Annotated in this window: 61 protein-coding genes and 1 pseudogene (1 of these 62 running past the window's edge); 30 read left to right on the top strand and 32 right to left on the bottom strand. The window is 63.7% G+C overall.

Annotated features, from left to right (window positions below; all coding sequences use genetic code 11):
- Positions 1–125: 125 nt before the first annotated feature.
- Entirely contained in the window at positions 126–473 is a 348-nt protein-coding gene (locus tag ACHIRB_RS29320) for a YciI family protein (protein WP_199701924.1), read from the top strand.
- A complete protein-coding gene (locus ACHIRB_RS29315; RefSeq protein WP_395124428.1) occupies positions 460–1725 on the top strand; it encodes an RNA polymerase sigma factor in 1266 nt (421 codons plus the stop codon). The genes ACHIRB_RS29320 and ACHIRB_RS29315 overlap by 14 nt, the downstream gene beginning before the upstream one ends.
- Before the next feature lie 36 nt (positions 1726–1761).
- Here ACHIRB_RS29315 and ACHIRB_RS29310 read toward each other — a convergent pair whose 3' ends face one another.
- Complete coding sequence (locus tag ACHIRB_RS29310; RefSeq protein ID WP_395124427.1) at positions 1762–2322, bottom strand: helix-turn-helix domain-containing protein; 561 nt, start codon at positions 2320–2322, stop codon at positions 1762–1764.
- Positions 2323–2375: 53 nt separating this feature from the next.
- Here ACHIRB_RS29310 and ACHIRB_RS29305 point away from each other — a divergent pair, with 53 nt between their 5' ends.
- Positions 2376–3059, top strand: a complete 684-nt coding sequence (locus ACHIRB_RS29305) for an AzlC family ABC transporter permease (RefSeq protein ID WP_395124426.1) — start codon at positions 2376–2378, stop codon at positions 3057–3059.
- Complete coding sequence (locus ACHIRB_RS29300; RefSeq protein WP_199701936.1) at positions 3056–3379, top strand: AzlD domain-containing protein; 324 nt, start codon at positions 3056–3058, stop codon at positions 3377–3379. The genes ACHIRB_RS29305 and ACHIRB_RS29300 overlap by 4 nt, the downstream gene beginning before the upstream one ends.
- A gap of 11 nt (positions 3380–3390) precedes the next feature.
- On the opposite strand, the gene ACHIRB_RS29295 is transcribed toward ACHIRB_RS29300, so the two are convergent.
- A complete protein-coding gene (locus ACHIRB_RS29295; protein ID WP_395124425.1) occupies positions 3391–4032 on the bottom strand; it encodes an SRPBCC family protein in 642 nt (213 codons plus the stop codon).
- Complete coding sequence (locus tag ACHIRB_RS29290) at positions 4029–4385, bottom strand: ArsR/SmtB family transcription factor (RefSeq protein ID WP_395124438.1); 357 nt, start codon at positions 4383–4385, stop codon at positions 4029–4031. The genes ACHIRB_RS29295 and ACHIRB_RS29290 overlap by 4 nt, the downstream gene beginning before the upstream one ends.
- Before the next feature lie 126 nt (positions 4386–4511).
- Between ACHIRB_RS29290 and ACHIRB_RS29285 the strand changes: the two genes are divergently transcribed.
- The gene (locus ACHIRB_RS29285) at positions 4512–4901 is read left to right on the top strand and encodes a DUF1761 domain-containing protein (protein ID WP_199701940.1); all 390 of its coding nucleotides are present in this window, start codon (positions 4512–4514) and stop codon (positions 4899–4901) included.
- An 11-nt stretch (positions 4902–4912) separates the two neighbouring features.
- Here the strand turns inward: ACHIRB_RS29285 and ACHIRB_RS29280 are convergent, their stop codons facing one another.
- Entirely contained in the window at positions 4913–6697 is a 1785-nt protein-coding gene (locus ACHIRB_RS29280) for an ABC transporter ATP-binding protein (protein ID WP_395124437.1), read from the bottom strand.
- A 95-nt stretch (positions 6698–6792) separates the two neighbouring features.
- Here ACHIRB_RS29280 and ACHIRB_RS29275 point away from each other — a divergent pair, with 95 nt between their 5' ends.
- Together ACHIRB_RS29275 and ACHIRB_RS29270 are read left to right on the top strand one after the other, a co-directional pair.
- Positions 6793–7215: a MarR family winged helix-turn-helix transcriptional regulator gene (locus tag ACHIRB_RS29275; protein WP_395124424.1), complete on the top strand. Its 423-nt coding sequence runs from the start codon at positions 6793–6795 to the stop codon at positions 7213–7215.
- A gap of 110 nt (positions 7216–7325) precedes the next feature.
- Positions 7326–9002: a serine/threonine-protein kinase gene (locus ACHIRB_RS29270; RefSeq protein ID WP_395124423.1), complete on the top strand. Its 1677-nt coding sequence runs from the start codon at positions 7326–7328 to the stop codon at positions 9000–9002.
- On the opposite strand, the gene ACHIRB_RS29265 is transcribed toward ACHIRB_RS29270, so the two are convergent.
- Positions 8994–9485 carry an alpha-isopropylmalate synthase regulatory domain-containing protein gene (locus tag ACHIRB_RS29265; RefSeq protein ID WP_395124422.1) on the bottom strand — a complete coding sequence of 164 codons (492 nt, stop codon included), beginning with the start codon at positions 9483–9485 and terminating at the stop codon, positions 8994–8996. The two genes, ACHIRB_RS29270 and ACHIRB_RS29265, sit on opposite strands and share 9 nt — an antisense overlap.
- A 480-nt stretch (positions 9486–9965) precedes the next feature.
- Between ACHIRB_RS29265 and ACHIRB_RS29260 the strand changes: the two genes are divergently transcribed.
- Positions 9966–10685 (top strand): serine hydrolase, encoded by a 720-nt coding sequence (locus ACHIRB_RS29260; protein ID WP_395115623.1) that lies wholly within the window; start codon positions 9966–9968, stop codon positions 10683–10685.
- Positions 10686–10694: 9 nt separating this feature from the next.
- Here the strand turns inward: ACHIRB_RS29260 and ACHIRB_RS29255 are convergent, their stop codons facing one another.
- Entirely contained in the window at positions 10695–11393 is a 699-nt protein-coding gene (locus ACHIRB_RS29255) for an NUDIX hydrolase (protein ID WP_395115577.1), read from the bottom strand.
- A 75-nt stretch (positions 11394–11468) separates the two neighbouring features.
- On the opposite strand from ACHIRB_RS29255, the gene ACHIRB_RS29250 reads away from it, so the two are divergent.
- Positions 11469–12470, top strand: coding sequence for an SPFH domain-containing protein (locus ACHIRB_RS29250; protein WP_395115576.1), 1002 nt, complete (start codon positions 11469–11471; stop codon positions 12468–12470).
- 1 nt (position 12471) lies between these two features.
- Positions 12472–13374 (top strand): diacylglycerol kinase catalytic domain-containing protein, encoded by a 903-nt coding sequence (locus tag ACHIRB_RS29245; RefSeq protein ID WP_395115575.1) that lies wholly within the window; start codon positions 12472–12474, stop codon positions 13372–13374.
- 32 nt (positions 13375–13406) lie between these two features.
- On the opposite strand, the gene ACHIRB_RS29240 is transcribed toward ACHIRB_RS29245, so the two are convergent.
- The 4 genes from ACHIRB_RS29240 to ACHIRB_RS29225 all read right to left on the bottom strand — a co-directional run bounded on the left by ACHIRB_RS29240 (position 13407) and on the right by ACHIRB_RS29225 (position 15694).
- Positions 13407–14093 carry a TetR/AcrR family transcriptional regulator gene (locus tag ACHIRB_RS29240; RefSeq protein WP_395115574.1) on the bottom strand — a complete coding sequence of 229 codons (687 nt, stop codon included), beginning with the start codon at positions 14091–14093 and terminating at the stop codon, positions 13407–13409.
- 49 nt (positions 14094–14142) lie between these two features.
- Positions 14143–14565 carry a hypothetical protein gene (locus ACHIRB_RS29235; protein WP_395124421.1) on the bottom strand — a complete coding sequence of 141 codons (423 nt, stop codon included), beginning with the start codon at positions 14563–14565 and terminating at the stop codon, positions 14143–14145.
- A gap of 78 nt (positions 14566–14643) precedes the next feature.
- Positions 14644–15012, bottom strand: coding sequence for a BlaI/MecI/CopY family transcriptional regulator (locus ACHIRB_RS29230; protein ID WP_395115572.1), 369 nt, complete (start codon positions 15010–15012; stop codon positions 14644–14646).
- A 7-nt stretch (positions 15013–15019) separates the two neighbouring features.
- Positions 15020–15694 carry a M23 family metallopeptidase gene (locus tag ACHIRB_RS29225; RefSeq protein ID WP_395115571.1) on the bottom strand — a complete coding sequence of 225 codons (675 nt, stop codon included), beginning with the start codon at positions 15692–15694 and terminating at the stop codon, positions 15020–15022.
- A 604-nt stretch (positions 15695–16298) separates the two neighbouring features.
- On the opposite strand from ACHIRB_RS29225, the gene ACHIRB_RS29220 reads away from it, so the two are divergent.
- The 14 genes and pseudogenes from ACHIRB_RS29220 to ACHIRB_RS29155 all read left to right on the top strand — a co-directional run bounded on the left by ACHIRB_RS29220 (position 16299) and on the right by ACHIRB_RS29155 (position 31201).
- Positions 16299–17000, top strand: a complete 702-nt coding sequence (locus ACHIRB_RS29220) for a response regulator transcription factor (RefSeq protein WP_395124435.1) — start codon at positions 16299–16301, stop codon at positions 16998–17000.
- A complete protein-coding gene (locus ACHIRB_RS29215) occupies positions 16988–18193 on the top strand; it encodes a sensor histidine kinase (protein ID WP_395115569.1) in 1206 nt (401 codons plus the stop codon). Before ACHIRB_RS29220 ends, ACHIRB_RS29215 begins: the two co-directional genes overlap by 13 nt.
- Entirely contained in the window at positions 18190–19233 is a 1044-nt protein-coding gene (locus tag ACHIRB_RS29210) for a hypothetical protein (protein ID WP_395115568.1), read from the top strand. Before ACHIRB_RS29215 ends, ACHIRB_RS29210 begins: the two co-directional genes overlap by 4 nt.
- 203 nt (positions 19234–19436) lie before the next feature.
- Positions 19437–19664: pseudogene (locus ACHIRB_RS29205) on the top strand (LuxR C-terminal-related transcriptional regulator); the annotation flags it as partial.
- Positions 19665–19869: 205 nt separating this feature from the next.
- The gene (gene lpqN, locus ACHIRB_RS29200) at positions 19870–20607 is read left to right on the top strand and encodes an envelope biogenesis lipoprotein LpqN (protein ID WP_395115567.1); all 738 of its coding nucleotides are present in this window, start codon (positions 19870–19872) and stop codon (positions 20605–20607) included.
- A gap of 157 nt (positions 20608–20764) precedes the next feature.
- Positions 20765–22813, top strand: a complete 2049-nt coding sequence (locus ACHIRB_RS29195; protein ID WP_395124420.1) for an ABC transporter permease — start codon at positions 20765–20767, stop codon at positions 22811–22813.
- A gap of 129 nt (positions 22814–22942) precedes the next feature.
- A complete protein-coding gene (hypF, locus tag ACHIRB_RS29190) occupies positions 22943–25279 on the top strand; it encodes a carbamoyltransferase HypF (RefSeq protein WP_395115565.1) in 2337 nt (778 codons plus the stop codon).
- Positions 25280–25284: 5 nt separating this feature from the next.
- A complete protein-coding gene (locus ACHIRB_RS29185; protein WP_395115564.1) occupies positions 25285–26052 on the top strand; it encodes a hydrogenase assembly protein HupF in 768 nt (255 codons plus the stop codon).
- The gene (locus ACHIRB_RS29180) at positions 26049–26753 is read left to right on the top strand and encodes a D-sedoheptulose-7-phosphate isomerase (RefSeq protein ID WP_395124419.1); all 705 of its coding nucleotides are present in this window, start codon (positions 26049–26051) and stop codon (positions 26751–26753) included. The genes ACHIRB_RS29185 and ACHIRB_RS29180 overlap by 4 nt, the downstream gene beginning before the upstream one ends.
- On the top strand, positions 26750–27862 hold the full coding sequence (hypE, locus tag ACHIRB_RS29175) for a hydrogenase expression/formation protein HypE (RefSeq protein WP_395124418.1): 1113 nt from the start codon (positions 26750–26752) through the stop codon (positions 27860–27862). The genes ACHIRB_RS29180 and hypE overlap by 4 nt, the downstream gene beginning before the upstream one ends.
- A gap of 33 nt (positions 27863–27895) precedes the next feature.
- Entirely contained in the window at positions 27896–28168 is a 273-nt protein-coding gene (locus tag ACHIRB_RS29170; RefSeq protein ID WP_199702008.1) for a HypC/HybG/HupF family hydrogenase formation chaperone, read from the top strand.
- Between the two features lie 10 nt (positions 28169–28178).
- Positions 28179–29312: a hydrogenase formation protein HypD gene (gene hypD / locus ACHIRB_RS29165; protein ID WP_395124417.1), complete on the top strand. Its 1134-nt coding sequence runs from the start codon at positions 28179–28181 to the stop codon at positions 29310–29312.
- A complete protein-coding gene (locus tag ACHIRB_RS29160) occupies positions 29313–30077 on the top strand; it encodes a DUF6390 family protein (protein ID WP_395124416.1) in 765 nt (254 codons plus the stop codon).
- A 170-nt stretch (positions 30078–30247) separates the two neighbouring features.
- The gene (locus tag ACHIRB_RS29155) at positions 30248–31201 is read left to right on the top strand and encodes a hypothetical protein (protein WP_395115560.1); all 954 of its coding nucleotides are present in this window, start codon (positions 30248–30250) and stop codon (positions 31199–31201) included.
- A gap of 68 nt (positions 31202–31269) precedes the next feature.
- Here ACHIRB_RS29155 and ACHIRB_RS29150 read toward each other — a convergent pair whose 3' ends face one another.
- The 12 genes from ACHIRB_RS29150 to ACHIRB_RS29095 form a co-directional block, all read right to left on the bottom strand.
- Complete coding sequence (locus ACHIRB_RS29150; protein WP_395115559.1) at positions 31270–31515, bottom strand: HypC/HybG/HupF family hydrogenase formation chaperone; 246 nt, start codon at positions 31513–31515, stop codon at positions 31270–31272.
- The gene (locus ACHIRB_RS29145) at positions 31488–32009 is read right to left on the bottom strand and encodes a hydrogenase maturation protease (protein WP_395124415.1); all 522 of its coding nucleotides are present in this window, start codon (positions 32007–32009) and stop codon (positions 31488–31490) included. Before ACHIRB_RS29145 ends, ACHIRB_RS29150 begins: the two co-directional genes overlap by 28 nt.
- Positions 32010–32129, bottom strand: a complete 120-nt coding sequence (locus ACHIRB_RS29140; protein WP_372433084.1) for a DUF6893 family small protein — start codon at positions 32127–32129, stop codon at positions 32010–32012.
- Positions 32126–33484 carry a hypothetical protein gene (locus ACHIRB_RS29135; RefSeq protein ID WP_395124414.1) on the bottom strand — a complete coding sequence of 453 codons (1359 nt, stop codon included), beginning with the start codon at positions 33482–33484 and terminating at the stop codon, positions 32126–32128. Before ACHIRB_RS29135 ends, ACHIRB_RS29140 begins: the two co-directional genes overlap by 4 nt.
- Positions 33481–34119, bottom strand: a complete 639-nt coding sequence (locus ACHIRB_RS29130; RefSeq protein WP_395124413.1) for a DUF6084 family protein — start codon at positions 34117–34119, stop codon at positions 33481–33483. Before ACHIRB_RS29130 ends, ACHIRB_RS29135 begins: the two co-directional genes overlap by 4 nt.
- The gene (locus ACHIRB_RS29125; protein WP_395124412.1) at positions 34116–34775 is read right to left on the bottom strand and encodes a DUF5947 family protein; all 660 of its coding nucleotides are present in this window, start codon (positions 34773–34775) and stop codon (positions 34116–34118) included. Before ACHIRB_RS29125 ends, ACHIRB_RS29130 begins: the two co-directional genes overlap by 4 nt.
- Positions 34772–35695 carry a NifU family protein gene (locus ACHIRB_RS29120; RefSeq protein WP_199702036.1) on the bottom strand — a complete coding sequence of 308 codons (924 nt, stop codon included), beginning with the start codon at positions 35693–35695 and terminating at the stop codon, positions 34772–34774. Before ACHIRB_RS29120 ends, ACHIRB_RS29125 begins: the two co-directional genes overlap by 4 nt.
- Before the next feature lie 30 nt (positions 35696–35725).
- A complete protein-coding gene (locus tag ACHIRB_RS29115; RefSeq protein WP_395115556.1) occupies positions 35726–37522 on the bottom strand; it encodes a nickel-dependent hydrogenase large subunit in 1797 nt (598 codons plus the stop codon).
- A gap of 43 nt (positions 37523–37565) precedes the next feature.
- Positions 37566–38621 (bottom strand): NADH-quinone oxidoreductase subunit B family protein, encoded by a 1056-nt coding sequence (locus tag ACHIRB_RS29110; RefSeq protein ID WP_199702049.1) that lies wholly within the window; start codon positions 38619–38621, stop codon positions 37566–37568.
- A gap of 124 nt (positions 38622–38745) precedes the next feature.
- Positions 38746–39615 carry a hydrogenase nickel incorporation protein HypB gene (gene hypB / locus ACHIRB_RS29105; protein WP_395124411.1) on the bottom strand — a complete coding sequence of 290 codons (870 nt, stop codon included), beginning with the start codon at positions 39613–39615 and terminating at the stop codon, positions 38746–38748.
- Positions 39616–39618: 3 nt separating this feature from the next.
- Positions 39619–39948: a hydrogenase maturation nickel metallochaperone HypA/HybF gene (locus tag ACHIRB_RS29100; RefSeq protein WP_395115621.1), complete on the bottom strand. Its 330-nt coding sequence runs from the start codon at positions 39946–39948 to the stop codon at positions 39619–39621.
- A gap of 120 nt (positions 39949–40068) precedes the next feature.
- Positions 40069–41526 carry a cytochrome P450 gene (locus tag ACHIRB_RS29095; protein WP_395124410.1) on the bottom strand — a complete coding sequence of 486 codons (1458 nt, stop codon included), beginning with the start codon at positions 41524–41526 and terminating at the stop codon, positions 40069–40071.
- Between the two features lie 121 nt (positions 41527–41647).
- On the opposite strand from ACHIRB_RS29095, the gene ACHIRB_RS29090 reads away from it, so the two are divergent.
- The 3 genes from ACHIRB_RS29090 (at position 41648) to ACHIRB_RS29080 (ending at position 44767) form a co-directional block, all read left to right on the top strand.
- Positions 41648–42319 carry a TetR/AcrR family transcriptional regulator gene (locus ACHIRB_RS29090; RefSeq protein ID WP_395124409.1) on the top strand — a complete coding sequence of 224 codons (672 nt, stop codon included), beginning with the start codon at positions 41648–41650 and terminating at the stop codon, positions 42317–42319.
- A 53-nt stretch (positions 42320–42372) separates the two neighbouring features.
- Complete coding sequence (locus tag ACHIRB_RS29085; protein ID WP_395124408.1) at positions 42373–43167, top strand: helix-turn-helix domain-containing protein; 795 nt, start codon at positions 42373–42375, stop codon at positions 43165–43167.
- A gap of 133 nt (positions 43168–43300) precedes the next feature.
- Positions 43301–44767, top strand: coding sequence for an FAD-dependent oxidoreductase (locus ACHIRB_RS29080; RefSeq protein ID WP_395124407.1), 1467 nt, complete (start codon positions 43301–43303; stop codon positions 44765–44767).
- Here ACHIRB_RS29080 and ACHIRB_RS29075 read toward each other — a convergent pair whose 3' ends face one another.
- The 9 genes from ACHIRB_RS29075 to ACHIRB_RS29035 all read right to left on the bottom strand — a co-directional run bounded on the left by ACHIRB_RS29075 (position 44768) and on the right by ACHIRB_RS29035 (position 51027).
- A complete protein-coding gene (locus ACHIRB_RS29075; protein ID WP_395115551.1) occupies positions 44768–45199 on the bottom strand; it encodes an ArsR/SmtB family transcription factor in 432 nt (143 codons plus the stop codon). It lies immediately after the preceding gene.
- On the bottom strand, positions 45196–45867 hold the full coding sequence (locus tag ACHIRB_RS29070; RefSeq protein ID WP_395124406.1) for an urease accessory protein UreD: 672 nt from the start codon (positions 45865–45867) through the stop codon (positions 45196–45198). The genes ACHIRB_RS29075 and ACHIRB_RS29070 overlap by 4 nt, the downstream gene beginning before the upstream one ends.
- A complete protein-coding gene (gene ureG / locus ACHIRB_RS29065; RefSeq protein ID WP_199702101.1) occupies positions 45860–46537 on the bottom strand; it encodes an urease accessory protein UreG in 678 nt (225 codons plus the stop codon). Before ureG ends, ACHIRB_RS29070 begins: the two co-directional genes overlap by 8 nt.
- 36 nt (positions 46538–46573) lie before the next feature.
- The gene (locus tag ACHIRB_RS29060) at positions 46574–47203 is read right to left on the bottom strand and encodes an urease accessory protein UreF (RefSeq protein WP_395124405.1); all 630 of its coding nucleotides are present in this window, start codon (positions 47201–47203) and stop codon (positions 46574–46576) included.
- 5 nt (positions 47204–47208) lie between these two features.
- Positions 47209–48930, bottom strand: coding sequence for an urease subunit alpha (locus ACHIRB_RS29055; RefSeq protein WP_395124404.1), 1722 nt, complete (start codon positions 48928–48930; stop codon positions 47209–47211).
- On the bottom strand, positions 48927–49259 hold the full coding sequence (locus tag ACHIRB_RS29050) for an urease subunit beta (protein ID WP_395115547.1): 333 nt from the start codon (positions 49257–49259) through the stop codon (positions 48927–48929). The genes ACHIRB_RS29055 and ACHIRB_RS29050 overlap by 4 nt, the downstream gene beginning before the upstream one ends.
- An 11-nt stretch (positions 49260–49270) precedes the next feature.
- Positions 49271–49573: an urease subunit gamma gene (locus ACHIRB_RS29045; RefSeq protein ID WP_395124403.1), complete on the bottom strand. Its 303-nt coding sequence runs from the start codon at positions 49571–49573 to the stop codon at positions 49271–49273.
- 66 nt (positions 49574–49639) lie between these two features.
- Positions 49640–50065 carry a PaaI family thioesterase gene (locus ACHIRB_RS29040; RefSeq protein WP_395115545.1) on the bottom strand — a complete coding sequence of 142 codons (426 nt, stop codon included), beginning with the start codon at positions 50063–50065 and terminating at the stop codon, positions 49640–49642.
- A 242-nt stretch (positions 50066–50307) separates the two neighbouring features.
- Positions 50308–51027 (bottom strand): hypothetical protein, encoded by a 720-nt coding sequence (locus ACHIRB_RS29035; protein ID WP_395115544.1) that lies wholly within the window; start codon positions 51025–51027, stop codon positions 50308–50310.
- Between the two features lie 59 nt (positions 51028–51086).
- On the opposite strand from ACHIRB_RS29035, the gene ACHIRB_RS29030 reads away from it, so the two are divergent.
- The 3 genes from ACHIRB_RS29030 to ACHIRB_RS29020 are packed head-to-tail and all read left to right on the top strand — an operon-like array spanning position 51087 to position 54435.
- Positions 51087–52550: a FecCD family ABC transporter permease gene (locus ACHIRB_RS29030; RefSeq protein WP_395124402.1), complete on the top strand. Its 1464-nt coding sequence runs from the start codon at positions 51087–51089 to the stop codon at positions 52548–52550.
- The gene (locus tag ACHIRB_RS29025) at positions 52547–53611 is read left to right on the top strand and encodes a FecCD family ABC transporter permease (RefSeq protein ID WP_395115542.1); all 1065 of its coding nucleotides are present in this window, start codon (positions 52547–52549) and stop codon (positions 53609–53611) included. Before ACHIRB_RS29030 ends, ACHIRB_RS29025 begins: the two co-directional genes overlap by 4 nt.
- Positions 53608–54435: an ABC transporter ATP-binding protein gene (locus ACHIRB_RS29020; RefSeq protein WP_395115541.1), complete on the top strand. Its 828-nt coding sequence runs from the start codon at positions 53608–53610 to the stop codon at positions 54433–54435. The genes ACHIRB_RS29025 and ACHIRB_RS29020 overlap by 4 nt, the downstream gene beginning before the upstream one ends.
- A gap of 11 nt (positions 54436–54446) precedes the next feature.
- Here ACHIRB_RS29020 and ACHIRB_RS29015 read toward each other — a convergent pair whose 3' ends face one another.
- Positions 54447–55282 carry the final stretch of a bifunctional lysylphosphatidylglycerol flippase/synthetase MprF gene (locus tag ACHIRB_RS29015; protein ID WP_395124434.1) on the bottom strand. Its footprint extends 1660 nt past the window's final position, so only the last 836 of its 2496 coding nucleotides appear in the window; its start codon lies beyond the right edge, outside the window; it ends in the stop codon at positions 54447–54449.

Raw genomic sequence — 55282 nt, 5'->3', positions numbered from 1 at the left:
CGGCGCGCCCGCCCTCCGAAAGGACTCACGAGGCGCGTAGCGCCCTGGTGTCGATTTTGCCGATTCTCGTTCGTATAGAAGATGAACCCGGCACAGGGCCGGGCATACGGAGGAGGATCGCGATCATGGTTCAGTACCTACTCAGCGTCTATCAACCCGACGGACCGACACCCGACCCAGCAGTGCTCGACGAGATCTCACGCAAGCTGGACGTCCTCAACGACGAGATGCGCGCTGCGGGATCGTGGGTGTTCGCCGGCGGATTGCATCCGGCGGCGTCGGCAACGGTAGTGCGCCACAAGGAGTCGGGGCCACTGATCACCGACGGACCCTATGTCGAGGGGAAAGAACACCTCGGCGGTTTCACTATCGTCGATGCCCCCGATCTCGATGCAGCCTTGAGCTGGGCCACCAAATTGGCCGCCGCGACAACGCTTCCCATCGAAGTCCGGCCATTTCATGGCGAACGCTGACGCAGCCGAGACGCCCGCGCCGGTGGCGTCACACCGCGACATCGAGGCGGTGTTTCGTGCCGAGCACGGGCGAGCGGTCTCGGTTCTGGTCGGCACGTTCGGAGACATCGATATCGCCGAGGAAGCCGTGCAGGAGGCGTTCGTCGCGGCGGTTCGACGTTGGCCGTCCACAGGTCTGCCGCCGAGTCCCGCAGGATGGATCATCACCACCGCCCGCAACAGCGCAATAGACCGCTTGCGTCGCGAATCGTCACGACTGGATCGATACGAGAAGGCGGCGTTGCTTCACGCCGATGACGAACCCGCTGAGGAGGGTGCCGTGGGTGACGACAGGCTTCGACTGATCTTCACCTGCTGCCACCCTGCGCTCGGTCCCGATGTTCGCGTCGCACTGACCCTGCGGTTGCTCTGCGGCCTCGGCACAGCCGAGATCGCACGAGCATTTCTTGTTCCCGAATCGACGATGGCGCAACGAATCGTGCGAGCCAAGAACAAGATTCGAGATGCCAGGATCCCTTTTCGGATCCCCGACGAGGCCGACATCGACGACCGGCTGCGATCGGTACTGGCCGTCGTCTACCTCGTCTTCAACGAGGGGTTCAAGGCGAGTTCGGGAGATTCACTCGTCAGGGCGGACCTGTGCGGCGAGGCGATCCGCCTCGGTAGAGTTCTCGTGGCTCTGCTGCCCGACGAGCCGGAGGTCGTCGGACTCCTTGCGATGATGTTGCTGATCGATGCCCGCAGGGCAGCCAGGACGACGGGCGACGGCGCCATCGTCCTGCTCGCCGACCAAGACCGCACCCTCTGGAACACGCGGTCGATCGAAGAGGGTCACGCCCTTGTTCGCGCCTGCTTGCAGCGAAATAGTCCGGGGCCGTATCAGATTCAGGCTGCGATCAACGCCGTGCACACCGACGCACCGTCCTCCGCTGGAACGGACTGGTGGCAGATCGTCGCGCTGTACGACCAACTGCTCGCCATCGCGCCCAACGATGTCGTGGCGTTGAATCGTGCGGTCGCCGTCGCCGAGGTGGACGGTCCGCAGGTCGCGCTCGCGTCGATCGACGCGCTCGACCTGGACGACTTCTATCTGTTCCATTCGATTCGTGCAGCGTTGCTCGTGCGCCTCGGCCGCACGAACGATGCTGCCGCCGAATATGATTCGGCGCTGGCGCGGGTGTCCAATTCGTCCGAGAGACAATTTCTGATCGAGCGGCGGGCCGCGCTTCTGCTCGATGGAGACTCACGATGAGACGTCGTGTCGAGTCGGGCGAAACGACTGCATCGTTCAGACGTGCTCCGAGATCATCACGGCGACGGTATCGGATTCCAGTGCCTTGAACACGTGGGCCAAGTCGCCGGGGTAGGCGATGTAGTCACCGGGACCGAGTTCGATCGGGTCGGTAGCAGGACCGACAAGGGCGCGTCCGCTGCTGATGACGACATGCTCGACCACGCCGGGCATGTGCGGATCCGACTCACGGGGCGTACCAGGTTGTGCGGTGATCAGATACAGGTCTCGGCGGGCGTTCGGCGGGCACGAGGCTAGAAGCGTCGCGATGTAGTCGGACTGTTCCGACGCGACTGCGGGCCCCTCCCCCGCGCGAATCACCTGAACTCTCGGAGTCGGTGGTTCGACCAACCGCGCGAATGGGACGTCCAACGTCACGCTCAACGCCCACAGGGTTTCGACACTGGGATTGCCTGTGCCCGACTCCAGTTGCGACAGCGTCGATTTCGCGATTCCAGCCCGACGTGCAACTTCGGCGAGCGAGAGCCCGGCGCGTTTGCGTTCCCGCTGCAGCGACGCTGCAATGACAGCGAGGGGCGCACCACCGTTGCGATCCATGACAGTCCTTTGCGGGTTGACGAACACCTTCTCCGTGTTCAATATATACAGCTATGCGTTCGATATGGCGAACATTGGATAGAAACCAAGCCCGCGACGTCGGCCTGGTGTGCCTCGCAGACGGCATCGTCGGCATCTCGTTCGGTGCAATCGCCGTCGGTGCAGGATTCCCGATCTGGCTGCCGATGCTGCTGTCGGTCGTCGTGTTCGCCGGCGCCGCGCAGTTTATGTTCATCGGAATGGTCGCTGCGGGAGGCAATCCGATCGCCGCTGTCGCAGCGGGACTGCTGGTCAACGCACGGCACATACCTTTCGGGTTCGCCATCGGCGACGTGATCGGGGATCGGTGGGCGGAGAAAGTTGTCGGCGCGCACTTGATGATCGACGAGTCGGTGGCGTTCACTCTTGCCCAACGAGACCGCGCCAAGCGCAGAGCAACCTACTGGCTGACCGGTATCGGGCTCTTCATCTGCTGGAACCTCGGAGTCGTTGCCGGTGCAATCGGCGGATCCGCGGTCGGAGACACCGACGCGTTCGGTCTCGACGCCGCCTTCCCCGCCGTGCTGCTTGCGCTGATCCTGCCGTCGTTGCGCGATCCTGCTACGCGACGTGCCGCGCTTGCGGGCGGCGTGATCGCCCTCGCGACAACACCCTTCCTACCAGCCGGCGTTCCGGTTCTGCTGGCGCTCGCAGGTGTACTCGTCGGATACTCGACCCAACGAAAGACTGTGTCATGACCAGCTCGACTTCCCTGATCGCCGCCACGTTCGTCTTGGGCGCAGGGACTTTCGGCTTTCGATTCGCCGGGCCGGCGCTGCGGTCGCGTGTGCGCATTTCACCGAGTAGCGAAAAGTTGATGGCGACCGCGGCCGTGGTACTGCTGACCGCACTCGTCGCAACAGCCGCCCTCGTCGACGGTCACGACTTCGTCGGTATCGCGCGGCCGGCCGGAGTCGCCGTGGGCGGCGTACTTGCTTGGCGCAAAGCACCTTTCGTGCTAGTCGTGATTGCTGCCGCCGCGACGGCCGCGGGGTTGCGACTAGTCGGCATACCCTGACATCACGGACGTCACGCTGGATCCTCGCCCGCGGTATACGCCGCGAGCGCCCGCTCGGCTGCGAGCGCCGCAACGTCTTCCGGAGTACCAGCCGCGACGTTCGCCTGATACCAATCCTGATTGCTGAGTGTCATGAATCGCAGCCCCTCTGCCGTCGCGAGCCACTCCGCGCTCTCGCTCGGCAAGACTGCGGCCCCCGGATGCAGATGGCCTGCCAACCCAAGCAGGCTGAGGTCCCAACCGATTCCGACCGCCGACGGGCCGAACTGCGCCCAGATGTCGTCGCCGACGTGAGCGATGTGCTCGAGCTCGAACCGGGTCCGTTCGCTGCTTTCGGGGCTCAGTCGCACTTCGATCCAGCTGACGTCGCCACCGTATTCCCAGGTTGCGCTGAATCCGGTGGGCGGCGTACAGGTTTGGATCGTTCCGCTCGCATTGCCCTCGAGTTGGTACCTACCTCCCTGCACCAGGTCTCCCGTGATCGGCAGGAACCATCGCGGTATCCGCTCCACGTTGGTACATGCGTCCCATACGTCGTCGACGGTCGCGTCGTAGACCTGACTGATCGCCGTTACTCGCGCCTCCCCCGCCTCGAGTGTTCGAGCGCCTACGCGACGTTGTACGGCGCTGATCTGGTGGGTCACGTCGATCATGAGATGTCCTCTCCTCGAGAATCACGAAGTCGTCGTCCACGTTTACCGCGCGCGAGTTCGGTACCCAACGCGTCGAGCCGGGGTGTCCAGAAGCCGCGAAAGCGGTCGAGCCAGGCATCGACGTCGCGCATCGGACCGGCATCGACGGCGTAGATCCGCCGTGTGCCCACTGCACGTACGGTCGCGAATCCGGCCTCGCGCAACACCTTCAGGTGTTGAGATACTGCAGGCTGACTGATACCGAACTCGGCACGCACAGCATCGGAAATCGCACCCGATGTCGCCTCGCCGTCGGCAAGCAGTTCGAGAATCCTGCGCCGAACGGGATCGCCGAGGATGTCGAATGCGTGCACAACCATGTTGTATCAGTATCGTCTTATATAAGTCAAGAATGATAATCAAAGGATGTCGAGCTACGTCGCATCGTCTCGACGTCCCCTCCGAACAAGCAAGGCGCCGACCACGAAGGAGATCTCGACATGACCGACGTCAACTATTGGGCTGTACTCGTATCCGCTGCAGTCGTATTCGTCTTGGCATCGGTGTACTACGCCGTGTTGGCGAAGGTATGGCAGCAGGCAAGTCCCGCGGCCGCCGACGTTGCACCGGCAGCATGGAAGCCGCCTGTCGAATTCGTCCGCAGTCTCGTGCTGGCCTACGTGATCGCCTACCTCGCTCACGAGATGGGGATCGATACCTGGAACCGCGGCGCGGTGTTCGGGCTGGTGCTGTGGGTCGGCTTCCCCGCCATGCTGTGGAGCGGCGCGATGTTGTGGGAGAACACATCCTGGCGACTCGCCGCACTTCACGCCGGGGACTGGCTGATCAAATTGCTGGTCATCGGCGTGATAGTCGGCGTGTGGACCTGAAGGCCGTCGAACTACGCGGCGAAGGCCGCGTAACGGCCGTTCGCACCGATCAAAGTGTCGTGATCACCGGTTTCGACGATGCGGCCGTGATCGAGAACGACTATACGATCTGCGTCGCGAACGGTCGAAAGCCGGTGCGCGATGGTGATCGTCGTCCGACCGCGGGACAACCGGTCGAAAGCCTGCTGTACGGCGCGTTCGGTCTCGGTGTCGAGCGCGCTCGTCGCCTCGTCGAGGACGAGCACCCGAGGATTTCGCAGCAGCGTCCGCGCGATAGCGATGCGCTGCTGCACGCCGCCGGAGAACCTGTGACCCCGGGATCCGACCATCGTGTCGTAGCCGTCCGGAAGATCGACGATGAAGTCGTGCAGTTGCGCAGCACGGGCGGCTGCCTCGATCTGCTCGTCGGTTGCATCGGGTTTCGCGTAGCGCAGGTTCTCGCGAACCGTTGTGTGCAGGAGATAAGTTTCCTGGCTCACCACGCCGACGATGGCGGACAGATCGGTCAGCTTCATGTCGCGAACGTCGACGCCGTCGATCGTCACGCGTCCACTCGCAGGGTCGTACAGGCGTGCAACCAAAGCGGCGAGGGTACTTTTGCCCGATCCGGTCTCCCCGACGATGGCGAGTGTGGTGCCCGCCGGAACGTCGATGTCGACGTCGACCAGTGCGGCCGTGTCGCTACCCGGATACGCGAACGTCACCGCATCGATGCGAACGTGACCCGACACTCGAGCCGGGTCGACAACAACGGGATCGGCCGGATCGTCCACGTCGATGGGCAGGTCGAGGTACTCGAAGATCCGTGCGAACAAAGCGAGTGAGCTGGTCAGTGCCACACCGACATTCAACAGACCCATCAGTGGTCGGAAGAGTCCTGCCTGCAGTGCCGTGAAGGCGACCAAGGTACCGATCGTCATCGTGCCTGCGGTCATCGGCAGCCCCGCGCCGAGGTAGATGATCGCGGGAATGGCCGCGAAGATGATGCTCATCGACGCCATTCGCCATCGTCCGGCCAGTTCCGAGCGCAGTTCGAGATCGATCAGGCGAGTCGACGATGCCGTGAAGCGATCGATGAGTGTGCCTGCAGTTCCCATCGTCTTGCTCAGCTGCACCCCGCTGATCGACAGTCCCTCCTCGATCGTCACGTTGAGGTCGGACAGTTCACGCTGGCGCGCGGCCGTGATGTCGCGACGCATCTGTGCGACCTTGCGCGTCAGGTAGATCGCCGGCGGCATGACGACCAGAGAGATGAGCGACATCCGCCAGGACAGTGCGGCCATCGCGACGGCGGTGGCAATGGCCGTCGTCAGATTGGACGCGACCGAACTTGCCGTCGACGTCACCACCGATTGCATGCCGCCGATGTCGTTGGTGATTCGTGATTGGACCTCACCGGTCCGGGTGCGGGTGAAGAAGGCGATCGACTGGCGCTGCAGGTGCGCGAATACATCTGTCCGTAGGGCGTGCATCACCTGTTGACCGATCTTCGTGCTGATCCAGGTCTGCACGACACCGAGGACCGACGTCACTGCAGCAACGGCCACCATTCCGGCCACCAGCCAGGTCAACAGCGGAACGTTCTGTTTCGGCAGCGCTTGATCGATGACGGCGCGCAACAGGAACGGTGAGGCCATCGCGACGATCGACGACGCGACGATGATGCCGACGACGACGCCGAGCGACCATCGGTAGGGAACGAAAAGTCTCCAGATTCGGCGCAGCGATACGTCGCGCGCCTGCTGCTTTTCGTCGGCGCTGACAGTTCTGCGCCGACCGGGGCCACCGGATTGCATTATGTCCGTGTCCAAGTTCCACCCCTTTCGAAGAAGATATGCTGAGGTTACCTCAACATGAGGGAACAACAGCAAATTTTGTTACGCTATTCCCCATGGCCGAAGACCGTGGCAAACCAGCACTGTCGGAATTGTTCTGGGGTGTCACCCGCCGGCTGCGGCATGCCTGGCGTGAAACGTTGGCACCGTGGGACATCGCGCCGTCGCAGGCCCGCGCGCTCGGCGTGTTGGCGCGGCACGGGACGATGCGACTGCGCGACCTCACCGATCACCTACATATCGCATCACGCTCGACGACCGAGGTCGTCGACGCATTGGAAGACCGCGGCCTCGTCGAACGGGTGCAGGACCCCGCGGACCGACGGGCCACACTGGTAGCGCTGACCGCCCCCGCAGGAACCAGCACGGCAGCGGCAATTCAGGACGCACGAGACGCCGAGGCAGAGGCGTTCTTCGGCGCTCTCGACGAGTCGGATCGCGAGCACCTGACCCGCATCCTCGGAAAGCTGCTGCACTAGCCCGTGTCTGCCGGTCGGTGCGGCGCGGGTGCCGACGATACGGTTGACCGACAGATCATCCCGTCGACGAGACGGCGATGCTTGTGACGTTTCGGAGGAGGCTTGGGAGAATGGGCTCACGGGAGTCACGCGTCGGCTCACGGTTCGGTCCGTACGAACTGCGGACACTGCTCGGCAAGGGCGGGATGGGCGAGGTCTACGAGGCGTACGACACGGTGAAAGATCGCACCGTCGCAGTGAAGATCCTGTTCGAAGACCTTGGCAAAGATCCGACGTATCAGGAGCGGTTCCGCCGCGAATCACATTCGGCTGCTCGGTTGCAGGAACCACACGTCATCCCAATTCACGACTGGGGCGAGATCGACGGCGTCCTCTACATCGACATGCGGTTGGTGCGCGGTCAGGATCTGCGGTCGCTCCTGCGGCAGACCGGACCCCTTTCGCCTGCGCGTGCCGTCGCGATCGTCGGCCAGATCGCCGCAGCACTGGATGCGGCCCACGCGGACAACCTGATTCATCGCGACGTGAAGCCCGAGAACATCCTCATCACCGGCGACGACTTCGCCTATCTCGTCGACTTCGGAATCGTCCGCTCCGACAACGATTCCAAGCTCACGTCCCTCGGCGAGACCATCGGCTCGTATGCCTACATGGCGCCCGAGCGTTTCGACGACGTCCCGACCACCGGCGGCGCCGACGTGTACTCGTTGGCATGTGTGCTCTACGAATGTCTCACCGGTTCGAAGGCTTTCGGCGGAACGAGCGTCAATCAGCTGATCAGAGCGCACGTCGTGGGCCGACCTCCCGTGCCGAGCCGGGCGCGGACGGGAATCCCGATCGCCTTCGACGACGTGATCGCGCGCGGAATGGCGAAGGAACCGATCGACCGGTACCGCAGCGCAGGCGAACTGTCCCGTGCCGCCTACGACGCATTGAGCAACCCCGATCGGCACACCGCCAGCGAAATCGTCGATCGATCCGGTGACGCAACCACCGTCAACTTCACCGACAACCGCACGCGGACCTCTCGACCTGCGCCGCGACCTGCCCCCCGACCCGACCCGACACCCCCGACTCGGGTGAACACTCCTGCACCGCAACAGTTCTGGCCTACGCAGACGCCGCAGAACTATGGACCCGCGTCGAGTCCGATGATGTCGAATCCCATGACGTCGTACCCGCCACCACCACCGGTGCCACCGTCGCGCAACTCCAACATCCGGCCGGTGCTGCTCACTCTTCTCGCGGTCGCGGTCCTGGCCCTGCTCAGCGTAGGAGCGTGGTTCGCAGTGATGCAAACGGCCAAGGACGACAGCGCGACGTCGGATACCAGTGCCGTCACTCCCCCGTCAGAGACGACCGAGCTTGCGACGCAACCCGATTCGACCGATCGGCCGACTACCACCGCGCCGCGGACGAACCCGACCCCGGCGACACAAGCGTTGCGGCCGCTCTCGGGCTCGGTCTCGGGAGCGGACGAGCAAGGTTTCATCGACGTGTCCGGCGCTCGCTGCAACGATAGGAATCAAGCCTTGGCAATCGGCCGGACCCCTAGTTCGACCGTCGTCGTCTGCCGAACCGGCGTCGGCCGGATGTACTACAAGGGCGTTCGATCCAGCGATGGAGCCAGCATTGCGCTCGACGATCCGCAGCAGGTGGGCGCGGGTTTCGTCGTCGTCAACAAGACCGACGGCACGCAGTACCGAATCGACTCGTCGTCGCTGACGATCGTTCAGAACGGCGAGATTGTGGCATCGGAGCCGATGGTCGAGTACGCGTCACGCTGACCGCCTGCAGCCCTGATTCGCGACGAGGATATTCGCACCTGCGATGATCGCGCGCAACGCCGACTCGACACCGTCTGCGGCAATTGCCATCGCCCAGTGCCGCCGGCCGTTGTGTTCGCAATAGACGAATGTCGCCGTACCCTCCGCGACGCTCTGCTGGTGAAAAGAAAGCACCTCGACGCCACAACCGGCGTCGTAGAGGATCGAACTCAACGCCGCGATCGGGCCAGGAGCACTGACCCGCGTGCTGCGGCTGCGGCCATCGATGTCGAGCGTCGCGTCGTAGTCGCGCAGTCCGGTCGATCGGGGGGCGACGGTCCATGCGGAGAGTCGAAGCCGACCGGCGATCGGACTGTAGCGCTCGAGAAAGTCGTTCCAGGTCAGTCCTGCCGATTCGGCGCGAAGCGCACGCGGTATCGGGGTGGCGAAACGATCGGTGAACGGATCCGAGGATGCCGTGGAAAAGCGTGTGATGGTGCTCATCGTGATGGTCTTCCGAGCTGAAGGAAGGACCGGGTGGTTAGCACAACGACCCGCAGCGGGGGTCGGTCCGAATCAGACCCCGCTACGGCGGTGTACTATGAGCACGCGCTTCATAACCGAAGACAGTAGAGAAGCCACGGCCGACACGCAACCGCACCGTGGCGGTCCCCCGAGTGTGCCGCTGGCTAACTAGAAAGCATGTCGACGCCTCGGTGGCTGCTCTGTGCAGTTGCGCTCCTCACTGTGTTGGGCGTCAGCGGTTGCACGATCCCGACCCGCGAGGACGCGGCTACGACGTCTCTACCTGCAACGTCTCTTCCTTCGACTTCTGCCTCCGCTGCGGCGCCGACGCCGACCACGTCGGACCCGGCACCTACGACGCCACCACCGCCGACCGAGGCCGCTCCACCGCCCCCACCCGGCGGTCCTGTAGCCGCTCCCGCACCCTGCCTCGCATCGGCGGCGAAGCTCGATTGCGATATGCAGCAACGGATTTCAGCCGCAAACGCCTACATCGCGACCCGTCCGGGCACGGTCGGCTACGTCGTCGGAGATCGGGTGACCGGAGCGTCCTACCGCAACGACGGTGCCGATACACCCGTCTGGACCGCATCCACGATCAAGCTGGCCATGGTCGTCGACCTGCTCACTCGCAATCGTGCAGGTTCCATCACGCTGACCGACGAAGATCGCGACGAGATCCAACAGATGCTGCATTCATCGGACGACGAGGCCGCCGACGGCCTGTGGTTTCGCTACGCAGGCGATGATCACCTCACCTTCAACAACAACTTTCCGACCTACGGAATGGTCGATCTGGTCCCCTACGACGGCTTCATCGAATACTTCCCTTACTGGGGCTTCCAGCAGTGCACTCCGGAAGACCTGGATCGCCTCATCAACTACGTCCTCACCCGCATGGACCCGGCCGACACCGCGTACATCGTCGGCGAAATGCAACGGGTCGACCCGAATCAGCAATGGGGCGTCTGGGGTGCGGGTCCCGCCGCGGCGCCGGGCAACAAGGACGGGTGGTCGGAGGAATCGACCGGTTGGGTCATAAACTCCGTCGGATTCGCGGGACCCGGCCAGCGGTACACCCTGGCAATCATGAACTCGCTCAACGGCGAAGGCAGCTTCGACGACGGAACCGAGACGGATTCGCGTGTCGCCCAGTTGTTGTTCGGCGGCAGGGCTTGACGGTTTCGGTCAGCCCCGTGGCCGCAGCATCGCCGGATGCAGGGTCCGCGCGTCGCCGCGTACGTAGAGCTGCGCAGGCCGACCGCCGTCACGTGTCGTCGTCGAACCGCTCGGTTCGACGAACCCCGCTGTCGTTGTGACTTTGCGGTGAAAGTTGCGCGGGTCGAGCGTTGTGCCCCATACCGTTTCGTACACCCGTCGTAGCTCCGCGATCGTGAACTCCGCAGCGCAGAAGGCCGCGGCCAGTGGCGTGTACTCCAGCTTGTTGCGGGCTCGCTCGACGCCGTCCGTGAGAATGCGATGGTGATCGAACGCCAACGCGTCGGGCTGGGCGAGCACATCGGAAACGGCCAGCAATTCGACTGCGGCAGCATCACTTCCGGCGACCGGATCAACCAGGGTCGGCGTCAGCGCTAGGTATGCGGTCGTAACGACCCGCCCACGCGGGTCGCGGTCGGGCGCGCCGTAAGTACCCAACTGCTCGAGGTGAACGTCGGAGGAGCGCACACCGGTCTCTTCCTCCAGCTCGCGCGCCGCGGCCTGCAGCAGATCTTCGTCGTCGAGTACGAAGCCGCCGGGCAATGCTCGCCTCCCTTGAAAGGGCTCCACTCCCCTACGAACTGCGAGCACAACGAGTCGGTTCTGCTCGATCGTCAGGACAACGAGGTCGACGGCTACAGCTGCGGTCGGACGCAATCGATTGGACACAGCCACATCCTAATCGTCGACTTGACGATAAGTCACGAAGTCAGTTATCGTCAGTTTGACGACAAGGAGTAAGTCATGGCCGACATCACGAAGTTCTGGTTCCTGCGACACCTGCGGGCGAACCCGACCGCACACATCCGCCACCTGAACAGGGCGCGACTCGCGCACGACGGGACTGGGCAGGCCTTCTGGTTCCGGCCGCTCAACGCGGCCTTGAGCGAGATTCCCGTCGACGACCGCGAACAACCGCTGCTGTTTCACGCGCGCACCGTCGACTTCCAGGACATCACCGTGCAAGCCACCATCACCTACCGGGTGGCAGATCCCGCAATCGCCGCTGCCAGAATCGATTTCAGCATCGACCCCGACACCGGCGCATGGCGTGCACGCCCGCTCGAACAGGTCGGCGGTCTGCTGACCGAACTGGCGCAGCAGCATGCTCTCGATCTCGTAGCGCGGATGACGTTGCCGCAGGCGCTCGCGGAAGGAATGGCGTCGGTCAGGGAACGGGTTGCCGGCGGACTCGGCAACGATCAGCGCATCGTCGACACGGGCTTGTCGATCATCGACATTCGCGTCGTCGCGGTGCGCGCCGAACCCGATGTCGAACGCGCGCTGCAGACTCCGATGCGCGAGCAGGTGCAGCAGGACTCCGACAAGGCAACCTTCGAACGGCGCGCCCTTGCGGTCGAACGTGAACGTGCCATCGCGGAGAACGAGTTGCAGAATCAGATCGAACTCGCCAGACGCGAAGAGCAACTGGTTGCGCAGAAGGGGCAGAACGAGCGCAGACGCGCAACGGAAGCTGTTGCCGCGAACCAGGTTCACACCGAAGCGAAAGCCGCGCAGCAACGACTGCTCGCCGACGCCGAGGCAGACTCGACCCGAGTTGTCGGACTTGCGGCAGCAGACATCGAAACGGCAAGGTTGGCCGCCTATCGCGATGTCGACACGCACATCCTCCTTGCTCTGGCAATGGAGAAGCTGGCCGGCAATCTGCCGGAAATCGGCACTGTCAACGTCACACCGGATCTCGTTACTCAGCTGCTGACTCGTCTCACCACAGCGGGGACCTGACATGACACTGCCTCCGCGGGCGGTGATCGTCTACCGCACAACCGAATTCGACGAACTGCTCAGCAGCCACGGGACGAGGGCACAGGCCGCGTTCTTTCTCGAGACGCGCGGCAGAACGCTCGACGAGGTCGAAGCACGGCACAACGCGACCCACTCGGCGCTCGCACGTGTGTCGTCCGCGGTGCCGATCGACTGGCGACGCGGGCAGGTCGAGCGTAAAGATCTGAGCCGCTTCGTATTCGGCCCCGAGGACGTTGTTGTCGCCGTCGGACAGGACGGGCTGGTCGCGAACGTCGCCAAGTATCTCGACGCCCAGCCCGTCGTCGGCGTCAACCCGGATCGCGAGCGTAATCCCGGTGTTCTCGTCGCTCACCAGCCGGGCGATGTTCGAAAAGCCCTTGCTGCAGCTGCAGATCCGGCGAACTCAACAGGGCTGACCATGGTTCAGGCACGGCTGGACGACGGGCAATCGTTGCGCGCACTCAACGAGATCTACGTCGGGCATCCGTCGCATCAATCGGCGCGCTACCGCCTTCGCACTCCGGACGGTCGCGAAGAACGTCACTCGTCGTCGGGCGTCCTTGTCGGATCGGGCACCGGTGCGACGGGCTGGTGCCGATCCGTGTGGTTGGAGCGGGGCAGCTCGTTGCACTTGCCTGCACCCGAGGCCGAAACGCTGTGCTGGTTCGCGCGGGAGGCGTGGCCCTCCCCCGCAACCGGCGCCGATCTGACCGAAGGCCTGCTCAGCACGGGCGAGGAGTTGACGATAGTGGCCGAGTCCGATCTGGTGTTGTTCGGCGACGGCATCGAATCGGACACCCTCACCGTGTCATGGGGTCAACATGTCGTTGTGTCCACCGCAGCGAATCGGCTGAAAATCGTTGGGCGGCTACGCCGCTCGTGAGTCTTTTCGGAGGGCGGAACCTCCGAAAGGACTCACGAGCCCGAGGGGCCCAGGTCGGCAATCAGATCGAGCAACTGGTGCAGATTGGAGCGCAGGACCGGCAGTCGAGACAACGAGATGATCCGCTCGAGCAGCGGGGCTACGCGCCGGACGAGGAGCCTGGTTCGGGCTTGCCCTGGACTGGAGTCGTGGACCCAGAACAGCACGACGCCCATGTGCGCGAGCCACAGCAACTCGGGCAGCTCGGTAAGAAGCCTTTTGTCCGCTTTGATGACACTGCCCTCGACGACACTGCGCATGATCGCGGTCGAGGCTTCGCGGGCCTCTCGACTCTCCTCGCTGAACGGACTCAGCGGGCTGGTCGGTTCGGCGGCGATGGCGAAGAACTTGCCTGCGAACTGGTGATACGGCTCGGCGACGTCGAGAAACAGGTTCTCGGTGAGTAGCCACCGCTGAGCCAGTGAGGTCGTCGGCCCGAGACGACCGCGCACAGCCTCTTCGTGCAGATTCTGCATCCGGACGTAGAAGCCCTGGACCAATTGGTCCTTGGACGAGAAGTAGTAGTAGGCGTTGCCGAGGCTGACGCCTGCTTCCGACGCGACCGCTCGCATCGTCGTCTTGGCGTAGCCCTTCTCCTCGAACAGGCGAAGGGCTACGTCGACGATCCGCTGTCGGGTTTCTTCACCACGAGCGGTGGACGGTTCGGCCGGGTTGGTCACACCCACATCTTGCCCCGACATCACCGCGTCACCGTGGCACCGCGCTGGTTCAGCGCGCAGGCGCGGGCGGTACGGGCGCATACGACACGGGGACCATCGGCCGCTGCAGGTATTGCGGTTCCTGAGGCAGCTTGCGACCGCGGCGCAGCCGTGCCAACACGACGAGGTTGCTGAAATGCAGCACACCGAGGCCGAGAGTAACTGCGCCGAGCTTGCCTGCCAGTGCTTCGAACGCCGCTCGCGCGGTGGTGACGTCACCGTCGATGCGAAGCACAAGGGCTATGTAGCCGACGTTGATCAACCAGAACCCGACGACAAGCAGATGGTTGACGGCGGCTGCTGTTTCTTCGTCACCGTCGAATGCCTTGACGAGGAACGATCCCCCGTTGCGGTAGAGCAGGCGCGCGACGAAGAACGTCAGCGCAGCACTGACAGCGACGTAGACGGCATAGGTGATGGTGATGGTGTCCATCGGATCTCCTTCGAACGCAACTTGAACATGTTCAATTAGCGTAGCAGCTATTTGAACATGTTCAAGTATGCAGATTTCCTAGGACGCCGGCTGGTCGCCTCGCCGGTCCCAGCCGCGCTGCACTGCGTCGTACTCGGCTTTCGACAACGTGGCAGCGAACGCTTCCAACGCCCCGAGGGCGTCGGGACTCTGCATCAGGAGTTCGCGGATCGAAGCAGCAACGGCTTCGCGCCGACTGCGAGAGGGTTGGTAGTAGTACGCACGCTGCCGCTTCTCGCGCTCGACCCAACCCTTTTCGTGCAGGTGGGTGACGACTGTGAGAACGGTTGTATAGGCAAGGCGCTTGGACTCACCGAGACGGTCGACGAGATCGCGGACGGAGAGGTACTCCGTTGCCGCCCACAATCTGTCCATCACCTCGGCTTCTAGTTCTCCGAGATCTTTCATTTCTCGACTACTGCGCGATCGGTCCGGCGAGCTGGATGCCACGCGAGACAAGCCAGCCGAGGGGTTCGAGCTTCGCGCCGTCCGGTGCCCACACCTCGAAGTGCAGGTGCGGTCCGGTCGACTGACCACGGTTTCCGACAGTTGCGATCAGCTCTCCCGCGCGGACGTGCTGACCGGCGACAACCTTCGCCTCGTTCACGTGACCGTAGACAGCGATGGTGCCGTCGTCCTGCTGGACGCGGACCCACATACCGAAGCCCGAAGCCGGACCGGCCTCGATGACGACACCGTCGGTGACGGAGACGATCGGAGTGCCGATGGCGTTGGCGATGTCGATGCCGCCGTGCAACGTGCCCCAGCGCGGCCCGAAGAGCGACGTCAGGAGGCCGACCACAGGCACTGCCGACCGCGGTCGGTGCGCTTCCGCTTCGCGGGCCACACGGAGAGCCTCGTCGACGCGTTGGGTCTGCGCGGCGATCCAGTCGGCATGATCTGCGCGAATGGCCTGCTCGTCGACCGCGGCGTTCTGGTCGCCCTGCTCGGTTCCCGAAGGCATGGCAGCCGCGGACGAGGCGCCGAGCAGAGTGCCTGCTGCGACTGTTGCGGCGATGAAGCGGCCGGCCTTCGAGTTGCGGCGAGCTGCACGGTTGGGACGATTGGGTAACGAAACGGTTTCGAACATGGGATCGACCGTACTACTAAGCAGCATAGTTTCTGTGATCTGCCCGTGATAATCGGCTAGTTGATCTTAAAATACTCAACCAATTGTCCGAATTTCGAACATCGAATTGATCAGTAAATCCCAACCCTGACCTGCAATGATTCATGATCGAAATCGAGAGTGTGCCCGATTACTTTGTTAGGCCGGTCACATAACGGCCCCGTGATGTTTGAAATGCGCTTTTTTTGGGCCGCGAAGCTGCCCACCAGCAACCTCGAGAGCAGCAACAACACGTCGTCGAACACCGATATCCAGGTGCGTCAATGCAGGTCTGCGAATGCGGAAACCGCCCCGAAAAGTATCCGTTTCGGCCAGATCCGGACCGATACAACCCGAAATTCGACTCCGGCCGAAAGCACCCACACGATTGGAATTCAAGCGTTTGTGCCACGGCATTCCGGCAGCGGAATCAAGGCAACAGGCACTGCGTCGAAGGCCCCTCGCACGTATACCGTTCGAACGATTGCCCCACGCGGCCCGCTGACAGAGAATCGAGCGGAGCGATATCGATGACGGGGGACGATCTGTGTTCATGCGAACTCGTAGGGACCCTGCCGACAATTCCTTGCCGCCGCCTACAGCGGTCGCGCACACCGACGCCGTCGACCGACCGACCGGACGTCGAAGGATCGGCGTCGTCGAAGACCACGAGTCGGTTGTCATGGGTCTGACGCTGATGTTGGCCGACCAGGACGACCTCGAGCTAGCGGTCACCGCGCAGACGGTCCCCGAGTTGCTCGCCACCGGCCTGACCCTCGATCTTGCGATCCTCGACCTGCGGCTCGGTGACGGGTCCTCCCCCACCGGCAACGTCGAACTGCTCCGAGCTGCAGGTATCGACACACTTGTCTTCACCGGCGCAGAGAACCCGTACATGGTTCGCCTCGCGGCGCGGGCAGGCGTTCTCGGCGTTGTCCGAAAATCCGAAGCGCGGGCGGTTGTCGTCGAAGCGATTCGCGCAGCCGCATACGGCGAACAGGTCGTGACGACGGACTGGGCCGCGGCAATCGACGGCGACCCCAAACTGCTGGACGTCGGGCTCAGTCCGCGACAGCGCGAAGTTCTCGCGCTCTACGCCTCCGGCGAGAAGACTGCCCGCGTCGCGCACCTGACCGGATTGGCACCGCAGACCGTCACGGACTACCTCGGTCGCATTCGTGCGAAATACGCCGAGGCCGGACGACCGTCACCGACCAAGACCGATCTCTACAAACGTGCGGTCGAAGACGGGCTACTGCCGATGCCGCAGAACCCATGGGATCAGTAGCAGGCGACAACGTATCGGACGAGCCAGCCGCGGACCGCCTGCTGCGGATGTTCGCACGGTTCGTCGGCCTCGGCTACGCCATCTACCTGACCCTCCTGATCACCGACGCCATCTCGTTCAGCCGTTTTCTTGCGCCGTGGTGGACGCCTGTCGTCGCGGTGTCGGTGTTCGGGTCGGGCATCACGCTTGCCCTCGTCGGCTTCCGGCACAGCAGGAGGCTGATTCACCGCGTCGCGACCACCGCAGCCCTGACCTACCTCTTTGCCGTGTTCACGTTTCCGATCGCATGGTCGGGGCGTGGCGCAACCGTGGACAACGTGATCGACCAGACCAACTTCTGGCTCACTCTTTTTCCTGGACTGTCCAGCCTCGCCGCGGCATTGGTTTGGCGGCCGATCTGGGTGTACGCGCATCTTGTCGTTGCCTGTGTCGGCGCCCAGCTGATCAATTCCGTCGTGCGCGGTCCCGATCGGAGCATGCTGTTGGCCGATATCAGCTTCGCGACGATGTTCTGCACGCTGTTCGTATCGGCCGCGGTCGTCGCGATGCGAACCGGTCGGGTCCTCGACGAGACGAGATTGCGCACGCACGCGGCCGCAGCCACGGCCGCCGCACAGCAAGCGCGCACTGTCGAGCGCGAACGGTTCGACGCGCTGATCCACGATCAAGTGATGTCGACTCTGCTCTCGATCACCCAGCAGGGCGCAAACTCGACCGTCCTCGACCAGGTCGAGCACACGTTGAGCCAGCTGAGCGACTTGCGGAACAGTTCAGCGGCCGACGGTGATTTCGACACCGCAGCGGTGCTCGCACATCTTCGCTTGGCTGCAACCGATGCCGACTCCGCGGTCGCCATCCGCACGGCCGTCGAACCGACCGCTGCGTTGGTCGTTCCCGCCGGCGCGGCACGTGCGGTCGGAGCGGCCCTCGGCGAAGCAGTCCGCAATAGCGTCCGTCATGCCGGCTCGACCGCCGACCGCGCTGTCGACGTTTCGATTCGACCGGACGAACTGCGCGTCCAGGTCGTGGACAACGGCAAGGGGTTCGACGTCGCGGCAGTGCCGTCGCACCGGCTCGGTCTCGCGGTCAGCATTCGTACCCGCATGAATCAGTTGCCCGGCGGCCGCGCATTTGTCGAGTCCCGCCCTGGACACGGCACCCGCGTGCTGCTGACGTGGAACGCACCCCGATGACCCAACCACCCGACCGCCGCGTCTCGGACCTGCGTGGATTACTCGGAATGCAATCCTCGGCCGCGCGGTGGATCGTTGCGTTCTACTCGTTTTCGTTCGTTCTACTTGCATTTTCGTCACGGGAAGGGATAGCCCCACTGTGGCCGGTCTGCATCGCCCTCGTCGTTGCCACAGCGAGTGCGATCACCTTGATCACGGTCGGCGGCGATCCACTTCCACTGCGCTACACCATTCCGCTCGCCGCGTCGGGTCCGGTGAATATCGCAATCGTGACGGCTGTCGTACCCGTGCCGATTACCTCGGGTGGGCAGATGTGGCCGGGTGCTGCCGCGACCGCGCTGTACACGTTCATGTGTGTCAGAGGTCGGACGTTGGCGGCGTGGACCGGGCTACTCGGGATGTTCGTCGTGAGCATCGTGTGGTCCTCGTCGACCGGTCAGGGGTTCGGCACGGGCCTCACCCTGCAGATCGTGAACGCCGCGCCACTTGCAATGGCGACCTTCTTTGCGATGACCCTGCGACCGGCTGCACGCGAGATCTTCGAGCTTCGGGAGCAATCCACCAGAAAGGCAGCAGCCGAAGCTGCGGCCGACGCGATTCTCTCCGAACGCGACCTTCAGCTCGATCGTCTCGACGAGTTGGCCCGACCGATCCTCGAACGGGTCGCAATCGGCGGCGCGCTTGCGGCGTCCGACGTTCTCGCATGTGGATTGTTGGAGGCGCATCTACGCGACACACTCCGGGCGCCTGCCCTTGCAGCCTCGGGGGTCGCCGCGGCCGCGCGGTCCGCACGCAGCCGCGGGGTCGACGTCGTGCTGCTCGACGATCGGGGCGCCGACGACGCCGACCAGGCCGACCGCGAACGCCTGCTCGACGCGATCGCAGCGGACCTGATTGCTGTCACGTCCGGATCGGCAACGGTGAGGATTCTGCCGCCTGGACGATCCAGCCTCGCGACCGTTCTTGTGACGAGCGCACAGTCGACAACTCGAATCGAGTACGGGTCGGACGGTCGACCAGTTCATCGTGCGTCCGGCTAACGAAGACCCCCATCCGTTGGGCAATGAAGTCGCGTCTGTCCCAAGGAGTTACGCGCGGATAGTTTTTAGTCACAGAACACGAAGGCGAGTCGGTCGGGGGACTTTCTTCGTTGCCGATGATGCGCCGCACACTGGAGACAATCACCGTGACAATGACTTTCGACGATATCGCCCGCTTCGAAGCGCCGCGCCAGCCCGCAACCGCACAGCCGAATCTCTCGCCACGGGAGCTGGAGGTCCTTCTCGTCTGGCTGCGCAGTGACTCCAAAACCGCTGTTGCAGCTGCGATGTACCTTTCGGTCGGCACCGTGAACACCCACCTGTCCCGCATTCGTTCCAAGTACACCCTCGTCGGGCGGCCTGCTCCGACGAAGGCGTCCCTTGTGGCCAGAGCGCTACAGGACGGGCTGATCGCTATCGACGACCTGTGACGCCTGCCTTGCCGTTCTCCAAAGGCGTCGACTCGATTGTCTCGACTGTCGGACCGTCGAAGCACGAAAGAGGCCGATGTGCGCTTGGAATTCGGCTGTATCGAAACAAATCAGCAATTCAATCCGAATCCAACCTGCCGTAGCTAGGCTCCAACCGGAATTTCTACAGGTATGGATCTGTGGGCATCGACAGGAGAAGATCGATTTGAAGCACTCGAAAGCAGGAACCGCGATCGTCGCGGCGGCCGCCGTGGCAGTGAGCCTGTCCCTCGTTGGTTGCAGTGAGGACTCGAAGTCATCATCGTCTTCGTCGACGAGTTCCAGCGCCGCGGCGACAAGCAAGGCCGAGAGCTCCGCCAAGACGACCGAGAAGAAGAGCAAGCTCGCACCGCGCAGTTCGGAAGCTCCCGGCTCGGGCGCGAACAAGACCATCGCGGACTACATCGTCGACAACGACATCACCGAGACCGTTGTGCACAGCGGCGACGCCGGAAGCCCCACGGTCGGACTCCCGATTCCCGATGGCTGGGAAGACGCGAACGACAAAGCACCGGACGTCGCCTACGGCGCAATTCTCTACAGCGGTCCCGAGGCAGGCGAGTACCCGGTGACCGTCATCGCGATCATGTCGAAGCTCGACGGCAACGTGGATCCCGACGAACTCCTCTCCTTCGCACGGGGCGAGCTCCAGAACCTGCCCGGATTCGAGCCGTTGGCCGCGGGAACGAAGACGACCTTCAACGACTTCCCTGCATTCGAGTACGGCGGAACCTACACGGGCGACAACGGCGAAATCCTGGTGTCGGCGCAGAAGACTGTCGTCGTCGAGGGTTCCGACGGCACCTACGTCATGCAGTTCAACGTCGACGGCGCCGAGGAACAGATCGAGGTCATCAAGGACGTCACCACGTTCATCGACGAAAACGTCACCATCACCCCGTAAGTCTAACCCAGGATCGAACGAGCACGATGATCGGCCGCACGCAGACGACGTTTGCGTGCGGCCAAGTGGCTGTCCCCAGACTCTTTCGACAATTTATCTGTGACTTGTAGTAACGTCATAAATCCGACGTCAGAGTTGTCGTTCCGGAGGACATGTCATGCTGTACGCGCAAACCGAAGTCCCAGCACCGCCGGCAGGCGGCGCCGCAATCGGTGAAGTGATCATCGCCTTCGCCATCACCCTCGCAGCCGCGCTGCCGACCATCTGGTTGATGTGGCGCGAAACAGCGGGAAAGCCGACGGCCATCGGTCGACTCGCCGACTGGGTCGCTACGAAGGACCATTTGCCACGCTGGGTCGGGCTTCCGTCCTACGCCCTTGTCGTATCCTTGCTGACCGCAGGCTTCGGCGTGTGGTGGGACGTTGCGCTGCACATGCAGAACGGTCGCGACGAAGGCCCGCTCGCGAACCCGTCGCACTACCCGATCTTCCTTGCGCTTCTCGCGATCTTCAACATCGGCCTCATCAGCGCGGTCTTCGCCAAGGGTGAATTGCCCCGTCGCACAATCGCCATCGGTCCGGCCATCCGGGCACCACTCGGTTCGATCGTGATCATCGGAGCAGGCGTCATCGCGTTGGCGGGCTTCCCGTCCGACGACCTCTGGCACCGCCTCTTCGGCCAGGACGTCACCGAATGGGGACCGACGCACGTCATGATGATCGGCGGCGCGGTGACCTGCGTGATCGGGCTGGCGCTCCTACAGGCCGAAGCACGCCAACTCGGTGCCGCCGGCGCGATGGGCTTCGGTGGCCGACTGCGCGGCGCGATCATGCTTTCGCTGTGCATCGTGCCCTTCGCGTTCCTCATGGAATTCGATCTCGGCGTTCCGCAGTTCCCGATGGCAACGCAGTTCATCATCGTCGGTCTTCTCGCGGGCTGGATCTTCACCGGCGTACGCGCATACTTCGGACCCGGCGGCGCGCTGCTTGCCTGGGTCGTCTATCTGATCGCTCACCTGATTCTGCTCGGCTCCACCGCGTTGGTCGACGATGTACTGCTCGCCCGCTTCCTGTTGCTATTGCCCGCCGCCATCTTGGTAGAGCTGGTCGCACTCGCGGTGTCGCCGCGTCGCGGACTCACCTTCTGGATCACCTCCGGCGTGCTGATCGGAACCCTCGGCCTCGCTGCGGAATGGGTCTGGTCGCAGTTCTTCATGCCACTCCCCCAACCGATTCCCGGCTCCGCGCTGCCGCTGATGCTCGCGGTCGGCACCGCGGCGGCGGTCGGTGGCGGATTGCTCGGCTCCTGGCACGTCCGGCAACTACAGGACACTGCGAGTCGCCCCGACACCGACGACGAGTTGACCTTCGACGCCATCGCCGACCTACTGCGCAGAGTCAAGTTGACGTTCCTCGTCGGACCGGGTGAATCCATCTTCGGATATTGGAAACGCGGCCAGACCGGCACGTTGACCAGCAACGAGGTCCCCTGGCGGCGGCACGGTGCAGCCATGCTCGGAATGGGGCTGTTCATCGGCCTGATGGCCGCCTACACACCGCAGGACCCCATCGACTTCGAGGCGCGTGTCGCACTGGATTACGTGGACGGCGCGGCGGAAACCTGCGGAACGACAACGTCCAAGTGCACCGCCTTCGTGACCGTCGATGTGGAACCGGTGAACATCGCCGAAGACGGCAAGATCTGGTTCTACGCCCTGGCGTGGCAAGGTCGGCATCGGTCGGCGGACGTCACGACGCTGCCACGCGACCCGATCGCGGACGTGCCAGGCATCATGCGCGTCGAGATGGCGCCGACCGGCGTAACGGGCCAGTACCGCAGCGCCGAACCGTTGCCGCTCTACGGCAGCTGGAAAACCCTCGTCCGCCTGCACACCGCGCCGACCAGCATGTCCGCGCTGCCGCTGTACGCACCCGACGACCCTGCCATCACCGCCGACAAGGGTCGCCGAATCATTGTCACGGACGGTCAACGAGTCGATGCCATGACCGAACCCGGCTTCCTGCAGCGCGAAATCAAGGACGACGTTCCGGCGTGGTTGTGGACCGCGGCCTACATCGTCGTCGGCCTGTTCTGGCTCGGGTTGATCGCGTTGTACGGCTGGTGCCTTGCCGCTGCGGCCAAGGGCGGAGCAACGCCGGTCCGTACCGACACCGACGATCCGGTGGCTCCGCCGTCCAAGGTCTGATACTGGCTTCTCGCTGCCCTTGCCCCGCGCTCGCACCAGGAGCAAGATCGAAGTTGCGCCCATAGTCGAGTCAGCCCATTCGACGCAGGCGTCGACAGCGATGTGGACTCGAGCAATGTGAACTCGGTTGTGAGCACGCAGCTAGAACGAGAATCCATCGTCGGCAACACGATCGAACGCCGACGGACGATCGTCCGTGGCATTGTCCAGGGCGTCGGCTTCCGGCCCTTCGTCGCGCGGCTCGCCTGCGAGCTGAACTTGAGCGGCTACTGCGGCAACGACGACTCGAGCGTGTTCATCGAAGTCGAGGGTCCGACGTGGGCGCTGGACGAGTTCGATCGGCGGTTGCCCGCCGAGTCGCCTCCCCTCGCCGTCGTCGTCGACGTGGTTCGCGAAGCTCGTCCGCCCAACGGCGATCGGGGCTTCGAGATATCGGCCAGTCGCCGGACCGCTGCTGCCCGAACGCTGGTGCCACCCGACGTGGCCATGTGCACGGACTGCTCGCGCGAATTCGGCGATCCGATCGACCGCCGCTATCGGCATCCGTTCATCAACTGCACCAACTGCGGTCCGCGGCTGACGGTTATCACCGATCTGCCCTACGACAGACCCGCAACGACGATGGCCGCGTTCGAGATGTGTGAACTCTGCGCGACCGAGTACTCCGATCCAACCGATCGACGATTTCATGCTCAACCGATCTCATGTCACGACTGCGGACCGCACCTCGTCGCGCTATCGGCCGGCCGCCGAATCACCGGCGACGACAACGTACTTGCCGAAGTTCACAGTGCGCTCGGCGCCGGGCTCGTTGTCGCCGTCAAAGGAATCGGCGGGTTCCACCTGGTCTGCGACGCAACTGATTCCAGTGCCGTCGAACGCCTCCGAGAGCGGAAGAACCGGCCGCACAAACCGTTTGCGGTGATGGCAGCAGACGTGGCGAGTGTCGAGCAGATCTGCCACATCGATGCCGCGGAAACAGCTGCGTTGAGCTCGCCTGCCGGTCCGATAGTGCTGCTACGCAAGCGATCCGGCCGGACGATCGCGGCGTCGGTCGCGCCGGGCCTGCACGAGTTGGGGATCATGCTTGCCTACTCGGGAGTGCACAAACTGCTGCTTTCGCCCGTTGCCGGCCGTCCCGCTGCGCGGTATCTGGTGATGACATCGGGAAATCTGAGCGGGGAGCCGCTCTGCTTCGATAACGACGACGCGGTGGCCCGCCTATCAGGTGTGGCCGACCTGTTTCTCCTGCACGATCGCGAGATCGCAGTGCCGTGCGAGGATTCGGTGTTGGCGGTGGCGGACGGGAGCGTGCTTCCCATCAGGCGATCCCGCGGCTTCGCACCCGTTCCGATCGTTCTTCCCGATACCGGACCCGTTGTGCTCGCTGTCGGCGCCGAAGTGAAGAACACCTTCTGCCTCACAAGGCAGAACTACGCATTCTGCAGCTCGCACCTCGGCGACGTGGGAACGCTGGAAAGCCAACGCGCCTTCGAGCTGTCGGTCGACCAGTTGACGACTCTCCATTCGGTGACGCCGCAGCTGCTCGTCGCCGACGACCATCCCGGCTACGCGACTCGGCAGTGGGCCGAGCGACACAGCGACACGACGGGTATCCCCCTCACCACTGTCCAGCATCACCATGCACATGCGGCGTCGCTGCTCGCCGAACACGGCAGGATCGGCACCGCAGTGCTCGGAATTGCCTTCGACGGCACAGGTTTCGGCTGCGACCGTACGGTGTGGGGTGGCGAGCTGCTGCTTGTCGGACCGAACGTCGAGGACGCCATACGGGTCGGGCATCTGCAGTCGTTTCTACTTCCAGGCGGGGACGCCGCCGTTCGAAACCCGGTCCGGACCGCACTCGCATTGCTGCACGAGGTCGGCATCGACGCACCGGGAGCAACCGCGACACTGGATCCAGCCGAGCGCAAACTGGTTGCGTCACAACTAGCTTCAGGTACCGGCTGCATCCGCACCACCAGCATCGGGCGACTGTTCGACGGCGTCTCGTCACTGCTCGGCGTGTGCCACCGGGTCAGCTACGAGGCGCAGGCTGCGATCGAACTCGAAACCCTTGCGCGGTCGGCACACAACGCAATTCCACTGCACATGGCGATCGAGGGCGACGAACTTCGACTCGGCGGTCTGGTGCGTGAACTGCTCGACGGCCTGCGGTCCGGGCTCGCTCCCGCAGACCTCGCCCTCGGCTTCCACCTCGCGCTCGCCTCGGCGACAGCAGAGTTGGCGGCCGACCTCGCTCGACGATCGCAGGTGTCGACGATCGGGCTCACGGGTGGTGTGTTCGGCAATCGGATACTGCTGCGCGTCGTGCGAACTACGTTGCAAGACAGAGGCTTCGAAGTCCTGTGCCACGAAAAGGTGCCGTGCAACGACGGTGGTCTCTCCCTAGGCCAAGCCGTCGTCGGACGCGCACGTTACGCAAGGATCGATGAAACGGAGTAGCCGCGATGACAGCCAGTGCGCCGGTGGACGTCGAACCGACCGACACGGAGTTGATCGATGCCGATCTGTCCGCGGATCTCGCGGCCGCGGCCCTGGCATTGGCACGTAGATTCAGCGCGGGCGCAACGCTCTGGGCCATCTCGCCGCAGTGGGAACCACATGCGCACCACATCGCCGTCGAATTCGTCCACCCCGTCATCATGGGCAAACGGGCGCTGCCCTCGGTCGCGCTCGTCGAGGTCGACCCCGTGGCTCAGTGCCGAGTGGCGACCCGTCCGGGTGATGTGATCATCGCGGTGGCATCGGCCGACGATCCGCAAGTACTCGACGTCATGAGGCGAGCCCCGGTGTGGGGCGCCGATACGATCTGGATCGGCTACGGTCCGCGGCCCGCCCCTGGGAGCGCCGACCACACCCTCTGGGTCGCGTCCGACGATCCGATGGTGCCCGCGACCGGGCGATTCGTGTTGATGTATCACCTGCTCTGGGAACTGACGCACGTGTGCTTCGAGCACCCGGGGCTGATGACGGAACCGGCGCGGGATGCCGACTGCACCGACGAGGTCTGCATCACGTGCAGCGACCAGGGCCGCCTTGCCGAGGTCCTCGTTCCGCCTGCCGACGTCATGGATTCGGCGTTGGTGCGGACCGCAACCGGTGAGGAATTCGTGGATGTGACTGTGCTCGGCGAGGTTTCGGTGAACGATCTGCTGCTTGTGCACGGCGGTACCGCGATCACGAAGATCGACGACACGACGGGGACGGCGCTATGAACGCTCCCGAGGGCACCGGCGACAACACCAATTTCCTCTACCCGTTCATCGATGGCGAGGAGACGGACGCAAGTGCTCTGCTTCGCGACCTTGCCTCGTCGGCACGCGGCAAAGCCGACGTCAGCAAGAAGTTGCAGCACGCATCGTTGCAGGAATGGGGAGACTCCGTCGATGCCGCCGGCGCCGACATGGCACAGCGCTTCGCTCGCGGCGGCAGGCTCTATACCTTCGGCAACGGCGGAAGCTCTACCGACGCTGCAACATTGGCGTCGCTGTTCAGCCGTCCCGCACGCGGTCGTCCCGTCGCGGCCTGGTCGCTCGCAGCCGACATGTCGGTGGTGACCGCACTCGGAAACGACGTCGGATTCGACCTGATCTTCTCGCGACAGATCATCGCTCACGCCACGGAACGTGACGTCGCGATCGCCCTGTCGACGTCGGGGAACTCCGACGACTTGATGACGGCGCTGACAGAGGCGAAGAAGCGTGGGCTGTTGACCATCGGGTTCGCCGGTCACGACGGCGGACGTATGGCAGTCGCGGACTACCTCGACTTCTGCTTCACGATCCGATCGCAAAGTATCCACCGGATCCAGGAAAGTCACGCCGTCATCGACTATCACCTGTGGTCGGCGATGCAACAGCACATGGCGCACAACACAAGGGCCGCAGCGACAGCCACATCAGGAGCACATTCATGACAAGTTCTCAGGTCGGTGCGGATAGGTCGATGTCGGAAGCACGCGAGGATCGCGTGCTCGAACGCATCGACGCGTTCCGCAAACGTAGACCCCGGCTGCTGGACACGGTCATCACACTCGCCCACGGTGCCGGTGGGAAGTCGTCGGCGGCGCTCACCGATGCGGTGTTCCTGGAAGCATTCCGCAACCCGGAGTTGGAACAACTCGGTGACGCGGCCGTCCTCGCACTGCCGTCGGGCGAGCGACTGGCATTCTCGACGGATTCCTACGTCGTTCAGCCGTTGCGGTTTCCCGGCGGATCGATCGGCAATCTGGCTGTGCACGGGACGGTCAACGACCTTGCCGTCTCCGGCGCACGGCCACAATGGCTTTCGGCCGCGTTTGTCATCGAAGAAGGTTTCGAGATCGGTCGGCTGCAACAGTTCGTCAGCGACATGCGGGAGTCCGCCGCGGCCGCGGGTGTGCAGATCGTCACCGGCGACACCAAGGTCGTCGGCAGAGGCGCAGCCGACGGTCTCTACATCTCCACCGCCGGTGTCGGACTGATTCCCGCAGGACGTCGACTCTCCGCCGATCTCGTCCGCCCGGGTGACCGCATCATCGTGTCCGGCACCATCGGCGAGCACGGTATGGCCGTCATGCTGGCACGCGGCGAACTCGCGATCGAAGCCGACATCGACTCCGATACCGCGCCCGTCAACGGGCTCGTCGAAGCGATGCTCGCTGCAGCACCCGACACTCGTTGGATGCGTGACGCCACCCGCGGTGGCGTCGGGACGGTTGCGAACGAGCTCGCCCAAACTGCCGGTGTCGCAGTGATTCTGGACGAGGCGACACTGCCGATCCTGCCGCAGGTGCTCGGCGCCTGCGACATGCTCGGCATCGACCCGCTGTACGTAGCGAACGAAGGAAAGTTCATCGCCGTCGTACCGCCGGAGCAGACAGATGCGGCACTTGCGGCGCTCCGAGCGCATCCGCTCGGCGCATCTGCAGCAGTGATCGGTGAGATCTTGGGCGACCCACAGGGCATCGTCGCGTTACGTACCGCATTCGGTGGCAGCCGCATCGTCGACATGCTCGTCGGCGACCCGCTCCCCCGGATCTGCTGAGCAACTTCGCACTTCGGAGAAAGGAGGACCACGATGTGCTTGGGAATCCCTGGACAGGTCGTGGACATAGTCGACGCCGAGCAACACCTCGCCAAGGTCGACGTCAACGGAATCAGGCGGATCATCAGCGTCCGTCTGCTCGCTGACGACGGGCTGGTTGTGGGTGACTGGGTGCTCGTCCACGTCGGTTTCGCCATGTCGAAGATCGACGAACTCGAGGCTCAACTGACCCTCGATCAGGTTCAGAAGATGGGCGCCGACTACGTCAACGAGATCGACGCATTCAACTCGTCACAGATAGCGTGAGGTAGTCCAGATGAAGTTCGTCGACGAATTCCGAGACCCCGCCGCGGCACGAGCGCTGGTCAAATCCATCTACAAACTCGCAGGCACGGACGAGTACAAGTTCATGGAAGTGTGTGGCGGGCACACGCATACGATTTACCGGCACGGGATCGAGCATCTGCTGCCGCCGAATGTCGAACTGGTTCACGGCCCGGGCTGTCCAGTCTGTGTCATCCCCATGGGGCGGGTCGACGACGCGATGTCGCTCGCCGAGCATCCGGCTGTCATCTTCACGACGTTCGGCGACATGATGCGTGTGCCAGGTTCACGCGGCAACCTGATCGAGGCGAAGGCGCGAGGCGCTGATGTGCGGTTCGTCTATTCACCGCTCGACGCGTTGAAGATTGCCGTCGACAACCCGAGCAAAGAGGTTGTCTTCTTCGCCGTCGGCTTCGAGACGACTGCGCCGTCTACAGCCGTAACGCTGGTTCGCGCAAGGCAATTGGGCGTCAAGAACTTCACGGTGTTCTGCAACCACGTCACCATCGTCCCGCCCATCAAGGCGATACTCGAATCGCCCGACCTTCGGCTGTCCGGCTTCCTCGGACCAGGTCACGTATCGACCGTCGTCGGCACGCACCCGTATCGGTTCGTGCCGCAGGTCTACGGCAAGCCGATGGTCGTCGCAGGGTTCGAACCGCTCGACATCCTCGCCTCGGTCCACATGCTGCTTGCCCAGATCACGGAGGGCCGCTGCGAGGTCGAGAATCAGTACACGCGAGTTGTGAAGGCGGAAGGCAATACTCAGGCGTTGAAGCTGATGGCCGAGACCTTCGAGTTGCGCCCGCACTTCGAGTGGCGCGGCCTCGGCTTCATCTCCCAGAGCGCGCTGAAGGTGCACACGAACTACTCGGAATTCGATGCGGAGGAACGCTTCTCGATGCCGGGCGTGCGAGTCGCCGATCCGAAGGCGTGCCAATGCGGCGAGGTGCTCAAGGGCGTCATCAAGCCGTGGGAATGCAAGGTTTTCGGTACTGCGTGCACTCCCGAAACACCGATCGGGACCTGCATGGTGTCACCGGAAGGTGCGTGCGCCGCGTACTACAACTTCGGTCGGCTGCATCGGGACACCGCGTTGCTCGTCGGCCAGCGGGCGGGAGTCTGAATGACCGTGCCGGCTGGTCACCGGCTGTTCGCGCAGTACGCCTACGCCCCGAATGCGTTGGGCTACTGCGGCCCTGCCGATGGCAAAGCGCTCGAGGCCGTCGCGTGCGGTCATGACGTCGATGCCGACGTCGGAGCGCTTGCCCGCCGCTTCAGCGGTGCCTGGCCGTACCAGAAGTTGATCGCCGAACTCAGCGTCGCCGAAATCGGTGGGAATGCCGATCCCCTGGACGACCACGTCGTGCGTGCCTACTGGACCGGCAGCGAACTGACCGCGGCAATCGATCGTCGCCAGTTCGGCACGGAGTTGTTGTCGCGCTTTGCCTCCGCTGCCGGAAACTACTGGAAGCACCTCACCGACGACCTGCTCGACGAGGTTGCCCCGACACACGCCTTCCACGTCTTCGGGGTGTACCCGTGGTCGCGCCTGCTCACGTCGGGAATGCCGCAGCCGGTGCAGGTCCTCGATTCGTGCCGAATCGGATGGGGCAAGGTCGTCGAAGTACGCGACGACGACGTCATCGTCCGGTCGCGGCCATTGCAGTTCGACGGCTCGCTCGCGCTCGGCGACGAGGTAGACCGACCGGTCAAGCATCGCGTCGACAGCGGACAGTTCGTGTCGCACCTGCACGTCGGCGACAACGTGGCCGTGCACTGGGACTTCGTCTGCGACTGGCTAGCCCCTCAGCAGGTCGACGAACTCGCATACTGGACGGACTGGCAACTGACGCGGACCAATCACCGGCTGGCTCATTCAGTCGGTTGAGCGCACGATCCGACGTCGCACGCCGATTACCGACTTCACATGCCTGATCAGGCGTGTGAAGTCCGCAATGTATTGGCGACGTGAACGTGTTCCTGTGGATAACTCGGCCCAGGTCGGAGTTATCCACAACCCCGGTATCGCGGTAGGCCGAAAATCGCCAGACTCGTGCTGTGCCGCCTGACCTTCCATCGCTCGTCTTCCGGAGTACTGCACTCACGGAAGGATTCACCGACGACGAACTGCAACGACGCTGCGACGACGGCGAGCTGATTCGCGTTCGTCCAGGCGTCTACTGCCCCGCCGAATCAGCGACCGACCTCGACGCCGTCGCACGACATCGAGTGCTGATCTCGTCCACAGTGCCGAAACTCATCGTCGAGTCGGTAGTGAGCCACACATCGGCAGCTGTGCTGCTCGGCTTGCCGCTATGGAATACGAGCCTGCGCAAAGTCACGTCGACGATCGATCGATCCAATGGTGGTCGAAGCTCGACCCATACTCATTTACGTTCAGCACCCTTCGCTGCCGACGAAGTGACCGTGATCGACGGCATACCGGTGTTCAGCCCGGTGCGGACCGTTGTTGATCTGGCCCGCACACTTCCGTTCGAGCAGTCCGTCGTCGTCGGCGATGCGGCGATGCAAAAGTTCGGACTGACTCACGACGAACTCTTGGATGGACTCGCCCGCTGGCCTCGCAGACCAGGCGCCCCGGCCGCACGTCGCGCCATCCGATTTATGGACGGTCGTAGTGAGAGCGTCGGCGAATCACGAAGCCGGGTGCGCATGCATGACGCAGGTCTGCCACGACCAGAACTGCAGTTCGAGGTGAGAGGCGAGGATGGGATCTTCATCGCCCGCACTGACTTTGCCCTGCCTGAGCTGGGTGTGGTCGGCGAATTCGACGGCGCATCGAAGTACGGAAAGTTGCTGCGGCCCGGTCGAACCCCGAGCGAAGCGGTCTTCGAGGAGAAGCGGCGCGAAGACAGTCTTCGCGACACCGGGGTCGAGGTAGTGCGCTGGGTGTGGTCAGAACTCGACGACTTCGACCAGGTAGCTGAGCGTTGGCACCGTGCGATAGCGCGCGCGCAGTCCAGATCTTCGACGTCGCCTACCGATTGCTGACCTCACATGGCTGATCAGGCGTGTGAGGTCAGCAATGCATTGGCGACGTGAACGTGTTCCAGCGGCGATCACTCCGGCCGCGGCCGACCCATCATCTCGAGCCCCGCCATGGCGGAGTCGGCTCCGGCCTTGTCCACCTTCTCCATGGCGAAGCCCATGTGGATCACTATCCAGTCCCCCGGACCTACGGTGACGCCGTCGGCGAGCATGCCTATGTTCACCTTTCGGTTCTCGCCTGCGACGTCGACGAGGGCCAGTTGATCGCCATAGCCCTCGAGCATTCGCACTACCTGGCCGGGGATTCCGAGGCACATAAGGCGATCCTCCTTTCCAATACGTCCAATACGGCGTCGATTGCGTCATCGACTGCACCCTCGACGGCCGGGGTCAACCCGATACCCTCCTCGATGCTGAGTACCTGACAGCCCACTATCACCGTCGGTGGCAGCGTCCCACCCAATGCGCGCAGACTGGCGAACACCGCACCCGGATCCATGCTGTGCGCATCGAATTGCGCCGCACCCAAATCCTGGTCGGAGTCGACCTCGAACACCCGAAGGCAACCGGGCGCACCGCGATCAGGCACAGCGTCGACGAGGATCAGCGCATCCCATCCGTCTAGCAACTCGTAGGCGAGATGCACGCCGCGAATTCCGAAATCGACCGCGCGCACGCCGGCGGGAAGTTCACGTCCGGCCATGCGACGCAACACTTCCGGGCCGAAGCCGTCGTCGGACAGAAAGATATTGCCGATCCCGGCGACCAATATTCGGGGTTCGGATCGCACGTCGGCCTGTGGCGGCTCCACCTACATTTGCCGCATACGTATGTAGCGCTTGATATCGGGCAGCGAACTGATGCCGACGACCACGCCGGCGGCGAGCAATACCGCCATCGCGATCGTGGCGACTTCTCCAATTACTCTCATTGTCGAATCTCCTTTCCTGTGACCGCATCCGACGAAAGGGGCTGCAGCTCGTCGGGTGCGAAGTAGAGGTACCTGCCGTACCAGTCGTGCATGTCGCTGGCGGGGTCGTCGACGAGGACGACGCCGACGTGGATCTCGCCGTCGACATCGCCGTGCACCAGCGCGACTCGCGCGATCTGCCCGTCGTAGAACAGGTCTTGCGCATCCGCCCGGCGGGACGGCTTCAAGCGGACCATCGAACCCTTCGCGACATGTACTCCGTCGATCGAGATGCCGTCCAACTCGGGCTGCACGCTGGTATCGGATTCCTCGGACCACCAGGGGATTTCGTCGTCGAGTTCGGGCAGCATCCGTGGGTGCGGATCACGCAGGACGCCGTGTAGTTGCGCAAGCTCCTGCGGCGACATCGCATCGCACCGATCGATGATCGCCGCCGCCATCGGATCGGTCGCCCGCGCCTGCGCCTTCTCCTCGTCGGTCAGTGTCATGATCCGCAGGCTGAGGATCTCGTCGATCTCCGTCGAATCGAACAACGCGCCACCACTCTGTTCAGCGACCTCGGGGTAGTCGTACAGGATGATCGGTGAGACGAGAACGATGTCGGTCTCCCCTGGCGCACCTGCGAGAACAGGGAAGCAGCGGTGCTGAGCACAGCCGACTACAACGGCAACGGCGTCATCGGCAGGCTCGAGCAGCGAAACGAACTGCCCAGCTTCGACTGTCAGGATTTGATGGGCTCCGATGAACGACGTGCCGATCGCCTGGTCCTTCGTCGCCGCGGATCCACCGCGGTTGTGAACCGCAACCGCCACGCGCGAAAACTCACCGACTTCCTCGACCGAGACCGCGACGGACCCGTGTAGCGACGACCTGGACCGCACTACGCGACCTTCGACAACGCCGTTGTGCCGCAACACCTCCGTCTCCGAACCACCCTCGAAGTGCATGGGAAACTCGATCCCGGTGCCGACGTTGGCCAGCTCGACGGGTCCGATCTCGACCTCGCATTCGACCGCTTCGTCCCACGACACCCAGCGCGTCGCGCCGACGGTCAGGTCACCGACCGCGACGAAACCGTCCCCGGTCGCCTGTTCGATGCGGCGACGCTGGAGCTGCAGACAGCGGACGGTGATCGACACACGACAGTCCCCGACCGAGCGCACCACGACCTGTGTCGACATCGACGAGTCCTCGCCGAGCCCGGCATCCATAGCTCCCGGCGGGCCGAGCACGCCGAACTGCCAGCGTGACTGGTTCTTTCCCGACGTGGATCGATACGGGTACAGCAGGTAGCCCTCGTACAGCACCGCATCCGCGACCGCCCGCACATTGTCGATCCCCGCGTGGGTTGTCATGCGCTCACCTCCCGCTGCAGCAGGTGGTGCACTGCCTCGTCGAGACTGATCAATCCTCGGTCGGACTTGAACTTCGCGAGCGCTTCGATCGTCTCGTGGTCGAGCCGAAGCCAGCCGGTGCTCGGAAAGTGTTCGCGGATCAACTTTTTCCACACGGACACGGGTAGGTCGTAGGACGCTTGGCGATCCCACGGAACCTGTGCGACGTTGAATCCCGTATCGCCCTTGGTGAAAACCGTTCCGCTGAAGAGGAACTCGATCGGCACGACGCCGTCGTCACCGAGCGCGTGCAGATACTTCGACGCTGCGACCTCGAAGTCGTAGGTACACGGCAACGCGAGGTCAACCTCGCACGTGTCGGTGAAACCCTGCACCATCGCTGTCGCCTGCAACCACATGAACGACCGCAGCGTCGACGTCCACCGCTCACGGGGACCGAACAGATCTTGCAATCCAGCGCCTTCATCCTCGCTGTAGCGACGCTTCTGCGGTTCGATCCGCACTTGCGCCCGCAGCGCGACCGCACGCACCGGCGTCCCTGTCGTTTCGTCTATCCGCAAGCGGGCATTGAGGATCGGCACAGCCCCGTGAGCCTGCGCCGTCACTTCGAGCACCGCGAACGCCAGCTCGGTCATGGCAGCCTCGCGACGCGCGCACGGTTGGTGACCTGCTCGAAGAAGCCGTCGATCTCACGGCGCGCATCCTGCCCGCCGTCGAATCCCCGCCACAGCTTCCGCAAGGTCCCGACCAACTGATAGCACGCGTCGATCGGCACGAGGTAGCACTCGGGATCGCCCTCGCCACGGTCCGGTATCCGGATCAGTAGCGCTTCCACATCCGGCAACAGCAACGACAATGCCGGATTCTCGGCGCACACCTCCTCCCAGACATCCAGCGGCAGTTCCGATTCCGTTGCACCAGCGGGACCTGGATAGAACGCGACGGTCCGATCGAGAGCCGAGTTGCGGAAGAAGAACGCGAGTCCGACCGGTATCTGCAACGCATCCCAGCGTCCCGGCGACAACCCGAAGTCGGGAAACGTCAGATAACGATCCGGGACCGCACGGTAGCGCAGGGTGGCCGACTGGTCGCTGAACAGCAGGTAGCAGCCGCGGCAGACGCACATCAGTTGGCGCCCTTGCATACTCACCACGTGCTGATGTTCGTCGCGGATGGGTTCGGCACACATCTCGCAACGTTCGCCGACGACCTGACGTGGACGCTCGGTTGCAATCCGGCGCAGCACGCTCAGCGCCGAACCTGGGATGCGGCCGTTGGTCCCTGTCGTCATCCGGCCGCCTCTGCTGCGGGTACGGCGATCGACAGCACGCCGTCCTTGATCAGGACCGGAAGTGGGTCGAGGTGTTCGGAGCTGTCGTCGAGGCCTGCACCGGCGCTGCGAATGTCGTAGTGCGCATGGCAGATCGGGCAACGCAGGATCGCGTCACCTGCCACGCCGCCCGCACGACGCGCGAGTACTGCGCCGGCAAGGGAGTTCAGACATGCCGGACAACGGTCGCGGTAGGCGTAGAGGTCGTCACCGACCCGAGCTGCCAGGATCGACAACCCGCCGACCGCAAATCCCCCGACCTCACCGGGACCGAGTTCGGCAAGATCTGGGACCGCAACCCACGATCCGGACACCTGCGATACCGAATGCACTCTCGCCATAAGTGACTCGGCCGATATCAATCCCTTCGGCGCGGCCGGTTCGCCGACCACTTCGATGTCGGTCGTTTCGGGCGCCGCTGCCTGGACAGCGTCCTTGACCGCGAGTTCGAGTGTCACCGACGACGACGGGCAGGTCTTGCAACTACCCGTCAGACGAAGCCGCACAACGGTATCCGCGACGCCGATCAGTTCGACGTCGCCACCGTGCGAGCCGAGATACGGTCGCACGCTGTCCAGCGCAGTGCGGACCCGAGTTTCGACATCGTGCGGATGTAGGCCGTGGACGAGGAGCAGGCTGGCGACCAGGTCGTCGGTCGCCAGCTCGTCGAGCACCGCGTGATTCCCCGTCGCCCGCAACACTCCGATGACTCGCTCGAGGCCCGCGCCGTACAGATCGACGACTTCCCGCACGAGCTGCTCGGCTCGCTCACGAGCGACGACACCACCGGCCGAACTGGCGTCGAGCAACGACTCGATGCGTTCACCCGCGGAGCGCCACTGGCCGGAATCCTCGCTGCTGCTGTCCCTTTCGTGCTCCATGTTCGCCTGTATCCCGCCGTCTACCGTCGATCACTCGCCGGTGACGGATTGTGTCGGCGAGTGCAACTTTTCGAGGGTCTTGCCTTCGCCGAGATACATGTGCACGCCGCACGGCAGGCACGGATCGAAACTGCGGACGGTCCGCATGATGTCGATCCCCTTGAAGTTGTCCCGATCGTTCTCCTCGAAAATCGGCTGACCCTGTACCGCATCCTCGTAGGGACCCGGCGTGCCGTAGCTGTCCCGCGGGTTGGCATTCCACGGCGTCGGTGGATACGGATGGTAGTTCGCGATCTTGCCGTCACGAATCACCATGTGGTGGGACAGCACTCCACGAACAGCCTCCGTGAAGCCGCATCCGATGGCTTCGTCGGGTACTTCGAACTTCTCCCACGTCTTCGTCCTGCCTGCACGGATCTCGACGAGTGCCTTCTCCGCGAAGTGCAGTGCACACGCCGCCGCGTAGGCCTGGAAATAGGTGCGTGCTCGATTGCGTTCGATCGTGTTGCTGCCGTGCACCGGAACCTTCCACTCGAACTCGGCGGGCCCCTTCAGTGCGGTCTTCGGCAGATTGATCTTGACGCTGTTACCGGTCGACTGGACGTAGCCGATGTCGACCAAACCCGCCAACGCGGTGGACCACAGTCGCGCAAGCGGTCCACCACCGGTGTCGAGGGCGAGATGATCGGTGCCGTCGTACCACCGCGGCGACATGACCCAGCTGTACTTGTCGTCCATGTCCCGCTTCTGCGGATGCGGATTCGTGTGTTGATTCCACGGGTGCCGACGATCGACGGGGTTGCCGAGCGGATCGTTCTTCACGAACATTTCCTGGTCGGTCCAGTCGTCGTAATACGAACTGCCCAAAAGGATTCGGATCCCCAAATTGATGTCGACGAGCGAGGTCGTCACCAGTTTGCCGTCGACGACGACGCCGGGGGTGACGAACATCTTGCGGCCCCACTTCTCCATATCCTTGTAAGCGAAGTTGCAGACGTCCGGATCCTGGAACGATCCCCAGCAGCCGAGGAGGGTGCGGCGCAGGCCGACCTTCTCGTAGCCGGGCAGCGCCTCGTAGAAGAAGTCGAACAGGTCGTCGTGCATCGGTACGACCTTCTTCATGAACTCGATGTAGCGCATCAGGCGAGTCATGTAGTCGGTCATCAGCTGGATCGTTGCGACGGTGCCGACACCGCCCGGATACAGCGTGGACGGGTGCACATGGCGACCCTCCATGAGGCAGAACATCTCTCGCGTGTATCGGCTCACGTGCAGTGCTTCGCGATAGAACTCACCGGTGAACGGGTTGAGCGCCCGCATGATGTCGCCGATGGTCTTGTAGCCGTGCTCACCCGCGTGTGGTGACTCGGTTCGGTTCGCCTGCTCCAGCACCCCCGGGTTGGTCTCGGAAACCATCTTTTCGCAGAAGTCGACGCCGACCAGATTCTCTTGGAAGATGTTGTGGTCGAACATGTATTCCGCTGCTTCGCCGAGATTGACGATCCACTCGCCGAGATGCGGCGGCTTCACCCCGTATGCCATGTTCTGTGCGTAGCAGGAGCACGTGGCGTGGTTGTCGCCGCAGATGCCGCAGATGCGGCTGGTGATGAAGTGGGCGTCGCGGGGGTCCTTACCTTTCATAAAAATCGAGTAGCCACGGAAGATCGACGAGGTGCTGTGGCACTCGACGACCTCGCGCTGCTTGAAGTCGATTTTGGTGTAGATGCCGAGGCTGCCGACGATGCGCGTGATCGGGTCCCACGCCATTTCGACGAGGCCGTCCGAACCGGTCGATTTGCTGGAGGCACCTGGAATTATCGTTGTCATTCGAATCGCCCTCTCAGAGGCAGGCGTGGGTCCGGGCCTGGAGTTACCAGGTGCGTGTGGCACCCGTGGTGAGTTCTTTGCCCTTTGCGCGCCACTGCGGCTCTTTGTCCAAGGTCTTCTTGGTCACCTTGCGCAGGCTACGAATTGCCGAACCGTAGAGACCGGAAGCTTTCGTCGACAGCTTGCCGCCTGGTGGTTCGTCCATGAACGGCATGAACTTGTCCGGGAATCCCGGCATCGTGCAGCCGATGCAGATACCTCCGACGTTGGGGCAACCGCCGACGCCGTTGATCCAACCTCGTTTCGGCACATTGCATTTGACGACCGGACCCCAGCAACCGAGCTTTACGATGCACTTCGGTGAGCCGTACTCGGTGGCAAAGTCGCCTTCCTCGTAGTAGCCGGCGCGATCGCACCCCTCGTGGACGGTCGCGCCGAACAGCCACTGCGGACGCAATGCGTCGTCGAGCGGAATCATCGGAGCCTGGCCCGTCGCCATGTAGAGCAGATAGGTCAGCGTCTCGGACATGTTGTCCGGGTGCACAGGGCAGCCGGGAACGCAGACGATCGGTATGCCTGCCTTGGATTTCCAATCCCAACCGAGGTAGTCGGGAACTCCCATCGCGCCGGTCGGATTTCCGGCCATCGCGTGGATGCCGCCGTAGGTCGCGCAGGTCCCGACCGCAACGATGGCTGTCGCCTTCGGCGCGAGTTTGTCGAGCCATTCGCTTGTCGTGATGGGCTGCATGGTTTCGCGGTCGTTGCCGAAACCACACCAATAGCCTTCCCCGTGCAGCTGTTCGTTGGGGATCGAACCTTCGACGACGAGAACGAACGGTTCCAACTCGCCGCGATCGGCTTTCCAGAACCATTCCAAGAAGTCGTCTGCTCCGCCTTGTGGACCGCATTCGAAATCGATCAGCGGCCAGTGCACCGCGATCTTCGGGAGGCCGGGCAGGGCACCGAGGGCAATTTCCTCGATGCTGGGTTGTGTGGCGGCTGTGAGGGCCACCGAATCACCGTCGCAACTGAGACCCGCATTGATCCAGAGCACGTGGATGAGAGTGTCTTCGGCTGCTATTGCTTCCTTTGTCGGCATAGTAAGCGCCTTCCGGAACCCGGGCAGAGGTCCCTACATCACCGGAGTCGACCGTCGGCCCTCTTGTGTGATGTTGATCACTAATTTGCTACTCCAGAAGAGCATTGTCAACGTTGGCGGCTACTTAGAATGTCTGGCCGCGCACCCAGGCGTACCACTGGTCCATTCCCGCACCTGTGGTTGCCGAGACGGTCATCATCTCGACGCCGGGATTGATTGAGCGAGCGTACTTTTCGAAAGTTTCAAGATCGAAATCGACATAGGGCAGCAGATCCGACTTGTTGACGAGAACAAGATCGGCCGCAGCGAACATGTGCGGATACTTGAGCGGCTTGTCGGCACCCTCGGTGACGGAGATGACGACCACCCTCGACCGTTCCCCCAGGTCGAAGAGCGCGGGACACACCAGATTGCCGACGTTCTCGACGAACAACAGCGCTCCCGCGGGCGGGTCCAACGCGGTGAGCGCGTTCTGCAACATTTCGGCGTCGAGATGACACCCCGCCCCGGTGTTGATCTGGACAACCGATGCGCCGGTCGCCTCGATGCGCTCGGCGTCGAGCATCGTCTCCTGATCGCCTTCGACGACGGCTATCGGTCGGGTTGCTGCCAGGTCACCGATCGTGCGTACGAGCAGCGTCGTCTTGCCCGCGCCCGGCGAACTCATCATGTTCAACGCGACGATGCCGCGCCCGGCGAACCAGCCCCGATTTCGTTCGGCGAGTAGATCGTTCTTCGCCAAGACCTTCTGCTCGAGCGTTATCGTCTCGGTCGCGTGGTCGTGCGAATGATCGTGGGTGTGCTCATCGGTGTGATCGTGAGCGTGACTGTGCTCGTGTACGTGCGAATGATCGTGCACGTGGTCGTGATCGTGGTCGGTGTGTTCGTGATCGTGCGAGTGCTCGTGAGTGTGTCCGTCGTGTGAGTGCGATCCCTCGCCGGCTAGAGTGATGACCGCACCACCGTCGTCACCGCATCCACAGGTCGCACACATGGTTCAGCTCACTTCCATCGACATGATTCGCAGCTCACGACCAGATACGACATCCACGTCGGCGCTGCCGCAGTCGCAGAGAAGCACGAAGTCCCTTACGGCGAAATCGGTTCCACAGCCACGACAGTGCGCCGCACCTGGTGGTTGCTCGATTTCGAGGAGGGCACCTTCCATGATGGTCCCCTCGGTCACCAACTCGAAGCAGAACTGCATGGAGTCGGGGACGACAGCGCAGAGTGCGCCGACCTGCAATTTCACGGAGTTGACGTGCCGACCCGCGGCATGCAAGCAGACCGCATCGACGACGCTCTGCGTTATCGACATCTCGTGCATCGCTGCCTCGTCCTCGCCGGCTACCTCACAGTAGGACGGTAGGGCTGAGGACACAACGGGCGGAGCGCCGACTCGACGAACCGTGGAGTCTCGGCAAGCTCAGTTCGATAGCACCGCTCTTCAGCCGCGCCGGTGCAATACAACCGGTGCGCCGTCGCGCGGAAACGGCATCGACGAGTAGGACCACGGCATCTCGTAGTCGGCCGGAATCGTCCACTCGTAGTTGCGGAGCATCGCGTCGAGAATCGTCTTCACCTCGAGCATCCCGAAATGCATGCCGATGCACTTGTGCGCGCCTGCGCCGAACGGGACCCAGGCGTAGCGGTGCGACTTGTCCTCGCGCCGTTCGTCGCTGAATCTGTCCGGGTCGAATTGTTCCGGCTCGGTCCAATATTCGGGCAGCAGGTGATTGACCCAGTTGTCCACGGCGACAGTGACCCCCGCCGGGATGTACTGACCGAGTATCTCCGTGTCCTTCACCGTTTTGCGAACGAGTCCTGGCACCGGTGCAACCAGGCGCAGGCATTCCTTGATGACCATCTCGAGCGTCTTCAACTGTTCGAGGGCGGCGATGTCGAGCGGGCCGGCCGGGCGCGCAAGCACTTCCGCACGCACGCGGTCCTGCCATTCCGGGTGCTTGCCCAGGTAGTAGGCAACGGTTGTCGCGGTGATCGTCGATGTGTCGTGTGCGGCCATGATGAGGAAGATCATGTGATCGACGACGTCTTCGTCGCTGAACCGTTCGCCGTCTTCGGTTTCGGCATGGCAGAGCGCGGAAAAGAAGTCTCCCTCGACGGACTCACGTTTGCTAGGCAGCATGCGGTAGAAGTACTCCTCCAGCACCTTGCGTCCCTTGATCCCCGCCCTCCAGTGGCCACCGGGGATCGGAAAACGAATCACCGACAGCGGTGCCCTTGTGCACGCGACGAACGCGTCGTTGAGTCGATCCCGTTCGGGTCCGACGTCGGCCGCCATGAAGATTTCCCCCGCGATCTCGAGGGTCAGGCTCTTGATCGTCGGATAGAGCTGCAGTTCCCTATCCGCCGGCCAGCGCGCGATGGCGGTATCCGCCAGCGTGGTCAGCTCGGCGAAATACCAGTCGAGCCGGTCGCGGGTGAACGCGTGCTGCATAAGCCTGCGATGGAACATGTGCTCGTCGAATTGCAACAGCAAAAGCCCACGCGGAAAAAATCGTTCGATGTAGTAATCCCAGCCCTGACCGAAGGCCTTGTCCTTGTTGCTGACGACCACCTGCGTCGCCTCCGGTCCGGTCACGAAGACCGTGGTGTTGCCGAGCGGTTTGCACCACGAGACGGGTCCGAAGCGTCGGTAGAGGTCGAGCTGCAATGCCGGACCCCAACGCAGAAACGCCAGGCCGTTGCCGACGAACGGGAGCGCCATGTCGCCGACGACGGGACGCAATCCACTACCTGGTGGCGGCTCGGCGAGCACCTTGCTGCGTTCGGGGGCGAGCCGAAGCAGTCGGTCGAGCAGCGTCGAGGAGGGAATCTCGAAGAACCGCCGGTTCTCGCGGGCGAGCCTGCGCGCGGAGTCGGGTGTTGGTTGTGCAGTGACCATCTGCGGCCTCCAGCGCCGAACGGTGCCACTGCCGTTGCGTGCGAACTAGGCTCGCAATACACGTGGACGGGCACCGTTGCCCGTTAAAGTACGTGACGTACATTACGCCAGGGAGTTATCTGTGACAAGAGATCTCGATACCCGGCGCCCTCGCGGTCGACCTCCCGGTCCCGGCGTCGACGCGGCGGTCCGGCGCGAGGAACTTCTCGATGCCGCGGAGCAGGTCATAGCCAGGACGGGACCCTCGGTCTCGTTCTCCGACATCGCTGTCGAAGCCGGCTTCGCACGAACGGCCGTCTACGCGATGTACCCCGATCAGCGCGCGCTCGTGCATGCCCTGGCCGTACGCCATACCGAGCGAATCACCATGCAGGCCAACATTATTCTCGATCAGCACCGTCCCGTACGGGAGCTGCTCGCCGAACTGATCGACCTCTTCTGCAGTTTCGTCGAAGCGAACCCGAAGTTGCATCCGCTGCTTATGCAGGATTGGTACTCAGACGACGCGACCGGCAGCCAGCGACCGATGTTCAACCGATCGGCCGACTGGGCAACGACAGTCCTCGAGACGATCATGCGGTCCACCGACGTCGTCCTGCCTGTCGGCGCTGCTCGCGCCTGGGCGTGCGCGACAGTCGGCGCGATGCTGATGGCTGCCGAGGACTGGAGTACCACAGGCTCGATCGGCCGCGCCCAACTCGTCGAACAGCTCACCGCATTCATCTGGCCCGCAATCGCGTCGGTCGGTGGCGAACAGGTGAGCGGTCCGATCGTGCCGCATAGTCGGGCGTGACGCCTACCTCCGAGGTAATGGCCACCCTTCCCCTCGTGTTCTAACGTCACCTCATGACCACCACTCTCGAGGCGCAGGAACCGGTCGGAGTGCTCTTGCGACACTGGCGCGAACGCAGGCGGATGAGCCAAATGGACCTCGCACTTCGCACAGAAGTGTCGGCTCGCCACCTCAGCTTCGTCGAGACAGGGCGGTCGAAGCCGACCCGGACGATGTTGCTGAAGCTCAGCGAACAGCTGGAAATCCCCTTGCGCGAACAGAACTCGCTACTCTTGGCCGGCGGGTTCGCGCCGGCCTACGCGGAGCATCAGCTGAGCGATCTACCGATGGCAGTGGTGTCGGACGCAATTCGGAAAATTCTCGACGGCCATCTCCCCTATCCAGCCATCGTCGTCGACAGACACTGGAACATGGTCGACGGCAACGAGGCCGTGGCGCTGTTCACCGCTGGTTGCGCGGAACACCTGCTCGAACCACCGATCAATGTGCTCCGCCTCAGCCTGCATCCCGATGGCATGGCGCCGCGGATCGCGAATATCGGCCAGTGGCGCGCTCACATCCTCGACCGGCTGGCCCACCAGATCGCAGCAACCGGTGATTCCCAGCTCAGTTCACTGCACCGGGAACTCAGCGCGTACCCGGGCGACGACATGGACCGCGCCTACGACACGAGAGCACTCGTCGTCCCCGTTCGGTTTCGAGGCTCGCCGGATGGAAACTCGCCCGACCTGGCCTTCTTCAGCACGACGACCGTCTTCGGGACGCCACTGGACGTGACGCTCGCCGAGTTGGCGATCGAGTCCTTCTACCCCGCCGACGAGTTCACCACGGCAGCGTTTCGACGCTGAGATCCCCTCCTCTTTCGCGCCCGGAATTGGACGTTGGCAGGACGGCCACGACGAAGCCGACTACGGTTTGTTGCGGGGCGTCCAGTTTCGGCCGCCAGTTTTGTGCGCGAGCGAATCTTCGAGGAGCGAGGGAATGGGCATCAAGTCTGCTAAGCCACGCCATCATGTAGTTGTCATCGGGTCGGGCTTCGGCGGTTTGACCGCAGCAAGGGCGCTGAAGAAGTCCGACGTCGATGTAACCCTGATCGCGAAGACGACGCACCACTTGTTCCAGCCACTGCTGTACCAGGTTGCAACGGGAATTCTGTCCGAGGGCGAGATCGCTCCTTACACCCGCGTGATCCTGCGCAAGCAGAAGAACGTCGAGGTACTGCTCGGCGACGTCACCGACATCGACCTGACGAACAACACCGTCACGTCCAAGTTGATCGATATGAACACGGTGACACCGTTCGACAGCCTCGTCGTCGCGGCAGGTGCACAGCAGTCGTACTTCGGCAACGACCACTTCGCTACCTTCGCACCCGGGATGAAGACGATCGACGACGCCCTCGAGCTGCGCGGTCGCATTCTCGGTGCCTTCGAGGCCGCAGAAGTCACGACGTCGCAGGCCGAGCGCGACCGCCGCCTGACCTTCGTCGTCGTCGGAGCAGGCCCGACCGGTGTCGAACTCGCCGGCCAGATCGCCGAACTTGCCGACCGCACGCTCGACGGCGCGTTCAGAAACATCGATCCGAGCGATTGCCGCGTGATTCTGCTCGACGCCGCGGCAGCTGTGCTGCCGCCGATGGGCGAAAAGCTCGGCCTCAAGGCACAAGGGCGCCTGGAGAGCATGGGCGTCGAAATTCAGCTGAACGCCATGGTCACGGACGTCGACTACATGGGCCTCACCGTCAAGGACAAAGACGGCAACGAGCGTCGGATCGAATCGGCATGCAAGGTGTGGTCGGCAGGCGTGCAGGCCAGCCCACTCGGCAAGCTTCTGGCCGAACAGTCCGACGGCACGACGACCGACCGTGCGGGCCGTGTCGTCGTCGAACCCGACCTCACGGTCAAGGGCCATCCGAACGTATTCGTCGTCGGCGATCTCATGTCGGTGCAGGGCGTACCCGGTATGGCGCAGGGCGCGATCCAGGGTGCAAAGTACGCGACCAAGCTGATCAAGGCAGGCCTCGAAGGCAAGGACGATCCAGCTGCACGGAAGCCGTTCAAGTACTTCGACAAGGGCAGCATGGCAACGGTGTCGCGGTTCAACGCGGTTGCCCAGGTCGGCAAGTTCGAGATGGCAGGCTTCATCGCCTGGCTCTCCTGGCTCGCTCTGCACCTGTTCTACCTGGTCGGCTACAAGAACCGCTTCACAACGATCGTCGCGTGGTTCATCACGTTCCTCGGTCGCAACCGGGGCCAGATGGCCATCACCGGGCAGATGGTCTACGCGCGAACCGCCATGGAGAAACTCAACCAGAAGCAGGCTGCGGAACTCGCCGCACAGGGCCAGACCGCGGACCCGGAGAAGGCCGACTACGACAAAGCTCAAGCCGAGAAGGCCGCGCTGAACAAAGCCGAGCCGGAAAAGGCCGAAAGCAAAGCAGCAGGCTGATCAGTCGTGCGGCGACTGCTCGGTGTGAGTATGAGCCGAGTGAGTATGCGCCGCGTGAGTATGAGCGGTAACGCCAGGCGTGGCATGGGTGGCGCCGAGGTCGTGCAGCAATCGATGCACGATCTCGTCGTCCAACCGGTACGTCATCTTCTTGCCGTCCCGCTCGACCGCGACCCACCCTTGGTTTCGCAGCAACCGCAGCGCTTGTGACACCGCCGTCGCGGTCATCGACAGCGCAGCCGCGAGGTCCGATACGCAGATCCCAGGCGAGCGATGCATGCCGAGCAGAATGCGTAGCCGGGTCGGGTCGCCGAGCAGTTCGAATCGACGTACCCACAGGCCGAGATCGTCGGCGGCGGCGATCGCCGCACGGGCCTGCGCCACGTGTTCCGGATCGAACAGGGTCGAATCCTCGGGGGTTTGCTCGCTCACCGTTCCACGGTAGCGAGATCCGCCGGCAATCGGGCACCCAGCCAGGTCAATAGCGAGCCGCCCGCCGCGAGAGGCAGTCGCGCGGCCGACAATCCGAACAGTTCGGCGGGCCGAGAATCGGGATAGCGCAGTTCGCCGATGGCTGCTTGTGGTGCGTCGATAACGTCGGTGCTCGCGGTTGTCGCACCTAGTTCGACGCAGTGCCGCAGTAGGGGTCCGTTGTCGAGATCTGCGTCGAGCGCACCCTGCCAGCGACCGTTGGTTTCGCCCGTTCGGCCCAACTGGACCCGTTCGCGAACGCGAACTGTGGCCGACGCTGCCAGGCGTACAACGGTTTTCGCCCGATGATCTGCGCCGCCGGCAATGATCATCGGTTCCTGGTCGACATCGAGAAACGCGTCGTCGGCGACGTACAGGGTCAACCGCGCGGTCGATGTGAGTTGCGAAGAGCCTGGGAGAGCAATCGCTGCCGCGACCGAGCGAACCCGCAAGCGGGCACCCGCGCGCACGCGGACCGTGACGTCGATGCGATCCCCGCCGAGTGGCGTCGCTGCTGCACCGATGAGATGCACTGTTTCGGGATCGGTGATCCTCGCCGTGATCGCACCGAAGCCCGAGATCTGCGGCAGCCGGCCGCGCTCGGCGACGATGAGAAGTTCGCTATACAACGGCCGCCAATTGTTCGCGCACCCAGGTCAACACCTTCGTAGCGGCAGGATCCTCGGTGAGGGAGATGAGGGCGGTCGGTCTGCCTTCGCGAACCCGAACTGCGTCACGCTCCATCACCCCGAGGTCGGCGCCGACCATGGGAGCGAGGTCGGTCTTGTTGACCACCAACAGATCCGAGAACGTCACGCCGGGTCCACCCTTACGCGGCACCTTGTCGCCGCCCGCGACGTCGACGACGAAGATCTGGACGTCGATCAGGCCCGACGAGAAGGTCGCGGTCAGGTTGTCACCGCCGGATTCGACGAGGATCAGATCGAGCGGCGGATTCGATTCGATCAGATCGTCGATGGCGTCGAGGTTCGCAGTGATGTCGTCGCGAATCGCGGTGTGGGGACAACCGCCGGTCTGCACGGCCGTGATGCGCTCGTCCGGCAGAACCGCATTGCGGCGCAGGAAGTCCGCGTCCTCGGTGGTGTAGATGTCGTTGGTCAGGACGGCGAGAGACAGCTCGTCCCGCAGCTGGCGGCACAGCGCGGCGACGAGGGCCGTCTTGCCGGATCCGACCGGACCCCCGATACCGATGCGCAGCGGCTCCCCCGGTTGCCGAACTCGCTTGGGCCGGTCGTGGACGTGACTGTGCGGTTCACCGTCGATCAGATGCGGTGGCATGTGCTGCTCCCTCGTGACTGTCGTTCGTCGTGTTCGTCAGGACGCGAACAGTGGTCGTTCGCGTTCGGTGTGCCGCTGGGCGAGTACGTCGAGCAGCGGATCGGACAGACTCGCCAGCGTCGCCGTCGCGGCGCGCGCTGTCGCGTCGCAGAGATCGGCGAGCCGAATGGTCAGCGTCGCGACGTCGCTCGGATCCAGTGCCAGTAGGCGCTGCGCTGCGGTCGCTGTGCCAGTCATCGTTGTGTAGACGACGACGGTCGCCGTCTCGGTTGCCGAAGCTCCGGTGAGCGCAGCGACCCGGCCGAGGACGACGGGTTGATGCGGTCGCACGCCGAGCGTCGGCCAATCATGTTCCGGCCATGAATGTTTGGCGAGACGGACCATCCCACGCCCTTGGGCGCGCGATGCGAGCCGTGCTGCAGGCGACGGGGTTCGCGCATCCGTCTCGGCATCGGCGACAACCACGTCCATGCCGTCACACACCGCGGCAGCGATCGAGGCCGCGACCAGTCCGCCCGTCCTGATGCGGCGGCGCAGAAACGCGTCGAGGGTGACGGTGTCGCGAACCAGACCCGACGTGATCGCCTCTTCCACACCACCGGAGTGGACGTGCCCACCGGTCGGCAACCGCGAATCGGCCAATGCAAACAGCGTTGAAAGTCCCATACGGCTCAGAACAGGAAATAACGTTGTGCCATAGGCAATTCGGTCGCCGGCTGCTCTTTCCAAACCTCACCGTCGATGCGGACTGTGAACGTATCGGGGTCGACTTCGATGCGTGGCATCGCATCGTTGTTCGGCATATCGGCCTTGCCGCGCTTGCGGACGTTGCCGACTGCAACGAGCTTGCGTTCGCAGGCAAGCCGGTCGGCGAGGCCGTCTTCGATCGCCTGTTCGGAAACGAAATGCACGGAGGTGGCGGCGGCAACCTTCGGCGCGGCGCCGAACATGGGACGCGGAAGCACCGGCTGCGGGGTCGGTATGGAGGCGTTCGCATCACCCATTGCGGCCCATGCGATCGCACCACCCTTGATGACGACGTGCGGGCGAACCCCGAAGAAAGCAGGCTCCCACAGCACGAGATCGGCGAGTTTGCCGACCTCGACCGACCCGACCTCGTGCTCGATCCCATGAGCCACCGCCGGACAGATCGTGTACTTCGCGATGTAGCGCTGCACCCGTGCGTTGTCGGCGTTGGTGTCCCCCGCCAGCGACCCTCTGCGCTTCTTCATCACGTGTGCGGTCTGCCAGGTCCGCATGACAACCTCGCCGATGCGGCCCATCGCCTGCGCGTCACTGCCGATCATGGAGATCGCACCGAGGTCGTGCAGCAGGTCCTCCGCGGCGATGGTGGACGGACGAATTCGACTCTCCGCGAATGCAAGATCTTCGGGGATAGACGGGCTCAGGTGATGGCAGACCATCAGCATGTCGAGGTGCTCGTCGAGTGTGTTGACCGTGTGGGGCCGGGTCGGGTTCGTCGAGCTCGGAAGAATATTCGCGTACGAGGCGACGGTGATGATGTCGGGAGCGTGGCCACCGCCCGCACCCTCGGTGTGATAGGCATGGATGCCTCGGCCCGCGATGGCAGCGAGAGTGTCCTCGACGAAACCGGCCTCGTTCAACGTATCCGAGTGCAGTGCGGCCTGAACACCTGCTGCCTCGGCAACGGTCAGGCACGCATCGATCGCGGCGGGCGTCGAGCCCCAATCCTCGTGCAGCTTGAAACCCGAAGCGCCCGCACGTAGTTGCTCCCACATCGAGCCGGCACTGACGGTGTTGCCCTTGCCGAGCAGCAGGATGTTCATCGGCCAGCCGTCGGTCGCTTCGAACATCCGCGCGAGGTGCCAGGCTCCCGGCGTCACCGTGGTCGCCTTGCTGCCTTCAGCAGGTCCGGTGCCGCCACCCATCAGAGTCGTGATGCCTGCACCGAGTGCCTCGTCCATGATCTGCGGACAGATGAAGTGCACGTGGCAATCGATGGCGCCTGCAGTCAGGATGCGGCCGTTGCCTGCGATGATCTCCGTCGACGGACCGACAACGAGGTCCGGATGGACCCCGCTCATCGTGTCGGGGTTGCCCGCTTTGCCGAGCGCGACGATCCGCCCGTCGCGAATACCAACGTCCGCCTTGATGATTCCCCAGTGGTCCACGACGACGACACCGGTGATGACGGTGTCGGGTGCACCGTCTGCGCGCGTCGCACGAGACTGACCCATCGATTCGCGAAGCACCTTGCCGCCGCCGAACACCGCCTCTTCACCGGCGAGCCCGGGTCCACCGGAACGGTCCTCGGTGATCTCGATCAGAAGGTCGGTGTCTGCCAACCTGATTCGGTCACCGGTCGTCGGTCCGAACAGTTGCGCGTAGCGAGTTCTCGGCAGGCTCGTCATGGCTTCACGTCTCCGACCGTCGAGTCGAGCTTTCCTGGTGGCGTCAACGACAGACCGTGGACCTCACGCGTTCCACCGAGGGGAACGAGCGAAACCGACTGCCCGAGACCGGGTTCGAACCGAACAGCGGTCCCTGCAGGGATATCGAGTCTGCGACCGTGCGCGGCCGCGCGATCGAAGTCCAGCGCGGCATTCGCCTGCGGGAAATGCACGTGACTACCGATCTGCACTGGGCGGTCCCCGGTGTTCACCACCTCGATCGTCACCCGGTCGGCACCCTCGTTGATCTCGATAACGCCTTCGGCACAAAAGTATTCGCCTGGAATCATGTCGTCGGCCCTCAGCTGATCGGATGATGGACGGTGACCAGTTTGGTGCCATCCGGAAAGGTCGCCTCGACTTGGACGTCGTGCAGCATCTCCGGCACGCCTTCCATCACGTCGGCGCGCGTCAGCACCTCGCGACCGGAGGTCATCAGCTCGGCCACCGAGCGGCCGTCACGCGCACCTTCGAGCACGTGATCGCTGATGATTGCCACCGCCTCAGGATGATTCAGCGTCAGACCACGCGCGCGGCGGCGTCGGGCCAGCTCTGCGGCATAGCTCAGCAGCAGTCGTTCCTGCTCGTGCGGCGACAGTCGCATGCCCTCTCCTCCAGCGTGGTGGGGGCAATTCTGACACGGTCTACGAGCTACGGCAGTGCAAGTGCGCTACTGCCCCAGCTTCTTCTCACCGTTGATGTTCTGCAGGCGGACCTGACCTCGTGCGCAGAGTCGGTCGTCGTCGTCCTTGATGGTCACGACCCAGATCTGCTGCGTCTTGCCGCGATGAATGGGAGTCGCTTCGGCATAGAGAGTCCCCGACCGAACGGCTCGCAGGAAGTCGGTGTTGTTGTTCACGCCGACGACGCTGCCGCGTTCGCCGAACCACAGTCCCGCCGCCACACTGGCCACCGATTCGATGACCGCGCAGTAGACGCCACCGTGGACAAGTCCGGCGGGCTGATGCATGGCGGGGCCGACGGTCCATTGCGCGCGCACGGAATCGCCCTCCAGCGCGGTGTAGCGAAGTCCGATGACCCCGTCGAATCCACCGCCGACCCACTGCGTCAGTTTCTCCGGTGTTATGCCACTCATGCCTTGTTGCGCGCTATCGGTCAAGAGGTCCTCCAGAATCGTGTGACTACCCCAATCAGATGTACACGACAACGCTTTCCGGCCATGAGGCTGCCCGGACAAAGCTGCCACAACAAAGCGACGGGCTCCTCGCCTTTCGGCGAGAAGCCCGTCGCGGGAAGGACCGGGGGTCTCAGCAGCCCTCTGGACACCGGCGCGGTCCGATTGCGTCCCGCTGATGACTATAGGCAAGCCTTGCCTAACTATGCAACCCTTTGCCTGCGGACCGGTCGACCGATCGTGGTGAACGCGTCGAGCAGACCCTGACCGCGTCGAAGCGCGTCGCTTTCACTTGCCTCGGCAAGAATCGGCACGTAGGTCGCGGCGCCGATGATCGTTTCGCCCACGATGCTCCAGTAGCGGAGGTAGCCGAGTTCGGTGCATTCGGAGAGCTTTTCGTAGACGGCGTCGAGCGATGTGACACAACGATGTGCGGTCCACACGCCGAGCGACTGCTCGCACGGCAGCACAACCACGTCCTTTTCGGCGGCGCATGGATCGCCTGGCAGCGCACGCACAGTCGTGTCGACCACGCCGGCCCAATCCATTCCGCCGTCGTTGTCGGAGTGAATCCACAGGTTCTCGATGCCGGGATCCCACGCGCGACCGTCGAGGATGATCGACGCGGCGACCCGGCCTACGACAGCGTGGATGAACGACGTTGCAACGACCTCCGCGGCCGAATCGGCACTGCTCATTTCTCCGCGGGCGCGGGCATACATCTGCTCGACGCGTCCGGACTCGACCCCGTCCCGCAAGCTCCACCAGCGCCGTTTACCCTCGTCGGCGACGGCGGCGACCGCGTACACACGTGGGTAGTCGGGATAGAGGCGGCGCAACCGGTGACACGAGTCCGCCAAAGCGGTACAGGTCCGATCGGTGCGCGTCCGGTCGACCGGAGATGCGGTCGCGGCGGTGGGCATGGAAAGCCTCCTCGAAGTCAAGGACGTAGCCGTTCTAAGATAGGTTAGGCTTACCAGACATGGGGGCAAACGTGAAGCATTGCCCTCAGCCCGATTTGCAGGAGAAGCCCGCCGACGTGACCGATCGTGGCCCCGTACCTCGGCGTCTTCGCTACACAGCGGCGGCAATCGACGCAGTTGTGATCTGCGCCCCCCTCGTGATCGGCTTTCTGATCGTGCAAGCCCTCCGCGTCGACAACGGCGGGACCGCGGACCGTGCCGTATTCGGCTCGATCGCGCTACTGAGTGCGGGCGCACTCTTCGTGTGGAACAGGGGCTTCCGCGACGGCGACGCCGGCCAAAGTCTCGGAAAAGCCGCGACCGGGTTGGTAATTCGTGACTCCACAAGCGGCGCTCCGATCGGACACCGCACGGCGCTGTCGACAGCGTTGTCGACAGGCAACCGGGCAGGCGTCGAAGTCGTCGCGGAGCGACACGCGATGGACGACGGTTTCTCCCCGCTCCCCCGCGACGATTCGATCGGCGCGACCCGCAAACGCAGGCTCGGCGGCCTTACCGTGCTCGCAGGCCTGCTGTGTGCGGTCGGTCTGGTCAGCATCGCAATCGGCGCGCAGCCACTGACGATCGGCGAAGTGTGGCACGCCGTCTTCACCCCGACGGGCACTGCGGCCGACGAGATAGTAAGTGCGTTGCGGGTGCCGAGGACGATGCTCGGGCTCCTCGTCGGTATCGCGCTCGGTGTTGCCGGCGCGTTCATACAGGGCCACACCAGAAATCCACTCGCCGACGCCGGACTGCTCGGACTCAACGGCGGCGCCGCATTCGCCGTCGTCGTCGCCATTCATCTGTTCTCGCTCAACGCGCCGAGCGAGTACATCTGGTTCGCATTCGTCGGTTCTTTCGGTGCGAGTGTGATCGTCTTCGGCGCGGCCTCGATCGGCAAAGGCAGCGCCACACCGCTGACCCTCGCCCTCGCCGGAGCAGCGGTCGCATTCTTCCTGCAAGCCATGACGAACGCGGTCGTACTGCTCGACGGGAACGCGCTGGAGGCCTACCGCTTCTGGGTCGTCGGCGAGATCGCCGGTCGCGACACGTCCGTCTTCTGGCAGATCCTGCCTTTCGTCATCGTCGGACTTGTGATCGCCTTCGCCGGAACGTCCGGTCTCAACGTCCTCAGTCTCGGCGACGACGTTGCGCGGTCGCTCGGAACGAACGTCGCCCTCAACCGAACGATGGGCATCGTGGCCATCACCCTGCTGTGCGGTGCCGCGACGGCCGCCTGCGGGCCGATAGCGTTTCTCGGTCTTGTCGTTCCGCACGTCGCGCGAACCATCACCGGACCCGACTACCGCTGGCTCGTCCCGTACGCCGGACTGCTCGGTGGACTACTTGTCGTCCTCGCCGACGTGGTCGGCCGCGTGGTTGTACGCCCAGGCGAACTGCAGGTCGGTATCGTGCTCGCACTGGTCGGCGGACCCTTCTTCGTCGCACTCGTGCGCCGCCGGAAGTTGGTGAGCGTATGACCACCGAGGTCGCCAAGACCACCAAGCCCGTCACCCGACGAGCTGTACGAGTCGGACCCGTATCGGTCGTCGTTCGCCCGTGGATGATCTTCGTCAACATCGTTCTGCTCGCGCTGCTGTTGCTGCTCTTCTGTGTGGACATCGGACGTGGCGAGCTCTCGTTGAGTGTCGGCCAGGTCATCGACGCACTCGGCGGCGCCGGAACCAGATCGCAACGATTCATCGTCAACGACGTTCGACTCCCCCGCGCACTCGTCGGGCTTCTCGTCGGCATCGCGCTCGGAATCTCGGGCGCGATAACGCAATCCGTTCTGCGCAATCCGCTGGCCAGCCCGGACATCCTCGGGATCACTGCCGGCGCAAGCGTAGGAGCGGTCGGCTTGATCGTCGGGTTCGGCGCAGGCGTAGGCATCGGCGTACCCACAGCGGCGCTGGTCGGCGGATTCGTCACCGCGGGCGCGATCTACCTGCTCGCCTGGCAGGGCGCCGTCGAAGGCTATCGACTCGTCCTGATCGGCATCGGCACCAACGCGATGATGCTTGCCATGGTCGGGTGGCTGTTCGTCAAAGCGAACACCTACGACGTCGCCACCATTCAGCTCTGGCTGACCGGATCGCTCGATCAAGCGGGGTGGAGCAACGTACGGACGACCGCGATCGGCGTCGTCGTCTTCGGCGTCGTCGCCCTGATCTCTGCACCCGCCATGGCGACGCTGCGGTTCGGCGACGACAAGGCCCGCTCCCTCGGTGTGCGCCTGCAGGCCAGGCAAGGCGTCGTCCTGCTCTCCGCTGTCGCACTCGCTGGACTGGCAACCGCCGCCAGCGGACCGATCGGGTTCGTCGCACTCGCCTCACCGCAGATTGCACGTCGACTATTACGCACTCCAGGCGAGCCGATCGTCGGTTCGGCCCTGGTCGGCGGTGTTCTTGTCCTCGCAAGCGACATCATCGCCCGTACGCTGCTCCCCATAAGTCTTCCCGTCGGCATCGTCACCGCAGCGCTCGGCGGCCCGTTCTTGCTCTACCTGCTCGTACGCAACAACCGGAAGGCGTCGATATGACCCGCACTCGATTGGCGGCTGTCGACGTCACCCTCGGCTACGGCGACCGCACGGTCGTCGAAGGCCTCGACCTCGAGGTGATGACCGGCGTCATAACAACCGTCATCGGCCCGAACGGTTGCGGTAAATCCACCCTGCTGCGCTCCCTCGGACGATTGCTCCGACCGAGCGCAGGCAAGGTGCTGCTCGACGGCAAAGCCATCTCGTCGATGAAATCCCGCGACGTCGCACGAATCCTCGGCGTCCTGCCACAGACCCCGATCGCTCCCGAAGGCCTCACGGTCGCCGATCTCGTTGCGCGCGGCCGACATCCACATCAGTCCTGGATCCGACAGTGGTCCGGAGACGACGAGCGCGAGGTCACCGAGGCACTCGAGCTGACCGGTATCGCAGATCTGGCCAAGCGACCGATCGACGAACTGTCCGGCGGACAACGCCAGCGGGCCTGGATTTCGATGGCACTCGCGCAGGGCACGGACATTCTCTTGCTCGACGAGCCGACGACCTATCTCGACCTCGCCCATTCGATCGACGTCCTCGACCTCGTCGACCACCTGCACGAGGAGCTCGGCCGTACCGTCGTGATGGTGCTGCACGACCTCAACCTCGCGATCCGCTACAGCGACCAACTCATCGTGATGGCGGAAGGACGCATCGTCGCTTCGGGTCCGCCGAAGGACGTCGTCTCCGCAGAATTGCTGAAGCGCGTTTTCGGGCTCGACGCAACCGTCATCGAAGACCCCGTCTCCGATCGACCGCTGATCGTTCCGATCGGCACGAGGCATGTGTACGGCGCGGTCGGCGGACCCAAATCCACGGTGTAACTGAACCTCGGCTAGCGATCGATGATCGTCCGTACCAGCTTCATACCCTGCCCGAGCGATACCTCCGGCAGATATGCGCGACCGATCGCGTTGCCGATGCTCGGCAGCGCGGCCGGGTCGGCGAAGACCATGTACATCGGCACGTAGTCCGGCTGGAACTTCGATTTGAACGCGAGCAACGAGCGGAATCCGTACACGGGTTCCAGTGCGGCGCCGAGCACTTCGAGCAAACGATCGAGTGCGCCCGTCAACGCATCGGGAGCGGGCAACGCATCCTGCGAGGCGGCATCGCCGACCTTGGCGAGCGGTGCGCCGGAGAGGCTGACGAACTCTGCGCCTTCGTCTTTGAGCAGCAGCGCGGCGGATGCGATGAGAAATTCCATCGTCGGACGGAAGCCGTCGGAGCGGCGTCGCATGAAGTCGAGCGTCCAGCCGACCACGACACCGTCGCGGTAGACGGGAAGCCACGACGTCACACCGTGCACATGACGGTCGGCGTCGACAGCGATGAGGCAGCGCACCTCGACATCGTCGACCTCGTCGAGACCGCCGAGTGTGAAGCCCATTTCGGGCATTCCCTTGTCGGCCACCCACTCTTCGGAGATCGCCACGATCTGGTCGCGAATCTCGATCGGCGCAGTGTGGAAGGTCGTCCACTCGGCTTCGACACCCGACTTCTTCGCCCGGTTGATCGACGTACGGACGTCCTGGAAGCGCTTGCCGGTGAATGCCAGTTTCGTCAGGTCGAGCACCGTCTCCTCGGCGACCTGGATTGCGCCCCAACCGAGGTCGTCCGCGATCTCCTTCAGTTCGACACTCACCGAGTAGTAGCAGAGCGACCACCCGC

It is taken from the genome of Antrihabitans spumae (assembly GCF_043944905.1).
Taxonomy (GTDB): Bacteria; Actinomycetota; Actinomycetes; order Mycobacteriales; family Mycobacteriaceae; genus Antrihabitans; species Antrihabitans spumae.
The sequence above is the reverse complement of the archived record's forward strand: the minus strand, read 5'-3'. Positions and strand labels throughout refer to the sequence as shown.

Excerpts from the sequence above, each read along its gene's own strand:
- ACHIRB_RS29120 (WP_199702036.1), bottom strand. The coding sequence starts at position 35,695 with ATGGAGCACGAAAGGGACAGCAGCAGCGAGGATTCCGGCCAGTGGCGC.
- ACHIRB_RS29310 (WP_395124427.1), bottom strand. The coding sequence starts at position 2,322 with ATGGATCGCAACGGTGGTGCGCCCCTCGCTGTCATTGCAGCGTCGCTG.
- ACHIRB_RS29260 (WP_395115623.1), top strand. The coding sequence starts at position 9,966 with ATGCAGCAACGGATTTCAGCCGCAAACGCCTACATCGCGACCCGTCCG.
- ACHIRB_RS29215 (WP_395115569.1), top strand. The coding sequence starts at position 16,988 with ATGGGATCAGTAGCAGGCGACAACGTATCGGACGAGCCAGCCGCGGAC.
- ACHIRB_RS29185 (WP_395115564.1), top strand. The coding sequence starts at position 25,285 with ATGACAGCCAGTGCGCCGGTGGACGTCGAACCGACCGACACGGAGTTG.
- hypE (WP_395124418.1), top strand. The coding sequence starts at position 26,750 with ATGACAAGTTCTCAGGTCGGTGCGGATAGGTCGATGTCGGAAGCACGC.
- ACHIRB_RS29025 (WP_395115542.1), top strand. The coding sequence starts at position 52,547 with ATGACCACCGAGGTCGCCAAGACCACCAAGCCCGTCACCCGACGAGCT.
- ACHIRB_RS29150 (WP_395115559.1), bottom strand. The coding sequence starts at position 31,515 with ATGTGCCTCGGAATCCCCGGCCAGGTAGTGCGAATGCTCGAGGGCTAT.
- ACHIRB_RS29295 (WP_395124425.1), bottom strand. The coding sequence starts at position 4,032 with ATGATCGACGTGACCCACCAGATCAGCGCCGTACAACGTCGCGTAGGC.
- ACHIRB_RS29055 (WP_395124404.1), bottom strand. The coding sequence starts at position 48,930 with ATGACGAGCCTGCCGAGAACTCGCTACGCGCAACTGTTCGGACCGACG.
- ACHIRB_RS29170 (WP_199702008.1), top strand. The coding sequence starts at position 27,896 with ATGTGCTTGGGAATCCCTGGACAGGTCGTGGACATAGTCGACGCCGAG.
- ACHIRB_RS29160 (WP_395124416.1), top strand. The coding sequence starts at position 29,313 with ATGACCGTGCCGGCTGGTCACCGGCTGTTCGCGCAGTACGCCTACGCC.
- ACHIRB_RS29230 (WP_395115572.1), bottom strand. The coding sequence starts at position 15,012 with ATGAAAGATCTCGGAGAACTAGAAGCCGAGGTGATGGACAGATTGTGG.
- ACHIRB_RS29250 (WP_395115576.1), top strand. The coding sequence starts at position 11,469 with ATGGCCGACATCACGAAGTTCTGGTTCCTGCGACACCTGCGGGCGAAC.
- ACHIRB_RS29275 (WP_395124424.1), top strand. The coding sequence starts at position 6,793 with ATGGCCGAAGACCGTGGCAAACCAGCACTGTCGGAATTGTTCTGGGGT.
- ACHIRB_RS29270 (WP_395124423.1), top strand. The coding sequence starts at position 7,326 with ATGGGCTCACGGGAGTCACGCGTCGGCTCACGGTTCGGTCCGTACGAA.
- ACHIRB_RS29285 (WP_199701940.1), top strand. The coding sequence starts at position 4,512 with ATGACCGACGTCAACTATTGGGCTGTACTCGTATCCGCTGCAGTCGTA.
- ACHIRB_RS29030 (WP_395124402.1), top strand. The coding sequence starts at position 51,087 with ATGGGGGCAAACGTGAAGCATTGCCCTCAGCCCGATTTGCAGGAGAAG.
- ACHIRB_RS29135 (WP_395124414.1), bottom strand. The coding sequence starts at position 33,484 with ATGACAACCCACGCGGGGATCGACAATGTGCGGGCGGTCGCGGATGCG.
- ureG (WP_199702101.1), bottom strand. The coding sequence starts at position 46,537 with ATGCCACCGCATCTGATCGACGGTGAACCGCACAGTCACGTCCACGAC.
- ACHIRB_RS29225 (WP_395115571.1), bottom strand. The coding sequence starts at position 15,694 with ATGTTCGAAACCGTTTCGTTACCCAATCGTCCCAACCGTGCAGCTCGC.
- ACHIRB_RS29140 (WP_372433084.1), bottom strand. The coding sequence starts at position 32,129 with ATGAGAGTAATTGGAGAAGTCGCCACGATCGCGATGGCGGTATTGCTC.
- ACHIRB_RS29245 (WP_395115575.1), top strand. The coding sequence starts at position 12,472 with ATGACACTGCCTCCGCGGGCGGTGATCGTCTACCGCACAACCGAATTC.
- ACHIRB_RS29195 (WP_395124420.1), top strand. The coding sequence starts at position 20,765 with ATGCTGTACGCGCAAACCGAAGTCCCAGCACCGCCGGCAGGCGGCGCC.
- ACHIRB_RS29210 (WP_395115568.1), top strand. The coding sequence starts at position 18,190 with ATGACCCAACCACCCGACCGCCGCGTCTCGGACCTGCGTGGATTACTC.
- ACHIRB_RS29315 (WP_395124428.1), top strand. The coding sequence starts at position 460 with ATGGCGAACGCTGACGCAGCCGAGACGCCCGCGCCGGTGGCGTCACAC.
- ACHIRB_RS29125 (WP_395124412.1), bottom strand. The coding sequence starts at position 34,775 with ATGACGACAGGGACCAACGGCCGCATCCCAGGTTCGGCGCTGAGCGTG.
- ACHIRB_RS29045 (WP_395124403.1), bottom strand. The coding sequence starts at position 49,573 with ATGCGACTGTCGCCGCACGAGCAGGAACGACTGCTGCTGAGCTATGCC.
- hypB (WP_395124411.1), bottom strand. The coding sequence starts at position 39,615 with ATGTGTGCGACCTGTGGATGCGGTGACGACGGTGGTGCGGTCATCACT.
- ACHIRB_RS29305 (WP_395124426.1), top strand. The coding sequence starts at position 2,376 with ATGCGTTCGATATGGCGAACATTGGATAGAAACCAAGCCCGCGACGTC.
- ACHIRB_RS29040 (WP_395115545.1), bottom strand. The coding sequence starts at position 50,065 with ATGAGTGGCATAACACCGGAGAAACTGACGCAGTGGGTCGGCGGTGGA.
- ACHIRB_RS29050 (WP_395115547.1), bottom strand. The coding sequence starts at position 49,259 with ATGATTCCAGGCGAATACTTTTGTGCCGAAGGCGTTATCGAGATCAAC.
- ACHIRB_RS29020 (WP_395115541.1), top strand. The coding sequence starts at position 53,608 with ATGACCCGCACTCGATTGGCGGCTGTCGACGTCACCCTCGGCTACGGC.
- ACHIRB_RS29130 (WP_395124413.1), bottom strand. The coding sequence starts at position 34,119 with ATGACCGAGCTGGCGTTCGCGGTGCTCGAAGTGACGGCGCAGGCTCAC.
- ACHIRB_RS29060 (WP_395124405.1), bottom strand. The coding sequence starts at position 47,203 with ATGGGACTTTCAACGCTGTTTGCATTGGCCGATTCGCGGTTGCCGACC.
- ACHIRB_RS29265 (WP_395124422.1), bottom strand. The coding sequence starts at position 9,485 with ATGAGCACCATCACACGCTTTTCCACGGCATCCTCGGATCCGTTCACC.
- ACHIRB_RS29035 (WP_395115544.1), bottom strand. The coding sequence starts at position 51,027 with ATGCCCACCGCCGCGACCGCATCTCCGGTCGACCGGACGCGCACCGAT.
- ACHIRB_RS29235 (WP_395124421.1), bottom strand. The coding sequence starts at position 14,565 with ATGGACACCATCACCATCACCTATGCCGTCTACGTCGCTGTCAGTGCT.
- ACHIRB_RS29095 (WP_395124410.1), bottom strand. The coding sequence starts at position 41,526 with ATGGTCACTGCACAACCAACACCCGACTCCGCGCGCAGGCTCGCCCGC.
- hypD (WP_395124417.1), top strand. The coding sequence starts at position 28,179 with ATGAAGTTCGTCGACGAATTCCGAGACCCCGCCGCGGCACGAGCGCTG.
- ACHIRB_RS29080 (WP_395124407.1), top strand. The coding sequence starts at position 43,301 with ATGGGCATCAAGTCTGCTAAGCCACGCCATCATGTAGTTGTCATCGGG.
- ACHIRB_RS29180 (WP_395124419.1), top strand. The coding sequence starts at position 26,049 with ATGAACGCTCCCGAGGGCACCGGCGACAACACCAATTTCCTCTACCCG.
- ACHIRB_RS29115 (WP_395115556.1), bottom strand. The coding sequence starts at position 37,522 with ATGACAACGATAATTCCAGGTGCCTCCAGCAAATCGACCGGTTCGGAC.
- ACHIRB_RS29100 (WP_395115621.1), bottom strand. The coding sequence starts at position 39,948 with ATGCACGAGATGTCGATAACGCAGAGCGTCGTCGATGCGGTCTGCTTG.
- ACHIRB_RS29280 (WP_395124437.1), bottom strand. The coding sequence starts at position 6,697 with ATGCAATCCGGTGGCCCCGGTCGGCGCAGAACTGTCAGCGCCGACGAA.
- ACHIRB_RS29085 (WP_395124408.1), top strand. The coding sequence starts at position 42,373 with ATGACCACCACTCTCGAGGCGCAGGAACCGGTCGGAGTGCTCTTGCGA.
- ACHIRB_RS29110 (WP_199702049.1), bottom strand. The coding sequence starts at position 38,621 with ATGCCGACAAAGGAAGCAATAGCAGCCGAAGACACTCTCATCCACGTG.
- ACHIRB_RS29300 (WP_199701936.1), top strand. The coding sequence starts at position 3,056 with ATGACCAGCTCGACTTCCCTGATCGCCGCCACGTTCGTCTTGGGCGCA.
- ACHIRB_RS29320 (WP_199701924.1), top strand. The coding sequence starts at position 126 with ATGGTTCAGTACCTACTCAGCGTCTATCAACCCGACGGACCGACACCC.